Consider the following 57,671-nt stretch of genomic DNA (forward strand, 5'->3'; position numbering starts at 1 on the left):
ATCTCGTTGACGGAGGATGCCATTTCCTCCGTGGCCGACGCCACCGACTGTACATTGGTGGAGGCCTCTTCCGAAGCCGCCGCGACCGTCGTCGTGACTTCCTGCGCCCGCTCCGCGGTCGCGGTGAGCGTGGAGGCGGAAGCCTCGAGTTCGGTCGAGGCCGACGACACGGTTTCGACGATCTCGCCGACCGCGGCCTCGAAAGTGTCGGCGAGCATGACCATGTCGGCCTTGCGCTGTTGCGATTGCCGCTTCTCGGTCTCGATTTGATCGACGCGCAATCGCTCGATCTCAACCATATTGTTCTTGAAGATCTTCACCGCGTTGGCCATCTCGCCAACCTCGTCCTTGCGCTCGAGACAAGGGATGGCAACTTCGGCGGCGCCACCACAAGCGCCGTCATGACCTTGGTGAGCGCGCCAAGTGGCCCGGTGATCGAGCGGCCAATCCACAGGGCGCCTGCAAGCACCAGCACCCAGATCACGCCGCAGCCGACGACGATGGCGAAGCGGACGGAAGCGTATTGGCTCCTGGCCGCCTGCTCTATCTGAATGGACAGCTGCCGGTGCTTCTCCAACAGTTCAGCAGCATTTTTTTTCGCTTCCTTGAAGAGAGGTATGGTCTTCGTCGTGACGTCGATGCCAAGCTGACTGTAACTCTCGCCCTGGTCCGCAGCCGCCAGCGATTCACCGCGCCGCAAATCTTCAGCCAGCTTGACTTCAGCGGCCTCGGCGCGGGAAACAATTTCCTTGAACAAATCGCCGGCCGCAGATTTCCGGTAGTCCTGGAAAATCTGCGTCATCCGCTGCAGCGCGTTTTCCACGGCATCGACATGAATTTTTACGGGGTGATTGTGATATTTTACGGCCGGCAAGGCCGGATTGTGCTGCAGGGCAAGAAGAATTTCGCGAAAGGATTCCTGCAATCGTTCGTTCAGTTCCGATATCTGCTCGATCGGCTTCAACGCCTCCACTTCTGTGCGTGATACCATTTCCTGCACGGTGCCGGTCGATACGACCCCGATCGTCCCGACCCCAGCCAGCGCCAGCAAGCTGACCGCGGTGATCGTCAAAAGCCGGAACACCACGCTGATGCGAGACAGCATCGTCAATTCCCCGAAATGAGCGGCGAAGGGGCCTGGCCCTTGATCTGCATTGGCCTCGCCCCGAACAACGAGAAGCCGAGCTTGCTTGAATCAAGCCGGCATCGGCCGCTTCGCTGAAGCGAAGGTAACTTTCCACCTTCAAGATTTGGTTAATTTTACGTCAAAGATAACATGCATAAGCTGATGCAACCCTGTGTTGTATCAGCTTGCCAGCAAGGTTGTCCCCCACCGTCAGAACAATCAAACTGGTTCGGGTAAGATTCGGCTTGTTTCAGCAATGCGCGTTCGGCTTGCGCCGGTCAGTCGGTCGAACGGCGCAGTTGCAGCGGGGCACCCGGTCGCGCCAGTTCATTCGCCTCCGGCTTGACTGGATCGATCCGCGCTCTTTCGACCGCCGGGGTCTCGACACGCGACGACATTTCCACCGAGCCCGCGCGCTCCTGCGTGCGCAGCGAACGCGGGTGCGCCACCGCGCGCGCCATCAGCATTTGCGTTCCGCCCTGATGGCGGAAGTCGCAATAGGCGAAGCTCATGCCCGAGACCGATCCGCGAAAGCTGCGTTCGTCCTGCTTGTCGAGATTGAAGCAAGGCTCGAACGGAAGCCCCCTCAGCGAGGCGCAAACCGCCTGCCCGCGTATCTGAAGCGTGTTGCCGGGCAAGCGCACGTGGCGAACGGGACCGGAGCCGTTGAACTGCACAGCGCCAGCCACGCCCATGTCGTCGAGTATCCGCCCTGCTCCCCGCGTACCGTCAAAGCAGGTGAAGACAAACACCTTGCCGGCGACGAACCTGCGGGCCTCTTCTGCACTCATCTGCCCAGCCAAAGCGGGTGCGATCGCCGCACCGGCCACAACTGCTCCCAATACGAAACGCGCAAGCATACTCTCACTCCAACTTGACCCGAGCGCGGGCGACCGACGGAAGCCTCTTTACCCACTGCTTACCATACCAACAGTGGCAAAGATTGGAGCAGCTTGGTTGGTAAAGTCTGAACGTGTCAGGCAATTTTTACCACAATTCGACCGCGAACCTGCCCGGCGAGAATCCTGGAACCGGCCTCCATGACCTCGCCGAGACCGATTTCATGTGTAATTTCAGCTAGTTTTGCTGAATCCAGGTCGCTGGCGAGGCGCTTCCAGGCGACCTTTCGCAATTCGATCGGGCACATCACGGAATCGATGCCCAGCAGACACACCCCGCGCAAAATGAAAGGCGCGACGGACGAGGGCAGGTCCATGCCGCCGGCAAGCCCACATGCGGCAATGGCGCCGCGGTATTTGGTCATCGACAGGAGGTTGGCGAGCGTGCTCGAGCCCACGCTGTCGATCCCGCCGGCCCAGCGTTCCCTGCCGAGGGGTTTCGCCGGCCCCGCGAGTTCGTTTCGGTCGATCACTTCGCTCGCGCCGAGATTCCGGAGATAGCCGGCCTCCGACATTCGTCCAGTCGAAGCAATCACGTGATAGCCGAGCTTCGAAAGCACGGCGGTGGCAACCGAGCCGACACCCCCGGCCGCGCCGGTGACGACGATCGGACCGTGCACCGGGGTGAGGCCGTGCTGTTCCAGCGCAAGCACAGCAAGCATCGCGGTGTAGCCGGCAGTGCCGATCGCCATCGCCTCACGCGCCGACATGCCATCGGGCAGGCGCACGAGCCAGTCGCCCTTGACACGCGCCTTCCCGGCATAAGCGCCAAGATGCGTCTCGCCCATGCCCCAACCGTTGCAGATCACCTTGTCGCCCGCCTTCCACTGCGGATGCGAAGACTGCTCGACCGTTCCCGCAAGATCGATCCCCGGGATCATCGGAAACCGCCGCACCACCGGCGCCTTGCCGGTGAGCGCAAGGCCATCCTTGTAGTTCAGCGTCGACCACTCGACCCCTACCGTGACGTCGCCTTCCATCAGGTCGGCTTCGTCGAATTGGGTGAGCGTAGCGGTGGTACCTTTGTCCGCCTTGTCGATCCTGATTGCCTTGAACATGGCCAACGCCTTTCAGTCTCACATCGTGGGTTGGCTCAAGATTGACCGGACTGGTGTGGCGGTTCCAGAAGTCCGCATCAGCGCCGCAGCGAGTTCAACCTGGGACTTCTGAACCAAAGCCACACCAGAATCAATATCAACTAGTGTCCTTCGATTCCGAAGTTCGCAAACCAGGCGCCACAAGATAGTACGAACTTCAGAATCGGGACACTAGTGCGGTGAATTTGAAGTTCCTGTCAGTTTTGCTGCAACCTCCTCATAGGAACTTCAAATTCAAGAACCGCACTAGAAAACATTAGGTTACTAGTCTTTATGATTCCGAAGTTCGCATCGGAGGTCGCCGCGAATGTTTGCGAACTTCGGAATCGGAACACTAGGCGGGTTGCGCAACCCGGCGCGCAACCGGCGCCTCGACAATCGGCAGGTTGATCAGCGCCGACATGATTCCGAGCAGCACCGCGAACCACCAGATTGGCGTGTAGGAATGGAACTTCTCGAACACCACGCCGCCGAGCCAGACACCGAGGAAGCCGCCGACCTGGTGGCTGAAGAACGCGAACCCGTAAAGGGTTGCGAGCCAACGCGTGCCAAACATCACGGCCACCAGACTTGACGTCGGTGGAACGGCCGACAACCAGGCGAGGCCCGTGACCACGCCGAACGCCAGCACCGTGAAGGGGCTGATCGGGAAGGAGATGAAAGCGACGATCGCCATTGCACGAACGAAATAGATCAGCGACAGGATGTAACGCTTCGGAAGCCTGCCCTGCAGCCAGCCGACGCCGAGCGAGCCTACGATGTTGAACAAGCCGATGGTTGCGACCACCCAACCGCCGAGCGCAACCGGCACGCCGCGATCGACCAGATAGGCGGGAAGGTGCACGGTGATGAAGGCAAGCTGAAACCCGCAGGTAAAGAAGCCGAGCACCAGCAACACGTAGGAGCGATGGCCGAAGGCTTCGGCGAGCGCATCCTTGAACGTCTGCTGTTCCGCCGCGACGATGGCGTCGGTCGTCTCGTTCGGCGTCGCCAGTGCGAACGACAGCGGCAGCACCAACAGCATCAGGCAGGCAAAGACCGTCAGAGCCGACTGCCAGCCGAAGTTATCGATCATGGCAACGCCGAACGGAGCAAACACGAACTGCCCGAGCGACCCCGCCGCGGTACCCGCGCCGAGCGCAATGCCACGCCACTCCCTCGGCAGCAGCTTGCCGAAAGCCGACAGCACGAGGTTGAACGAACAGCCGGACAGGCCGAAGCCGATCAGAACGCCCGCGCCGAGGTCAAGCGCCAGCGGCGTTTCGGAATAGCGCATGACAATGAGGCCTGCCGCATACATCAACGCGCCGACACAAATCACCCGCACACTGCCGAACCGGTCGGCGATCGCGCCCGCGAACGGCTGGCCAATCCCCCACAACAGATTCTGAATCGCCAGCGCAAGAGCGAATACGTCCCGCCCCCATGAAAAATCACGGCTCATCGGCTGCATGAAGAAGCCGAGGGTCGAACGCGGACCAAAGGTCAGAAGGCCGATCATGCAGCCGCAAACCACGATCACCAGCGGCGTGCGCCAGATCACGCTTGCGGGATGTTGACGGGGATCGCTTGCAGTCGAAGTCATCGTCGAATCCCTCAAAAACGTTGGCGCAAGCCATAGTTCGACGCGCGCGAAAACGCGAACACAACCTGGCATCGTACCGGCGCAGCAAGTTAATGCATCGGCATGGAAATCCCAACTGCGATATCGGCAGGGCAGATACGCGCAAGGGCGTCCTTGCGATTTACGAAGTGCAATGATGATCGCGCGCCAAGCCTTTGAAACGGCGCGAAATACCATTGAGAGCACAGAGACTGGTGGAGCTAGCGGCGTACCGGGGTGGCGGACATTTCAGCCGAGCTCTTCGCGGCCTCGGCAAGCTCCGCCGATATTGCCGCGGTTTGGGCCGGCGTGCCCCAGCTCGGTGCTTCGCTGCCATCGCCCCATGCGCGGGGCCGATAGAAGGTGTGCACGCCGAATTTGTACATCTTCTTCATTTCGCTGACCCAGGACGGGTGCACCCAATAGGCGTGATAGTGCGTCGATTTGCCGACTTCCGGCAACCAAAGCTGGCCGTCGAGCATCGCCTTTGCGATCTTCCTGGCCCGATCCCACATGTCGGGCTCGCGCACGATGTCGGCGACATTATCGCAGGCGAATGTGAACTGGCACGCCAGGTGCCGGTGCTTGTTCTGGTAAACTACCCCGCACACCGTGGTGGGATAGAAGCCGGAGAACACGCGATTGAGCACCACCTGCGCCACCGCGATCTGGCCGCGTACGGCTTCGCCGCGGGCTTCGAAATACACGGCCTCGGCGAGGCACCTCTCCGATTTGGCGCGCGACTTCTCGTCGAAAAGGCCGAGGCGCTCGGCGGGCGTCTTGGCGCGCTGGTTGTCGCTGTTGACTTCGCCCTTGGGTGCGATGCTTTCGCCGCTCTCACCCCCCGTCGCAGGCAGCGACGCGCCAGCCTTCATGTCGGGATCGTTACCGGGCAGCACGACGACCGGTTCTTCGCCAGGCTGCCAGCGCTCGATGCTTTCCAATGGGGCACCGAGCGAATTGCTTCCGAAGTAAAGGCTCGCGGTCTTCACCGAAAACGCGTCGTGCAACGGGACGGCTTCGGCCTGGAGAGAGACCGCATCGTCGGCGGCTTTTGCACCCTCGGGCCGAGATCGGAGCGGTTCATATTGCGGCAGCGGCGGAGCGTTGAGGGCTTCGGCAAGTTCCGGATCGAGCGGGGCGCGTTCGGCAGAAGTGTCCACCGTCTTTGCACCCATCACCGACGAATTCGAGGTCGCCGGATCTTCCGTGGCCGGCGCGGCATTGGCGGGCGTGGGCGGCTGGGGCGGAGCAATCATCAGACGATCGCCCTTCAGCGTGCGATCGACCTTGGGGAAGTCGGAAGGCTGATAGCGCGGTGGATTTTGAGCGATGGCATTGCGCCTCACGGAGCCGGTGACGTCGATGCCCTGATTGTCGAGGCTTGCCAGCCGATAGGTTACGGTTTGCGGCGCATAGGTGCCGATGGGGCGGCCGAAACTGTAAGTGGCGAGCTGGATTCTGTTGGCGGAGAACACGCGGCTCTGCCAGCGCTCGGCAACGCCCGGCTGCCTCGCCAGGAGCGAAGCGATATCCTGATACCCGATCTCTGTCGGGCTCAACGCGAAAGTGCAAAGACCGAAGCCGAGGAACGCAAGACGCGCGCTCCACGGCCGGTTACGCGACTGTGACATCGATACGCTCACGCAACGCAACACTACGCTTACGCGATCGAACACTAGTGTGGTGGTTCGGAAGCCCGCATCATTTCTACCGCGAGTCCGTCATGCGGACTTCTGAACCCAATGCCACACCAGAATCACGGACTTGCCGGTGTCCTGTCGATTCCGAAGTTCGCAAACGAATATGCCGCGCGATGAGACGAACTTCGGAATCGGGACACCAGTACATCCGTACAATTCGATCTTTTTTGGTGGTAGCGAATTTAGGTTGCGAGCGAGTTAATCGGCGTGGCGCGGACGACACACGCAACGATCTGTTCAAAGCACGCCGCTCACATCGAAAACGTTGGTAAACAGGCGCTGCAACGAAGTGGTAAATATCTCGTCAACGAAGATGATGAATTTCCGGATAGCGAAAGACGTTCATGCCCGGAACAAGTCCGGGCATGACACAGTCTCCTCGATTGATCTCGGACGATAGAAAGAATCTATGCCTGGCTGGCGACGGTCTTGCCGAGCGCGGCTTGTGCTGCGGCGAGACGGGCGATCGGCACGCGATAAGGCGAGCAGGAGACGTAGTCCAATCCCACCTGGTGGCAGAAAGCGATGGACGCGGGATCGCCGCCATGTTCGCCGCAGATGCCTACCTTCAGGCCCAGACGGGTCTTGCGCCCACGCGCCACGCCGATCTTCACCAGTTCGCCGACACCGTCGCGATCGACCGAGATGAAGGGATCTATCTCCAGGATTCCCTTGGTGACGTAGGTGCCGAGGAAGCTCGCCGCATCATCGCGGCTGATGCCATAGGTGGTCTGGGTCAGGTCGTTGGTGCCGAACGAGAAGAACTCCGCCGTCTTGGCGATATCGCCGGCCATCAGGCAGGCGCGCGGAAGTTCTATCATGGTGCCGACCTGATAGTTCAACCTGGCTCCGGTCTCCTTCATCACCGAGGCCGCGGTCGAGTCGATCCGCGCCTTGACCAGATCGAACTCCGCCCTGGTTGCGATCAGCGGCACCATCACCTCGAGTCCGACGGCCTTGCCGGTGCGCTTTCCGGCCTCGACCGCGGCTTCGAAAATGGCACGCGCCTGCATCTCGGCGATTTCGGGATAGGCGATCGCAAGACGGCAGCCGCGGAAGCCGAGCATCGGATTGAATTCGGAAAGTTCGCGGGCGCGGTCGGCCAGTCGCCGCGGGTCGGTGTTCATCGCACGTGCGACTTCCTCGATCTCGGCCTGGGTGTGCGGCAAAAACTCGTGCAGCGGCGGATCGAGCAGCCGTATCGTCACCGGCAGGCCCTTCATGATCTCGAACAGTTCGACGAAATCGGCCCGCTGCATCGGCAATAACTTGGAAAGCGCGGCGCGCCGGGTCTGCTCGTCCTCGGCGAGGATCATCTCGCGTACGGTGCGGATCCGGGTTTCCTCGAAGAACATGTGCTCGGTGCGGCAAAGTCCGATGCCCTCGGCGCCGAACTTGATGGCGGTGCGCGCGTCGTCGGGCGTATCGCCGTTGACACGAACGCCGAGCTTGCGCACGGAATCGGCCCAGGCCATCAGCGTGCCGAATTCGCCCGACAATTGCGGCTCGATCATCGGCATCCGTCCGGCCAGCACCTGGCCCAGGGAGCCATCGATGGTGATGACGTCGCCGGTCTTGAAGGTGCGCGAACCGATGCTCATGGTGCCGCGGCCGTAATCGACCCGGATGGCGCCGCAACCGGAGACGCAAGGCTTGCCCATGCCGCGCGCGACCACCGCGGCGTGCGAGGTCATGCCGCCGCGCGTGGTGAGAATGCCTTCGGCGGCGTGCATGCCGTGAATGTCTTCCGGGCTGGTCTCGATCCGGACCAGGATGACCTTGTGGCCGTCGGCCTGAAGCTTGGCGGCCTCATCCGAGGAGAACACGATTTCGCCCGACGCTGCGCCCGGCGAAGCCGGCAGGCCGGTGGCAATGATGTCGCGCTTGGCGTCGGGATCGATGGTCGGATGCAACAACTGATCCAGCGACGCAGGATCGATCCGCATCACGGCGTCCTTCTTCGAAATCAGGCCTTCATTGGCGAGTTCGACCGCGATGCGCAGCGCCGCCTTCGCGGTGCGTTTGCCGCCGCGGGTCTGCAGCATCCACAGCTTGCCGTCTTCGACCGTGAACTCCATGTCCTGCATGTCGCGGTAATGCTTTTCGAGCAGCGTATAGATGCGCGTCAGTTCCCTGAACGCGTCCGGCATCGCGATTTCCATCGAGAGCTTGTCGGCGCCGGATTCCTTGCGCGCATGTTCGGTGATGTCCTGCGGGGTGCGGATGCCCGCTACCACGTCTTCGCCCTGGGCATTGATCAGGAATTCGCCGTAAAGCCGGCTTTCGCCGGTCGAGGGATTGCGGGTGAACGCGACCCCGGTTGCCGAGGTCTCGCCCATATTGCCGAACACCATCGCCTGCACGTTGACGGCGGTGCCCCAGGATTCCGGAATGTCATGCAGCTTGCGGTAGGTCACCGCGCGCGCGTTCATCCAGGAAGAAAACACCGCGCCGATCGCGCCCCACAACTGGTCATGCGGGTCCTGCGGGAATTCCGCGCCGGCCTCGCGCGCCACCGCTTCCTTGAAGCGGCCGACGACTTCGACCCAGTCATCGCCGCTCAGATCGGTGTCGAGCGAATAGCCCTGGCTGTCCTTGAACGTATCGAGGATTTCCTCGAAGTGAGAGTGCTCGAAGCCAAGCACCACGTCGGAATACATCGTGATGAACCGGCGGTAGCTGTCGTAGGCGAAGCGACGGTCGCCGGACAGGGCGGCGAGCGCCTCGACCGTCTTGTCGTTGAGACCGAGATTGAGGACGGTGTCCATCATGCCCGGCATCGAGGCGCGGGCGCCGGAGCGCACCGAGACCAGCAGCGGATTGCTGGAATCGCCGAAGGATTTGCCGGTCAGCTTGCCGATATGGTCGAGCGCCTTCTCGACCTGCGGCTTCAATTCCTTCGGATAGGTTTTGCCGTGCGCATAGAAATAAGTGCAGACCGAAGTCGGAATCGTGAAGCCCGGGGGCACCGGCAATCCGAGATTGGCCATTTCGGCGAGATTGGCGCCCTTGCCTCCGAGCAAGTCGCGAAGACCCGCCTTGCCCTCGGCTTTGCCGTCACCGAAGGTGTAGACCCATTTGCCGGACTTCGCGCTCTCCTCGCCAATCCTGCTCGCCGCAGCCTTCCCTGGACCAACCTTGCTCACGGGCTTTGGTGCCTCTTTGGCCGCGCTCTTCTCCAGCGCCTTGCGGGCAATCGCGGATGCCGCGGGCGTCGCCCGGGCGGCCGTGGATGACTTTGATTTCGCAGCAATTTTTCTGGGTTTAGCGACGGCTTTGGCCATGACAGAAAATGATCCGCTGGGAGATGAAGAGATGGGCGCCTTACACCACTTTGAGCGGCCCGGCGCAAGCTGCGAAAGCCGCCTGAAAGGCTAGTGTGGCGGCTCAGAGGTCCGCATCATTGCTGCCGCTCGTTCCGTCATGCGGACTTCTGAACCAAAGCCACACTAGAATCAATAGTTGCCAGTGTCCTTTCGATTCCGAAGTTCGCAAACGAGGTCGCCTCTCGATGCAACGAACTTCGGAATCGGGACACTGGATATCTAGATATGAAGCCACTTCAGTAGCCCCAAACCGATCAGGCCGTTGAGGATGAGGAAGATCGCCACCACAAAATTGAGCAGCCGCGGCATGATCAAGATCAGCACGCCTGCGATCACGGACATGATCGGTGAAATGTGGGCGACGGTGAGGGTCATTTGAGAGCTTCTCCGCTAGGTGAGTGACACGCCCGATAGAGGCGGTCTTCTCGAAGGCTGGTCTCGAGGGGCTGATTTCGAAAAGGCAAGTTCCGAATCGGGAGCGGCAACATAACACTCCGGCGCGGTTCCGCGACAGGAGACGCATTTCCCTTCAAAGAGTTCCCTCATCGTTGCAAAAAGTCCTGGCCGTGCACCGCAGGGGCCGCACTTTTTAGGGAACGATGCCGCGCGCGGTGAATTGGATCGGTCGCATGCCGGATCAAACCGGCGCACTTTCCAATTCGCGAAGGAGCAGATCATGCGGAAGCAGGTACTGGCCATCTCCGCAATTCTTGCGGCCATGAGCGCACCGATTGCGGCTCAGGCACAGAGCGATACCGTGGGCGTGCGCGGCGGCGCCGTCGTGGTCGACGAGAATGGGGGCATCGCGGTCGACCAGCGCCCGGCGTTTCGCGAATACGTGATACGCGAACGGGTGCCGAACTACTCGATTCCGGACCGCGTCATTGTCGGCGGCGTGCTGCCGGAAACCGGCGTTACCTATTACGACGTGCCGCAGACATTCGGCGCCACGCCTTTCCGTTACACCGTCGTGAACGGCCGGACCGTCCTGGTCGAGCCGCGCACACGCCGCATCGTTCAGGTGATCGAGTAAAATCCTGAACGTCTTGTCCGGATACCGCAGCGGTCACCGGACGCAAGGCCCTGCCCGGTCTCCCCCGCCCGGGCGGGGCTCTTTTTTGAGATTACTGGCCGCATCAACAGGACGCTTTCCGCACCACGATGCGGTGAACGATCTTGCCCGAAGAAGCGCTGAAGACCTCTTCGTCGAGCAGCACCGTCGTATCGGATAATTCCGCCGACACCAACGACACCTCAAAGGCAGCGTAGAGCCGACCATGCTGGTCGCGCTGGTCGGCGCCCTCGGTGACGCGCCAGCTCAGGTAGAAAAATCCACCCGGCTTGACGACGTCGAGCATGCGGCGGAGCGACGGCGCGATCAGCGCTCGGTCGAGATGCATGATCACGGTTTCGCACAAGAGATTGTCGTAGGTGTTGGCGGCAATGCCGCGCAACTCGGGCAACTCTGCAAGCGCGAACTTAAGATCGGGATATCGCGCGCGTGCCTCGGCAAGGAGTCCGCTCGAAGCGTCAAAACCCTGCGCCGGAAAACCATTCGCGTTCAGCCACGCCACCTCTCGCCCGCTGCCGCAACCGATATCGGCTGTTGTTCCACCCTTGATAAAGAAGCGCCTGACGATGTCGTGCAGATCGTGCGGCGCGGGCTGCGCGTGCCAATCTTTCGCAAACGCAGCCGCGTCGCTTTCATAGGCGGCAAGCGTCTGGCGGTCCAATTTAACCTTCGATTCTGGAGAAATCCGCGACCTCGCGCTGCACGGCGCGGATTTCGTTGCTACACCATGGTGAACGACGTGCCCGTACTGGTCGAACCGCGTTCCCGCCGTATCGTCGAGGTGATCGAGTAATCCTTTACTCCCGCCTTGACGAATGGGCCGCAAGCCGCAGCAGGCCTCGCCCGGTTCCCCCGCCGGGGCGAGGCTTCCTCGGTGGGTCGTTACCCTCTCAATATCGAGAGTATCTGACTGCTCGATTTATAGTTCGCCACCAGACTATCGCGAAAGGCCGGCGTCCAGTTGATCGCCTGACGCTCTTCGACGCTAATAGACGAATAGGTGTTGAGAATACCGAGACTGAGCTGGGTCGGATCGCCGCTGGATTGACTCTGCTTCAGGGCGGAGAGGATGCTCGCGCGGGCGCGGGAATCAAGAGTCTGCTTGGCGGCGAAGCTCTCTTGCTTTGAGAACAAACCATTCTGATTGAGCGAGATCGCCGCCAGCGATCGGCCGTCAAATGAACTGAGGTCTGCTTGTTGACCGGTTTTGCGGCCGGGGTCGAACACCAGTTCCTTGCCGGCGGCGGCGGCAGCCTTCGCCTGCGCGTCGAGCGTGGCGCGAACGTTCTTCGCGATAGTTGAGATGTTCTCGGTCGCCGTGGTGCCGCCGGGGGCGTTTTGCGCAAGATAAGCGGCGACCGGATCGTTGCTGATGCCTGTGGGCGCGGCGGTCGGGTTCTGCTGGGTGGCCTGGACGCCCTTGAGCACCGCGGCGCGTTGCACCGACCACGAGGCAGTCGCCTTCTCCTCACCGCTGGCGCCATCGAGATAATCGAGTGCCGCCTTGTAAACCGAGCTAAAGTCGCCCGTCAGCTTTGAGGTCGCCGCGGCTGGCGCCAGCGCGTCATTGTAGCGATTGGCAAGCTCGGTGCTGGCGACTTTCTGTTCGTCGGGACTGAACTTCCCGCCGTTGTTGGTCGCGATCGCGAACAGCGAGCGGCGATCGAACGACGACAGATCGATTGTCGTCGCGCCTTCGTCGCTGATCGGCCCTTTGACGTTGGCAGCGGTGTAGAGACCATCGAGCGCGGAACGCGCATCAGAGGTCACGGTCGTGAAATCCTTTAAGGTGGTGGCACCGGCGAGCTGCGCGCGGGCGGCGGCAGACAACGTCAAATTGGTCGCCGCATTTGTATCGGGCTGATTGCCGGAGTCGACGGCACTCAAGGCATCAGCCAGCGATGATTGCGGCGCTGCCGCACGAGCATAGGCGGAGCCGAGCTGGGCGTAGGGATTGAGGCCGGTGTTTATCGAGGTCATTTTCGTCCCTGTCCCGCCTTCGGGTAATTTTTTACCGTTACGGTAACGGACCATTTCAAAGCATGGTTAACAGGGCGTAAATATTTCCCGATTTGTCCGCATATTTCGGAAGTTGTGTATCACCACGCCGCAACTGCGACGGGCCGCGCAGCATCTATAGCGTTTTCGAGCGAAGTGGATACCGAATCGCGTGAAGAAAACGCGTCAAAACAAAAGTTTAGAGCCTCGGTTCTGATTCAATCAGAACCGAAAAGACTACAGGGAACGACCCCCTCAATCCTGTATCTTCGAAAAATCCGCGACCTCGCGCGTGGCGGCGCGGATTTCGTTGAGAAGTTTCAGGCGGTTTTCGCGCACTTTCGCATCGTCGTCGTTGACCTTCACATGATCGAAGAACGCATCCACGGCGGGGCGCAGCGCTGCTATGGCGGTCATCGCGCCAGCAAAGTCCTCACGTACAATATAACTGGCTGCGAGCTTCTTCTGGAGCTCGATTACTGTGGCAACATCCCGTTCGAATTCATTTCTGTATAACGTCGCGTCCGGAGCGCCATCATAAACGCGCTTATCTCTTTTTTCTTCAATACTGAGAATATTGCTTGCGCGCTTTACTGCAGTAAGCAGGCTCTTGCCGTCGTCGGTATCGAGGAATTTGCCCAGTGCTTCGACGCGACGAACGATCATCAAGAGATCATCCTGACCTTCGAGCGCGAATACCGCGTCAACAAGGTCGTGCCGCGCGCCCTGCTCGCGAAGCTGAACTTTCAGGCGGTCGGCGAAGAAATTCAACAGTCGGCTGCTTACCGAATTGAGATGTTCGGCCTCAAATTCAACTTTCAGTTTTTCGATTTCGGCGACGGTGGCTTCTTTTGAGATAGCAACTCTGCGGAAGCCCATTTCTTGGTCGCAAACCGTCGCCGATATCTTTACTGCATTTCCCGCGGGCTCTTTGCTTACCTTGAATGCAAAAATTCGACGTAAGCTGTCATTGATTATCGGCCTCAATGCCAATTTCAATGAGCATTCGAGAACAATTCTTATCAGCCCTAGAGCGGCTCTGCGTAGGGCGTACGGGTCCTTGCTACCCGTAGGTTCTTCAACAATCGCCCAGAAGTCACAGAGAATCTCAAGCTTATCGGCTAACGCCACCGCTACACTCACCGGATTTGTCGGCACGCGATCATTAGGCCCTTGCGGCTTGTAGTGTTCCTCGCAAGCCACGGCGACTGAGGCATCCTCGCCCTGTGCCAGCGCGTAGTATTTTCCCATCACGCCTTGTAGTTCAGGGAACTCACCAACCACTTCGCTAAGAAGGTCGGCCTTCGCCAGTTGGCTTGCCCTTTGAACAGCATCAAAAAACTTCGATATGCTTTCTCCATATTCGGCGGTTCCACCCTCTCGCCCCGGGCGAATGTCTGCGCTCACCGGTAGAAGACGATCTGCGACAACTTCTGCAGTTCTATGGGCCAACGCGCGGATCCGCTTGATGCGCTCGCCTTGCGTACCGAGTTTTTCATGGAACACGATCGTATCGAATTTCGGCAAGCGATCTTCGAGCCTGGTCTTCAGATCGGTATCATAAAAGAACTTGGCATCGCTCAATCGCGCGCGGATCACACGCTCGTTGCCGGCGACGATCGCCTTGCCACCGTCGCTGGCCTCGATATTGGCCGTGAGGATGAATTTGCTCGTGAGCTTCGCGGTTTTGGGATCGCTGACCACAAAACACTTCTGGTTGTTGCGGATGGTGGCGCGGACCACCTCGCTTGGAATCGAAAGGAATTCCTTGTCGAAGGAGCCCATCAGCACCACGGGCCATTCGACGAGACCTGCGACTTCGTCGAGCAGCCCCTGGTCTTCGACGAGTTCGAGCCCTTGCGCGAACGCCAATTCCTTGGCGTCCTCGAGAATGATGTCCTTGCGGCGCTCGGGGTCGAGCACGACCTTGGCCTCGAGCAGCTTCGCCTCATAATCCTTGAAGCGGCGAACGGCGATCGCGCCCGGCGCCATGAAGCGGTGGCCGAACGTGGTCTGGCCGGCCTCGATGCCGTCGACGGCAAATTTCACGACATCCGGCGCTTCGGTTTCCAGGCCGAAGGTGGCGGTGATCGCGTGCAGCGGCCGCACCCAGGAAAGCGCGCCGGATTTGGCCGACCGCTCGCCCCAACGCATCGATTTCGGCCACGGGAAGGTGCGGATGACGACCGGCAATATTTCCGCAAGCACGTCAAGCGCAGCGCGCCCTTCCCTTTCGATCAGCGCGACGTAAAAATCGCCCTTTTTCGGATCGCGCTGGATTTTCGCCTCATCGAGCGAAGCAAGCCCCGCCGATTTGAGAAAACCTGCGATCGCCGCGTCCGGCCCGCCAACGCGCGGCCCTTTCCGCTCTTCCTTCAGGTCGGCCTGGCGCGCAGGGATGCCGTGCACGGTGAGCGCAAGTCGCCGCGGGGTGGCAAATGCCCTTGCGCCGTCGTAGACGAGACCCTCCGCGACCAGGCGGTCGGTGACCATGCGGCGCAAATCATCGGCCGCCTTCGCCTGCATGCGCGCGGGGATTTCTTCCGAAAACAGTTCGAGAAGGAGATCGGGCATCTAGTTGTGCTCTTTACGAGAACGGCGGGGCGTGCGTCTTGTGCTCCGGCGAGGCTCCCCTCCCCCTTGCAAGCGGGGGAAGGGACGTAAGTCCGTGATTGCTAAAATCCTCAAATCCAAATCGCTTTCTTACGAAGCCCCGCCCGCTTCGGTATGCACCCAGGCTTCCCCGCAGGCTTTGGCGAGTTCGCGCACGCGCATGATGTAACTCTGCCGCTCGGTCACCGAGATCACGCCGCGGGCGTCGAGCAGGTTGAAGACGTGGCTCGCCTTGATGCACTGGTCGTAGGCCGGCAGTGCCATCAGATGTTCCGTGCGATTGCCGCCATCCTTCCAGCCGGCTTCGAGATATTTCCGGCACGCCGCTTCCGCCATCCTGAATTGTTCGAACAGCATCTCGGTATCGGCGAATTCGAAATTGTGCCGCGAATATTCCTGCTCGGCCTGCAGGAACACCTCGCCATAGCTGACCTTCTCGGCGCCGTCGCGGCCGTTGAAATTGAGATCGTAGACGCGATCGACGCCCTGCACATACATCGCAAGGCGCTCGAGCCCGTAGGTGAGCTCGCCGGACACGGGCGCACATTCGACGCCCGCGACCTGCTGGAAGTAGGTGAACTGCGACACTTCCATGCCGTCGCACCAGCACTCCCACCCCAACCCCCAGGCGCCAAGCGTCGGGCTCTCCCAGTCGTCCTCGACAAAGCGAATATCGTGCAGATGCGAATCGATCCCGATCGCCGCGAGCGATTTCAGATAGAGCTCCTGGATATCGGGCGGCGACGGCTTCAGGATGACCTGAAATTGGTAGTAGTGCTGGAGGCGGTTCGGATTCTCGCCATAGCGGCCATCCTTAGGGCGCCGCGACGGCTGTACATAGGCCGCGTTCCACCGCTTGGGGCCGAGCGCGCGCAGCGTGGTGGCAGGGTGAAACGTGCCCGCACCCACTTCCATGTCGTAGGGTTGCAGGATCGCGCAGCCGTAATCCGCCCAATAACGCTGCAGCGCCAGGATCAATCCCTGGAACGAGCGTTCCGGGCGCATATGGAGAGGCAAGGCATCCATCGTCGGGGCGGGTCTTCGCGAAGTGTATAGCGCGCGGGACCGTATCGGCGCCGACTTGAGGAATCAAGGCGATGAAGATCAGCCGGGCCGATAAAGGCCGGTGTCGGGATCCCGCCGCAGCGTCGGAATGTCGTGTGATTTGGCGGCTTCCGCGACCCGGGCGAGGCGCGCCTCCTCCAATTCCCTGTTGATCCTGACAGCTGTCCGATAAGCCCAGCGAATCACGGCCAGCCCTCCGAGAGCGCCGGCGAATGCGACAAGCGGCGGCATCGATCGATCCTCGTTCATTCGTCTCACCCCGAATCCATTGTCGCCCAAGGCGGCCTTTGCCGCAATTGGCCTTTCGCGGGACCAAATGGCGCGCTCAATTTACCGTCAAAACCCGAATTTGGCCCAAATTGCCCGGCTCTCGAGCGCCGAAATCAGCTCCTCAGGCAGGCCTGAAACGCCCTCAAGTCCAAAAGTTCCCGGCGAGCGGCGACCGAGGAGACCGGACAGCATCCCACTCGGGGGCGCGATCAGCGGGGTGAGCACCTTGTCGCCGTAACGGGCGCGCAGCGTCGAGCGCAGATCGCCGAGCCCATCCGCAAGTCCGAGCGAGACCGAGGTCTCCCCCGCCCAGTATTCGCCGGTGAAGAGAACCTCGTCGGCGCCCTTGAGACGCGCTCCCCTGCTTTGTTTCACAAGGTCGATGAAAATGGCGTGGATTTCGCGCTGTATCGCTTTCAGTCTCGCGACATCGTCGGGATTCTCGGCCAGAAACGGATCGAGCATCGCCTTGTGCTCGCCCGCGGTATAAAGCCGCCGCTCGACGCCGATCTTCTTGATCAATTCCTGAAGACCGAAAGAGCCGCCGACCACGCCGATCGATCCGAGGATCGACGACGGATCGCAGAATATTTCATCCCCCGCGCAGGCGATCATGTAACCGCCGGAAGCGGCGACATCCTCGACGAAAACCAGCACCGGCAGCTTTTTTTCGGTCGCAAGCTGCCGGATGCGCAAGTAGATCTGGCGCGACTGCACCGGCGAGCCGCCCGGCGAATTGATGAGGAGCGCCACGGCCTTCGCGTTTCCGATCGAAAAGGCGCGCTCGAGTACGCGCGCGACGCCCGCAAGCGACATTCCCGGGCGCAACGGCGTCACCGCGCCGATCAGCCCCGACAGTCGCACCACCGGAACCACGGCCGCGCCGCTCAGACGCGCCGGCATCCACTCCATCAATTTGTCGATCGGTGCCGGCCATCTCCGAGCCTCGATAGATTGTTCCGTCATGCCGTCACCTATTAACCGTTTGTTATCATGCGACTGTCATTGAACTGATGAAACACTTTTTGCAGTTCGGCCGTAACTAGGCCGCAACCACTCGGCAGAGCAAGTCATGAAAATTTACCTTCTGCTAGCGCTGATCGGTACCCTTTTGACCGCAATTCATTTCACATCCGCGCCAAAACAGAATTCGAAAACGCTCCCGCAATAGCGCCTGCGCGGGCAATCGGTGGTCGTTCAGGCTGTCGCCAGCAGCAATGCGGCCTTTCCTTGCAGGATATCCTGCACCTTTTGATGCGGCCGCCCCGATTCGTCGTTGAGGACCAACGCAGGCTCCAGGCGGGCAGGCGCTTTTCCACCTTTGACGGCACGCACCAGCACGCGAATGGCCGGTGACGTCACATCGGCGTGAACCGGCAGGATCGCCAAGCTGCCAAAACCGCGATCAAGTGTCGCAAGCACCTCGGCGATCTCATCCGCCCGCCAGATCATCACAAGCATGCCGCCGGTTTTCAGAAGGCGCCGGGCCGCGCGGACCCAGCCTTCGAGCGTAGCTGGGGTCGCGACATGAGCCGTCTCGCGCAACTTGTCCGGCGAAACGCGATGGCGCGCGGAATCGTTGAACGGGGGATTCATCAGGACGATTTCGGCGCTGTCGGGCTTCAGGCCGAGGGATACAAACGCGCTCGAGGCGGAAGTCACGTCGAGCGCGATGGTCTCGGCCGCAATCGCGTTGGAATTCGCGTTGCTGCGTGCAAGTTCGGCGAGCTTTTCGTCGATCTCGACCAGAACCAGCTTGATGCCCGAGACGCGCCTGGCGACCGCCAGGCCCGCCGCGCCAACTCCGGCACCAAGATCAACGACGCGATCGCCTGATCGCGCCGGCGTCGCTGCCGCCAACAGCATGGCGTCATGGCCGGCACGGTGACCGGATTTTGGCTGGCGCAGTCGCAGTTTCCCGCCGAGAAAGGCGTCCTCTGTCAACCCGTCCCAAAAATCATTCATCGGGCCGAAGCTCGTGGGCCAGGCCCGCATCGCGGAGAATCTGGCGGGCCTCGCGATTATCGTCCTCATGGACCAGAATCCGGCGCGGCAGGACCCCCAGCGAGCCCTCGATGATGCTCATGTTCTGATCCAGCACGAGGTGATGAATGTTGGCGCCATCAAGGAGCGCGCCGACGGCTGAAACCAGCACGATATCGTTGGTCCGAACCAATTCCCGCACCTTCAGCTCTCCTTTGTCGACCCGACCTCACGGTCCCGTCACGGCTGGTTGTTGCTTCGTACCCTTGCCGCGCCTGCCGGCTCTTTCTATGGTTATATCCAAAGCGTGGTGGTTCAGAAGTCCATATCGATGCTGGGGTATATTCGCGATGCGGATTTCCGAACCAAAGCCACATTAGATCAATAGTTTGCCAGTGTCCCTGGGATTTCCGAGGTTCGCAAACGAGAAGGCCGCAAGGCTTCGAAGTCTGGAATTTGAGACACTGGAGCGAAGCCGATCGGGCAAGTGTGGAGACCAGCGTGGCGGTTTCGGGCAAGTGTGGAGACCAGCGTGGCGGTTATTGTTCCCTTCGAGAGCCCTTCGGATGCTTCGATAGATCCGCTGGTTCAGCTGGTTGCCGCCGACATGCAGCGCGTCAACGCGACGATTCTGGCGCGAACCGGCTCGGAAGTCACCATGATCCCGGAGGTCGCAAACCACCTGATTTCGTCAGGCGGCAAGCGGCTGCGTCCGATGCTGACGCTGGCGATGGCGCACCTGGCCGGCTATTCCGGCGACGGCCACATCAAGCTCGCGGCTTCGGTCGAGTTCATGCACACCGCCACGCTGCTGCATGACGACGTGGTCGACGAAAGCGAAATGCGCCGCGGCAAGCTGTCGGCGCGCATGCTGTGGGGTAACGAAGCGAGCGTACTCGTCGGCGACTTCCTGCTCGGCCAGGCCTTCCGCATGATGGTCGAGGTCGGCTCGCTGCGCGCCCTCGACATTCTCTCCGCCGCAGCCGCAACGATTGCCGAAGGCGAGGTCATGCAGCTCGCCGCTGCGAAAAATACTGCCACGACCGAAGACGAATATCTCGCCGTGATTCGCGGCAAGACCGCCGAACTGTTCGCGGCCGCCTGCGAGGTGGGCCCGGCGATCGCCAACCGTCCGAAGGCTGAGCAGACCGCCTGCCGTTCGGTCGGCATGAATCTGGGAATCGCCTTCCAACTCGTGGACGACGTGCTGGACTATGGCGGCAAGTCCGCCAGGCTCGGCAAGAATGTCGGCGACGATTTCCGCGAGGGCAAGATCACGCTGCCGGTGGTGCTGGCGTTCCGGCGCGGCAACGATGTCGAACGCGAGTTCTGGATCCGGGCGCTGGAGCGCGGCGAAATCGGTGGCGGCGATCTCGACCACGCCGTCCGGTTGATGACCAAGCACCGCGCCCTAGAGGACACCATCAACCGCGCCCAGCATTATGGCGCGATGGCGGTCGATGCGCTGGCGCTGTTTCCGGCGTCTCCGATGAAAGCCGCGCTCGAGCAGGTGGTCGCCTTCTGCCTGGCGCGAACGCATTGATGCGGCTTGCTTCACCTTTCCACACAAGTGCGCAGAGGTGAGATGCGCGCGATGCGTCGAAGACTAGCCGAGCACGCCCGAATGTACCCACCAGGAGGGATGATCGAGCCGAATCTTCTCGGCCGCGCGTTGCGCCTCGAAGGTATTCTCGAAGATTGCAAAACAGGTTGCCCCCGAGCCGGACATCCGCACCAACCAGGCGCCGTTGGTGGCGCTGAGCGCCGCGATCACCTCGCCGATGACGGCTTGAATGCGCGTGGCCGGCACTTCAAGGTCGTTGGTACCGGCGGCAAGCGCTTCTACCCAATCTTCGACGGAGGCGCCCGGTTCCGGCCAGGCAATGGCCTGGATGACGTCGGCAACACCCACCAGCAATTCGCCGTGACGCAGGCCGAGCGCTGCAAACACGTCTTTTGTCGCCACGGGAACGCGGGGATTGACCAGCACGCAAGGAATTTTCGGCAAGGTCAGCGGCAGCAGCGTGTCGCCGACCCCCGTCATGACGCAGGCGTGCGAGGCCAGACAAACCGGCACGTCGGCGCCGGCTAGTTGCGCGACTTCGACGAGCCGCGAATCTTCGATTGCAAGACCGTTGGCCTGCGCCAGCAGTCGCAGGGCGGCCGCCGCATCGGCCGAACCGCCACCGATGCCGGCGGCGACCGGCAGCGCCTTGTAGAGCGTCAACTGGCCTGCCTTCAAATCCGGCACACGTTCGCCGAGCAACCGCGCGGCCTTGAGCACGAGGTTGTCGGCAGGCTCACCGCAAGCCTGGGCAAGTGGCCCGCTGATCTGCAGTTGCAGTTCTGGCCCGGGCGTAAGCGTCAGGCGGTCGGCGCAATCGGCGAACGCAACCACGCTTTCGAGGTCATGATATCCGTCGACCCGCCGCCCCACCACCCGAAGGGTCAGATTGACCTTGGCGCGACCCTCTTCGACGAGTGCAGAGGATTCGACAATCGCTTCAGGTGCTCGACCGGGCGTCATAACGAATGCAAAATCCGAGTAAGCCGCGCTGGAGTCAAGTTAGCCGCACTGGAATAGTGTCTTTAACTTCTGATGTTCAAAACCGCAAAATGCGACCAGCCTGCGCGCAGGCGGCGGCACCTCGCGCACCGGCCGCCGATCTTTCGAGCCTGCTAGCCGCCCTTGTCGTCTTCTTTCTTCTTGTCCGCGGAAGCCGCCGAGGAAGTGTCGTCGGGAAGCCCGTTTTCCATCTTGGCTTCGATCTTCGGCAGATCCTCCGGCTCCGGCTTCAGGTCGCGGGCGTGCGCCCACTGGAACTTGGCCTCCAGCGTGCGGCCAACGCGCCAGTAAGCGTCGCCGAGGTGGTCGTTGATGGTCGGGTCCTCGGGCTTGAGATCGATCGCGCGCTCGAGGTTCTTCACCGCGTCCTCATAGTTGCCGATGCGGTAATAGGCCCAACCGAGCGAGTCCACGATGTAGCCGTCATCCGGACGCTGCTCGACGGCACGCTTGATCATCTTCATCCCTTCGTCGAGATTGATACCCTGATCGATCCAGGAATAACCGAGATAATTCAGAACGTGAGGCTGCTCGGGCTGCAGCTCCAGCGCCTTGCGCATGTCCGCTTCCGCCATGCGCCACTGCTTTGAGCGCTCTTCGCAGATGCCGCGGTAGTAGTAATAGATCCAGGTGTTCTTGTCGGTGGTTGGCGGCAGGGCGTCGATGCCGCGCGAGTAGGATTGGGCGCAGTCGGCAAACTTCTTCCGGCCGCGCTCGACATTGCCGAGCGCCATGAGAGCCTCGAGATCCTTCGGATCTTCCGCCGTTATATTCTTCAGGATCCTGATCGCCTCGTCACTGCGATCGGCGGCGTCGAGGTTGATGGCAAGCTGAATCTGCGCGTTGCGCCGAAGCGGAGAACTGGCCGGCATGCGCTCGTAGATCTTGATCGCCATTGCCGGCTTTCTCACCGATTCATAGAGATCGGCGAGCGACAACAGCGCCATCGGATGGTTGGGCGCGAGATAGAGCGCAAGCTGCAAATAGACGAGCGCGAGGTCCTCGCCGCCACGGCGCGTCAAGGATGCGCCGATCCCGTACAACGCCTCGGCGGCGCCGCTCTGCGGGGAATCCACCAGCGGCAAAAGCTTCTTGCCGGCCTTGGTCTCGCGTAGGCCTTCCTGCACCAGCGGATGCCGCGGAAGCTTCTTGTCGAAAGCCTCATAGATCGCCGTAGCGGATGCTGAATCCTTGTTGCGCGAGAGCCAGCGCGCATAGTCGTCGGCCACGCGCAGCATGGAGTCCTCGAGCTTGTAGGCGCGCTCGAGGCGAACGCCGGCTTCCTTTTCCTTGCCGGCGAGTTCGAGGATCAACCCCGAATGCAGATCCTTGAAGATCGGGTACCATTCCGGACCCGTCAGCTTGTCGATATTGGCCACCGCCGTCTTGGTGTCGCCGGCGCCATAGGTGGACCAGGCCGAGAGCAAGGTGGCGACCAGATCCGTGATCGGCCCGCGGATCGACTGATTGATATTGGCCTGAGCGCTTGCGTATTTCTTCTGTTTCAGATCGCGCACGCCGATGACGAGGCGCGCAACGCGATTGTTCTTGTCCTGCGCGAGGATGCGGTCGGCAAGCTTGACAGCCTCGTCGATATCGCCGTCTGCGAGCGAGGAGATGAACGCCCGATCCAGCAGTTCGTTGTTTTTCGGATCGGTGCGAAGCGCCGAGCGATAGAAGGCGGCGGCCGAACTCGCGTCGCGCTCGACACTGGCATGGCGGGCGGCAAGATAGCTGCCCGATGTCGTCAGCGTCTTCAGGTCGCGGTTCGAGGGAAATTGCGCCGAGTTGTCGGAGGGATGTTCGGGCGTCTGCGCCGAAACCGAGCCAGGCAGGGCCAGCGCAGCGAAGGCAATGACGGCAATGGTCCAGCGATTGAAACGAGTGGAAAGCATCACGGTTCGCCTTGGCTCCAGGATTTACGGCAGGATGTTGTGATCAATCTCGACCGCGAGCCCAATCGGCTGGCATCGGAAGACGCGACAATGCCGCTTTTGCCGCTGAACCGCAAGGATAGGGGCAGGCCAATCGATCGGCATGGGACGGCCCCGGCCCACCCCGCCTCAAAACGCTTCCAGTATGGCGGGATCGTGGCCGCTGGGCGTTATGCCAACGCTCGCCTTGGGTTTCACCCGACATTCGTGCAAATCAGGCCTTCGGTCACGCAATCGTGGTCACATCGCCTCATAATTGGGCCCACCGCCGCCTTCGGGCGGTACCCATGTGATGTTGCCGTTGGGATCCTTGATGTCGCAGGTTTTGCAGTGGACGCAATTTTGCGCGTTGATCACGAATCGGGCACCCGACGTCTCCTCCACCCACTCGTACACTTCTGCCGGACAGTAGCGACCGGACGGACCGGCATAGATGTCGTGTTCGGAGGCCTTTTGCAGGTTCATGTCGGCGACCTTCAGGTGAACCGGCTGATCCTCCTCGTGGTTGGTGTTGGAGAGGAACACCGAGGAGAGCCGGTCGAAGGTCAGTTTGCCGTCCGGTTTCAAGGGCGTGATTGGCACATGATTTCTTGCAGGATCGAGCGTCTTGCGGTCGGGCTTGGCATGCGATTGCGTTCCGAACAGCGAGAAACCCAACGTGTTGCACCACATGTCGATACCGCCGAGCGCCACGCCGAGGATGGTGCCGAATTTCGACCACAGCGGCTTGACGTTGCGCACCTGGTACAGGTCCTTGCCCACCGCCGAGGCGCGCCAGGCATTTTCGTACTCTACCAGTTCGTCGTTGGCGCGGCCGGCTCCGAGCGCGGCCGTGACATGTTCGGCTGCGAGCATGCCGCTGCCCATGGCATTATGAACGCCCTTGATGCGCGGGACGTTGACAAATCCGGCCGCGCAACCGATCAGCGCCCCGCCCGTGAAGCTCAAGCGCGGCACCGACTGGTAGCCGCCCTCGGTGATGGCGCGAGCGCCATAGGCAAGCCGCTTGCCGCCTTCGAGCAGAGCGCGAACGGAAGGGTGGGTCTTGGATCGCTGGAATTCATCGAACGGCGAGAGATAGGGATCGTCGTAGTTCAGGTGCACGACGAAGCCGATCGCCACGAGATTGTTGTCGTAGTGGTAGAGGAACGAACCGCCGCCGGTCGAATTGTTCAGCGGCCAGCCGAAGGCATGCTGGATCAGGCCCTTGCGGTGCTTTGCAGGGTCGATCTGCCAGACTTCCTTGAGCCCGATGCCGAATTTCGGCGGCTCGGAGTTGGCGTCGAGGGAGAATTTCGCGATCAGCTGCTTGGTCAGGCTGCCGCGGGCGCCTTCGGCGAACAGCGTGTACTTGCCGAGCAGTTCCATGCCGCGCGTGTACGACGATTTGTGCGAGCCGTCCTTGGCAATTCCCATGTCACCGATCGCAATCCCGCGCACGGCGCCGTTGTCATCGTAAAGCACTTCGGCTGCAGCAAAGCCGGGATAGATCTCCACCCCGAGCGTCTCGGCCTTGCGCGCAAGCCAGCGGCATACATTGCCGAGCGAGCCGACATAGCAGTGATGGTTGTTCATGAGCGGCGGCATCATGAAATTCGGCAGCCGGATCGCGGAACCCGCCGTGTTCCAGTAGAACCGGTCTTCGGTCACTTTCGTCTTCAGCGGGCAATCGGAATCTTCGCGCCAGTCCGGAAACATCCGATCGAGCACGACCGGATCGATCACGGCACCGGACAGGATGTGAGCGCCGACCTCGGAGCCCTTTTCGACGACCACCACCGAAAGATCGGCGTTGAGCTGCTTCAGCCGGATCGCAGCGACAAGGCCGGAAGGACCGGCACCGACGATCACGACGTCGAATTCCATGGACTCTCGCGGGGGCAATTCTTCGGTGCTCATGGATCTGCTCTCAGGACCGGTACAAGGATCGTCTTGGTTGCGTTTGTTTCCGATTTTTGCGCGAAGAACAACCATGGAAATGCTGTTTGAGGCGTTTCGTTGCAACGCAATCCGGCCTACATTGCCGACAGCGCTTATCAAGCCTGCGACTTCGAACCGTGACGCCCGATCCCCTGCCCAGTGCTCATCAATTGCTCGCCTTTTATCTGGAGGCCGGGGTCGACTGTGCGCTGGCCGAGGAACCGGCCAACCGGCTGCACGATCCCGAGGTCGCGCCGAAAGAGGCGGCCAAAAATCCGGCTTCCCCAAGCTTGGAACAAGCAAGGCCGGTGAGGCCGGCGTTTGCTCCGGCTCCGGCGATGCCCGCCGAGCCGATGCCTTCGCCGGACGCAGCCATCGCGTCGGCGCGGGAGGCCGCACGCACCGCGCCGTCACTGGAGGCGCTGAGGAGCCTGCTTGAGACTTTCGACGGCTGTGCGCTGAAATCGACCGCGACACGCCTCGTGTTCGCCGACGGCAACCCTAAAGCCCGCATCATGTTTGTCGGCGAGGCGCCGGGACGCGAGGAAGACATCGAGGGGCTGCCTTTCGTCGGCCGATCAGGCAAGCTTCTGGATCGCATGATTGCGGCGATCGGGCTCGACCGCAACGCGGCCTACATCGCCAATGTGATTCCCTGGCGGCCGCCCGGCAACCGCACGCCGACGCCGCTGGAAACGCAGATCTGTCTGCCGTTCATCCAGCGGCAGATCGAACTGGTCGATCCGGACATCCTGGTAACGCTTGGAAACCCTTCGACGCAAACCCTGCTCGGGACGCGCGACGGCATCATGAAAACCCGCGGGCGCTGGCTCAACTACGACACCGGAACGCGCTCGATCCGCGCAATGGCCACGTTCCATCCGGCATATCTGTTGCGATCGCCGTCCTACAAGCGCATGGCCTGGCAGGATTTGCGCGCGATCGCCAAGGCGCTGGCGCAGACGACGCCATAGCAACACAATGTCATTCCGGGTCTATGCGAGCATAGCACCTGGAATCTCGAGATTTCCCGATGTGCAATTGCGCATCTGAGGTCTGGTCCTTCGGACCATCGCGGAATGACGTTATTACGCCGCTACGGCGGCTTCGGCCGCACGATCGCCCAGCCGATCCGCAGCAGCGGTTGGCGACCGTTGACAAGCCATTCGAATGACCGCGGCACTTCGGGCACGATGCCGGGAAACCGTTGCGCGATATCCGCGGGCGGCGTGCCCGACGTATCCGAGGCGCGCCATACCACCACGCCACCGGTTTCATTGAATTTGGCGGAGTTGGTCCAGGGCGTTCGCTGCGGGGTCGCGGCGAGAAACAAATGAGGACGATCGCGACTCAAGGTGATCAGTGTCGCTAGCTGCGCGTCGCCGCTCACCACGCGGAGCCGTTGGTTGGTACGCCGCTCGAAACTGTCGTCGAAGAATTGCGCGATGTCGGTGGCCGGCAGCGAGGTCACCACCTCCGCGCTGCTGGTCCATGGCGCAAAAAGTGTGATTGCGATTGCCGCCAGCGCCGGCGCGACGACAAGGGCCGCCCAGGCCGAACGCAGCACCCGCTGATGGCGCAGATGGATCAGATCGCCGCTCGCGACGATCGTCGCCAGTCCGGACAACATCAACGCGATGCCTGCCCCGCCGACGACGCGATCAAGGCCGAACAGGCCAGCAATGAGACTTCCCGCCAGCGCCGGCGCAACCGCGAAGAAATAGACAAAATCACGCGCAAAGCTGTCGACCGGAGGGCGAAAAATGATCGGGGCCTCTTCCGGATTGCGGGCGAGCCAGGTGGAATTGAGGGCCGCCAATACGACGATGCCGAACCCCGTAAACAGCAGGCCGCCAACGAGCGCGACCCAGTGCAGGACCCCGCCGCTCAAATCCGAGACCGCCGCCCCATGCGGCAAACCAGGCGCACCGGCCCGGATCAGCCAGACGAGATAGGGCAGCACCAGAACGGCGACGACGAGGAGTGCAAACAGCGGATCAAATGATTTCAGGACACGCCGTTCGCGCGCGGTTGCAACCGCAAATCCGACCAGCAAGGCGAGCAGCACAATCGCGGCCGAGGTGGTCAGCAGTAACAGTCCGGCGTCAATCGACCAGGCGAACCACGCATTGCGTCGGTTCTGGCCGATCAGCTGCCATGAATGAAGCAGCAAAAGCGCCCAGAGCGGGCATGCCAGCACCAATGGGCCGAACTCGAGGCCCGGCGAACTGAACGCCAGCACGGTCATGGTCAGGAGAACCGCGAGCACCGCCTGTTGCCCGCCGACAATGGCGCGCGCCAAAAGGTACAACGTCCAGAACGTTGCGACCGCACAGAGTTCGGCCAAGAGGTAAACGCCGAACATGTGATTGCCGGCGGCGCGGAAGGCAATATCGGCGAGCCAGAATGCCAGTGGGGGTCCGAGATCGGTGCCGACCTGATACTCGCGGCCAAAGGCTATCATGGTGGCGAGTTCGCCGGGCGGGCCGCGGTACAAAAGCATGGCCACGAACAGCCACAGCGCCGCCTGCAACAACACTACAAGCCAGACGACCAGCCGCGGCCGGGCGCGGATCAATTCGATGACCAGGGAGGTGAAGCGCATGAGGGAGCAGGACCCGCCTTTGCCACGAGCTGACCGGCAGCAACGCTCCCTCTATCGCCCGAGACGCGCAGAAAATGCCCGCCCCACCATGAGGAACAACGCTTCGTCCTGGTCGATGCAAACGGTCTTAAAGCGCGCGAAGCGCCTAGGCAACTGCGTCACACCGCGGCGGGAATCCCGGATCGATCCTGCGCTGTAACGGCGAACAAATCGGGTTCGCGCCTGACCGTCCAGGGTTGATGTTTTTCCCGCGCCGCGATCACGGGCGCAAAGAAGCTGCGGTGATGGACGGAGGGACCGAGGCGATCAAGCGCCTCCAGATGTTCGGGCACGCTGTAGCCCTTGTGGGATTCGAACCCGTAGCCGGGACAATCCTGCGCGAGCGCGCACATCAGCCGGTCGCGGGTGACCTTGGCGATGATCGAGGCTGCCGCGATCGAGACAACCAGCCCGTCGCCGCCGATCACGGCTTCGCAGTCGCAAGGGGTGTCGAGCCGATCGCGGCCATCGACGAAAACGTGCTTGGGCATTTCAGGCAGCGACTGGACCGCGCGCTTGAGCGCCCAGAGTGAAGCCCGCAAGATATTGTCGCGGTCGATCCGCGCCCGCGAAGCAAAGGCGACCGCATAGGAAGCGGTCGCGCAGATTTCCTCGAACAATTCCTCGCGACATTCGGCGGTCAGCCGCTTGGAGTCATCGATTCCTTTCGGGATGCGCTTCGGATCGAGCACGACCGCGGCCGCCACAACCGGACCTGCGAGCGGGCCACGTCCGGCCTCGTCGCAGCCGGCCACCGGCCACACGCCACGCTTGATCAACGCGCGCTCGCGGCGAAAGCTCGGCGGCTTGACGTTGGCGGGCTTTGCCTCGCCGTTTCCAAATTTGTCCCGAATCATGGCCTGCGATCGTGCGCAAGCCTTGCCCCCGGCGCAACCTGGAACCGTCGGGTAATTCCCGCAATTTTTCGATTCCCGGCCGGTTTATTCCCTTAGAGCGCGCTTCAAAACAGGCTGAGCTGCTGCCCGCTGCGCTTCGGCCGGGCGAAATGATCGGTCGTCAGTTTCGAGCGCCGCTTGTTGAGGCCGAGCTTTTCGCAGGCGATCTCGAACCTTCGTCCGATCATCCAGGCCATGGGCCCGGTGCCCTTCATTCGCGTGCCCCACTGTGAATCATAGTCGCGGCCGCCGCGCATGTCGCGGATCAGAGTAAAAATGTGGCGATACCGATCGGGATAGTTGGCCATCAGCCATTCGCGGAACAGATCGCGCACTTCGAGTGGCAGGCGCAACAGAACGTAGCTCGCTTCCTTGACACCGGCATGCGCCCCCGCATCCAGAATCCGCTCGATCTCGTTGTCGTTCAGCGCCGGGATGACCGGAGCCACCATCACAGTCGTCGGAATTCCGGCCTCGGATAGTTGGCGGAGCGCCTCGAGCCGCCGCGGCGGCGTCGATGCGCGCGGTTCCATGGTGCGCGCGAGTTTTGCATCGAGCGTCGTCACCGAAATCGCAATTTTGGCGAGATTGCGTTTAGCCATCCGCGCCAGAATGTCGATATCGCGCGTCACCATCGCCGATTTGGTCACGATGCCGACCGGATGGCCGGCGCGGTCCAGCACTTCGAGGATGCCGCGCATGATCTTCTGCTCGCGTTCAATCGGCTGGTAAGGATCGGTGTTGGTGCCGATCGCAATCATGCGCGGCTCGTAGTCCTGGCTCGCCAGTTCCTTCTCGAGAAGCTGCGGCGCGTCAGGCTTGGCGAACAGCTTTGATTCGAAATCGAGCCCCGGCGACAGGCCAAGATAGGCATGCGTCGGCCGGGCGAAGCAGTAGACGCATCCGTGCTCGCAACCCCGGTACGGATTGATCGAACGGTCGAAGCCGATATCGGGAGAATCGTTTCGGGTGATGACCTTGCGCGAGGTATCGATCGCAACCGTGGTCTTGAACGGCGGAAGTTCCTCAAGGCTCTGCCAGCCGTCGTCAAAGGCAACGCGGGCTTCGGCCTCGAAGCGGCCGCTGACATTCGAATGCGCGCCCCGGCCACGCCGCCGTTCGCGATCGATCGCGACCGACAGCTCGGGAAAGGAAGGCGCACCCGCCGGGTCGGAGGGCGCCGTGACCGGCGGGTGCTTGAGGGCATTTGAGGATGCTCGGCTCATGGACCGAACATAGCATGACCTGAGAACAAATCAAGAACATGATGGACCGACCTCGCGGGGACCCGTGAGCCGGCCCCCGAGGCCGCAAAGGCCGCCGGGTAGCTGATTTGGATGTGACATGGTGATAACAGTTTCGAAGTTTTTGCCGTTGCGACATCAAAGGGCTCATGCTGAGCGTCATTATTCAAACCGAGGGCGCCGAGGGGCCTGCTGTCGCCACGCTTGCAGCGCTGGTGCCGGGCGCCGCCGCAGGGGTGATCTGCGAGGTGCTTCTGGTCGACCGCGCTGGCGCCAGTGCGATCGAGCGGGTCGCCGACGTCGCGGGCTGCCGGTTCCTGGCCGTTGACGGATCACGCGCCGCGGCGCTTGTCGCGGCCGCGCGCCAGGCCCGATCGCCATGGCTGATGTTTCTTCATGCAGGCGCGGTGCTGGAGGCCGGCTGGCTCGAGGAGACCACGCAATTCATCCAGCGCGTCTCCGGCAGCGAACGGCCGCGCGCGGGGATTTTTCGTTACGCCCGCTCGCCTTATGCCGAGACGGGTTTTCGCGAGGCTCTGAAATGGCTTGGGCGAATAATTGCCGGGCCCGGGGCCGATCAGGGCCTCGTGATCGCGCGCGACCATTACGAAAGGCTCGGCGGTCACGCGCCGGCCGCACGCCGCTCTGAAGCAAAATTGCTGCGGCAGCTCGGCCGTTCCTCGCTCACCTTGCTGCGCAGCCGGATCATCGTCGCCTGATCAATACTTGCCAAAGTCAAATAATTATTTGACAATGGCAAGCATCAAGGGTGACCCCGATGTCCCAGCCGAGTTGCAACGACGACCCGATCTCGGCGGTACGCGCCTTCACGCGTTTTTACACGACAAGGCTCGGCGTGCTCGACCAGCGACTGCTGAAAAGTCCGTTTTCGCTGAGCGAGGCGCGCGTGCTTTACGAACTGGCGAACCGGGAAAACCCTTCCGCGAAGGCGATTGGAACCGAACTGGGTCTTGATGCCGGTTATCTCAGCCGCATTGTCCGGAAATTCGAAGAGGACGGGCTGATCAGGCGCAAACCATCGCCTGCCGATCGGCGGCAATATCGCCTGAGCCTCACCGCCACAGGACGGCAGAGCTTTGCCAAACTCGATCGCCGTTCACATGCCGAAGTAGGCCAGATGCTCGCGAAATTGTCAGACAGCGACCGCCAACGCCTCACCGCTGCCATGGCCACGATCAAGCGGCTGCTCGGATCCTCCACCGCGTCGCCCGCGATCCTGCGCGAACCGCGGCCGGGTGACATGGGTTGGGTGGTGCAAAGCCATGGCGCATTCTATGCGAGCGAGTACGGCTGGGACGCCTCCTTCGAGGCGCTGGTCGCGGAGATCGCGGCGAAATTCCTGCACTCCTTCGATGCGTCACGTGAACGCTGCTGGATCGCCGATATCGACGGCATGCAGGTCGGGTCGGTTTTCCTGGTCCGGGAAAGCGACGAGGTCGCAAAGCTGAGATTGCTGCTGGTCGATCCGGCCGGACGCGGACAAGGCCTGGGCCGGCGGCTGGTCGGCGAGTGCATCGCCTTTGCGCGCGCCTGCGGCTATCGCAAGATCACGCTGTGGACCCAAAGCATCCTTTTGGCAGCCCGCAACATCTATCGGGATTCGGGTTTTGTGCTGGTGAAAGCCGAGCCGCACCGCAGCTTCGGCCAGAGCCTGACAGGCGAGACCTGGGAAATGAAGCTCTAGTTGCCGTCAGTTCGGGTCGGCCTCGGGATCATTGTCTTCGGAGCCGCCCGCAGCCGGCTTCTGCGGCGGTGACGGCCGCACCGAAAGGAATTTCACACCATAAGTCTTGGCGCGACGCCAAACGACTTCGCAGAATTCGCGTTTTGGATGATCCGGCACGAGCGCCAGTTCAAAACTGTCGCCGACATCCATTGCATCATCGGTCGCGATCCTCGCGCCGCCGGGCGACACGTCCAGGATGACGCATTGGCGCTTGGTCATGCCGTCGTCGACCGAAATCCAGGCCGGCTTCTTGTGCAGTTGCCGTCTGGGTTCGCGCTGGACCCTTGTCCTTGGCTCAACAATCGTCATGGTGACCATCCGTCGCCGGACCTGCCGGCCCGCGATCGGCTCGATGCCCGTTAAATCAGGCCACCAGACTGAGGCCGACGTCGTAAGGTTCCGTTAGGGAATTGCCTTGAAATTTATCGATTCCAGGCCTACCCGGCGCCTTCAGGCCGACGCGCCCTAGTGGAGTGGATTTGACGTTCGCTACCCACCTGGCCGCGAGCTCGTAAGGCGAATGTCAAATCCAAAACTCCACTAGAATCTTATGTTTGCTAGTGGTCTTTTGATTCTAACATTCGCAAAGGTGTCTCCTGAGATGGGATGCGAATGTCAGAATCAGACCACTAGGCCTTCGGGCGGCGCAGATGTTCGTCCAGCCGCGGCATGATCTCGACGAAGTTGCACGGCCGCGTGCGGTAATCGAGTTGCGCTGCGAGAATGCCGTCCCAGCCGTCGCGGCAGGCGCCCGGCGATCCCGGCAGACAGAATATAAAGGTGGCGCCGGCGAGGCCCGCGGTGACGCGGCTCTGGATCGTGGACGTGCCGATCTTGGCGTGGCTCAGCATGTGAAACGCAACCGAGAAGCCCTCCATCCGTTTTTCGAACAGCGGCTCGATCGCTTCCGGGGTCACGTCGCGGCCGGTGAAACCCGTGCCGCCTGTCGTGATGACGACGTCGACGGCGGGATCGCCGATCCATTTTTTGACGAAGATGCGGATCGCATCGATATCGTCGGCGACGATTTCCCGTCCCGCTAGCCGGTGGCCTGCGGCCACGATCCGCTCCGCCAACGTGGTTCCGGATTTGTCATCCGCAAGCGAGCGCGTGTCCGAAACCGTCAGCACCGCAATATTGAGCGGCACGAATTGCTTCGAGTCCTCGGTCGGCATTACGATCTACTATACTCCCCCGCCAAAGGTGTTGCAGGCCTGCACCGTGCCCTGCTGGAAGCCGGTCATGAACCATTGTTTTCTCTGCGCGGCCGAGCCGTGGGTGAAGGAATCCGGAACCACCCTTCCCGTCGTCTGCCGCTGCAGCGTATCGTCGCCGATCGCAGCCGCCGTCGTCAGCGCGGCATCGATGTCGCCGGCCTCGAGGAAGCCGGGACGCTTCTTTTCCTCACGGTTGACCCACACTCCCGCCAGACAATCGGCCTGCAATTCGACCTTCACCTGCAGCGCATTGGATTCGGCCTTGCTGCCGGCCTGCTGCTGCAATCGCGTCACGCGCGGCAGGATGCCAAGAAGATTCTGGACATGGTGCCCGGCCTCATGGGCGATGATATAGGCCGCGGTAAACTTGCAGGCATTGCCGGAACAACCCCGAAACCTGGTCTCGACCTCGCGGAAAAACCCGGTATCGAGAAAGATCTGCTTGTCGGGCGGACAGTAGAACGGGCCCATCGCCGACTGCGCCATGCCGCAGCGCCCGCCGTTGGTGGCATTGCGAAACAGCACGATTTTTGGACCGGTATAGTTTTGCCCCGAGGCCTGGAAGATCTCGCTCCAGCGGTCATCGATCTCGCCGAGGATGCCGGAGATCATGCTACCCATCTCGTCGGTGGGCGCGCCGCGCTTGACGTTCCCGGACTTGCGATCGGTCTGATAGCTCGGGGCCTGGCTGCCGCCGGAGAGAATCTCCGCCCCGCCGATCAACAGACGCGGATCGATTCCGAGCGCATAGCCGATGATGCCGAGGACAAGGATGGTGCCGATGCCCAGGCCACCGCCGCCCATCGGCAGACCAAAGCCACCGCCCATTCCGCCGCCGCCCATTCCGCCGCCGTCGTCGCGGCGATCCTCGATGTCCTCGCTGCGGCGAAAATCATCGTAACGCATGGCCCGTTTTCCTCATTCCAACTAATGCATCAGCTTTCGCGGTATCCGTGCAGCGACAGCAAAAATTTTGCAACGTTCGATTAATAACCCGCCCGGTAAAAATTGCCTAGTGCCGCCGATCTGAAGCGGATGCGACATTCGCTCCCACGCCGACGGGAAGCGACTGTCAAATTAAGTGTACGGCCGTGAAAAAATTACCGGGTTAAGTCGATTTTTACTTTGCTTGGTCAATGTATCGCCAGTCGGTTGTTTAGTCCCGCGTCGCCGACAGCGTCGCCTGAGTCAGAGTTTTTGAGTCATGGTTGTGTCGCGTCGCGGGGCGTCTGCAAGGGCGTCCCGCACCAAATTCGAGTCCTTTACCGATTGCCGTATCATCGTAGGCGATTGCGTCGCCGAGATGTCAAGATTATCGCCAGGTTCGGTCGACCTGGTGTTTGCCGATCCGCCCTACAATCTGCAGCTCAAGGGCGATCTGAAGCGTCCCGACGAATCCCGCGTCGATGCCGTCAACGACGACTGGGACAAGTTTTCATCCTTTGCGGCTTACGATGATTTCACCCGCGCCTGGCTGCTGGCGTGCCGCCGCGTCATGAAACCGTCGGCGACGATCTGGGTGATCGGCTCCTATCACAATATATTCCGCGTCGGCGCGATGATGCAGGACCTGGGCTTCTGGGTTCTCAACGACATCGTCTGGCGCAAGAGCAACCCGATGCCGAATTTCCGCGGCCGCCGTTTCACCAATGCGCACGAGACCATGATCTGGGCGGCACGCGACGAGAAGGCGAAGGGCTATACCTTCAATTACGAAGCCTTGAAGGCCGCCAATGAGGACGTGCAGGCGCGTTCGGACTGGCTGATCCCGCTCTGCACCGGCGAGGAGCGGCTCAAGGACAAGGATGGCAGGAAGGTCCATCCGACCCAGAAGCCCGAAGGCCTGCTGGCGCGCGTCTTGCTGTCGTCGTCGAAGGCCGGCGATCTCGTGATCGATCCGTTCAACGGAACCGGCACCACCGGTGCGGTCGCCAAACGCCTCGGTCGCCGCTACATCGGATTCGAGCGCGACAAGACCTATGCGGCGGCGGCCGAAGCGCGCATCGCCGCGACCGAACCGCTGCCGGAAGCAACGCTGGCGCCGTTCATGACCGCACGCGAGGCCCCTCGCGTTGCGTTCTCCGAACTGATCGAGCGCGGCATGATTTCACCCGGCACACGGCTGGTCGACGCCAGGAAACGCCATGGCGCGCTGGTCCGTGCCGACGGCGCCATCATGCTTGGCGACAAGGTCGGCTCGATCCACCGCATCGGCGCCGTGGCGCAAGGCGCGGAAGCCTGCAACGGCTGGACCTTCTGGCATATCGAGACCAAAAAGGGGCTGAAACTGATCGACGAGCTGCGCGCCGAGATCCGCAGCCAGATGGCTGCGGGCTGAGTCTATCTTTCATCTTCAATTGTCAAACAGCCACTTCGCTGTCGTCCCTGTGAACTCAGGGGACCCATAACCACCGGCCTTCGTTGTTGAGTAAGTGGTAGCCCCTGCGTCAATCAAAGTGGTTATGGGTCCCGGATCGCGCTCGCTCTGGACAACGCTGCGCGTTGCCAGGGGCTCGCTTGTCCGGGACGACCTCCGATTCGATTTTCAAACAGCTTGCTTTCGTCATTCCGGGGCGATGCGAAGCATCGAACCCGGAATCAATTTCGCCATTGTTGTGGTGCCATGGATTCCGGGCCTGCGCCTTTCGGCGCATCCCGGAATGACGAAAGCACCAGAGGCGCTTCCTTTCAGCCACGCCTTCGCGTTCCCGCAGGCATAAATGACCCAGGTTGTGCCAAATCTCACCCTCTGCCAACAGAGGGCGCAGGGAATGCCGGGCGCTCGTTGCGCCCGCAGCCTTGTGTGCGAAATGAAAAAGCACACAAGCGTAGTCACCACGGTCACACCGGAATCGCCCGGCATTCCCCGCGCAATGGTTTTAACGGCTTATAGCGCGCTCTCCCCGGTGACCGGGCTTTCTTGCCACCGTCGCCTGCAGCTTTCGCCGCCAACTTGATGCCAGCGTCGGGGCATCAGGACCACACGATTTCGCCGTCCGCAAGCCGCGCTCTCGTCAGTAACGCAGCCTGCGTCCACCGCATCCCGCGCCCAACGTTCGTGACGATCGCGAAACGCCCCTCTTATCGGGCGCGAGACGTGCGAATCGATAAGCTGTTTCTACCAACCCGCGAAGCGATTTTTTTTTCGAAAGAGGGCTGGACGCGACGGGCAAATCAGTGCCGTAGAGCCGTAGGGTGGGCAAAGCGATCGCGTCCGCGGCAGCTCAACGCGCGAGGGCCGAAGCGTGCCTGCCACAATCAGGCAGCGTGAATGTCGATGGTGGGCACGCTTTGCTTTGCCCACCCTACATTTCCCGAATCCGTCATGCGATTGAAGCTTGTGGCTGTGGGCATGTGGGCAACACGCAAGGGTTGTCTAGCCCTTTAATTACCCGTAGCTTGTGGTGATATGCCGTTGCGTCGAGGAGAAATTTCCATGTCTTCTTCCACATCTGCGGCGTCGAACGATACGTGCGAGATCTACGCATCGCTCGAGCGCCTCGTCAACGCGGTCAACGCCAATGATTTGGACGGCATCATGAAGTACTATGTGCCCGACAATGTCCCCGGCGAAACGCTGGTCGTCTTCGACGGCATTCCCCCGCGCCAATACGTCGGCGCAGCAGCCTTTCGCCAGGACTGGGCGAACTTTTTGGCCACATACCCAGGCGGCGTTCGTGCCGCGGTCAGCGGTTGGAAAAGCGAGTCCGAGGGCAACCTCGCATATGGGCGCTTCTTCTTCAGCGTCACGGGTACCACCAAGGATGGCAACCCCCTGGATTTTACCCTTCGCATTACCGACGTCTACAAGAAGATCAACGGCAATTGGCTCGCCATCCACGAGCACGCCTCTTGGCCCGTGAACCTTGCGACCCGCGTGGCGGACCTGAGCTCATCGCCCTGACACAAGCGAGAGCCGTAGAGCTGTAGGTGGGCAAAGCGATCGCGTCCGCGGCAGCTCAACGCGCGAGGGCCGAAGCGTGCCTACCACAATCAGGCAGCGTGAATGTTGATGGTGGGCACGCTTCGCTTTGCCCACCCTACATCTACTGGTATGTCATGTCCTTCAGCGTAAACTTGCACTTCACGCCCAAAGGACCCAGTACATCGTTCGCGGCAGCCCGTAGGAAGGACTGGCGTCTTCGCGTAATCCGCCATTACGTCATCGAGATCGGATTACGCCTTGCGGCTCATCCGCCCTACGCTTGCTGTCCCATCTTCAATTTTCTGGCACTCCTCACGAACTCGTCGGTTGCGTACCTTCCCGAATTTGAGCATGGACATTGCGTTCGTGGCCTTTGCCGCCGCGCCAGATTTTCCGCGTCCACAACAACAAAGGGAGATTTTTGAATGCTCAAGTTCTACTTCAACGGTGCGCCCAATCCGAACAAGGTCGCTCTGTTTCTGGAGGAGTCCGGCCTCCCCTATAAACTGGTGCCGGTCGATACCCGCAAGGGAGACCAGTTCAAGGCGGAATTTTTGAAGATCAATCCGAACGGCAAGGTCCCCGCGATCGATGACGATGGGGTGTTCGTTTTCGATAGTAACGCGATCCTGATGTACCTTGCCGAGAAGACCGGCAAGTTTCTGCCCGCCAATACGCCGAAAAACCGTGCGCAGCTTTTTTCCTGGCTGATGTTCATCGCAACGGGCTTGGGGCCCTATTCCGGGCAGGCCGTGCATTTCAAGCACTTCGCGCCGAAAGACCTGGATTACGCCCACAACCGCTACCAGTTCGAGGCGCATCGCCACTACGGCGTTCTCAATGACCATCTTGCGGGCAGCCGCTACATGGTCGATGACAGCTATACGGTCGTTGACATGGCCTTCTGGGGCTGGGCGCGGATGGCGCCTTTCGTGCTTGGCGATGTCGTGTTCGCAAAATATCCCAACGTGAAGCGCCTGCTCGACGAGGTCTCGGCGAGGCCGGCCGCCATTCGCGCCGTCGCGCTGAAAGACAAGTTCACCTTCAAGACCGAAACGGACGACGAGGCCCGCGGCTTCCTGTTCCGCCATCTCAAGACCAGGGCGGCCTGAACATCCGACCGGTCATTCCGGGGCACTTCGAAGAAGCGTAGGGTGGGCAAAGCGCCAGCGTGCCCATCGGTCACGGCACGATCTCAGCGAGGTGGGCACGGCGCAAATACGCCTTTGCCCACCCACGCAACTGCTGGTCATTCCGGGGTGGCGCAAAGCCGAACCCGAAATCTCGCGCCACAACCTCCAGATTCCGGGTCCGCTCGCTTTGCGCGTCCCGGAATGACGGGTCAGCCGGCCGCCGCGCCGTGCGGAAACTTTCCCAGCGCCTTTTCGGTCAGCACTGAGTCGCAATATTCCCTGATTTCCCTGATCTTGCCGCCCTCCAGGCGATACACCAGGCAATAGTCGTTGTCATAGCGCAGGCCCTCCCGCGTGACATTGTCGCCTTTGGCTTCCACCACGACAAAGTCGCCATCGGCGATAAAACGAAAAGCGATCGTGCGCGTCCGCTCCGCCAGCCGCGAACGAACATGACCGTGCAGGTCGTTCATGATCGACTGCTTGCCGGCAAAAGTTCGCGACCACGAATATTGCCCCGTCACCACCCATTTGGCGTCCTCGGCAAGGCTGGCGACGAACAGCGCGCGATCGCGCACTGCCGGATCGGGGTTGGCAGCGGCGGCGAAAATCTGTTCGATCAGTTTCTTGTTGCTGGCGGTATCGCTCATGACGGCCTCTTCGTTTGGGGAAATGCCGCCGAATATCGCAACGCGATCGTCATTCTTCCAATCGATATGAAATATGATATTTATTCGTTTCATGAATTTGAATTCGCTTGACCTCAATTTGCTGGTCGCGCTGGACGCGTTGCTCAAGGAAGCGAGCGTCAGCCGCGCGGCGATGCGGGTCGGCCTGTCGCAGCCGGCGGCGAGCCACGCCCTGCAACGACTGCGCGATGTGCTTGGCGATCCCTTGCTGGTTCGGGTCGGCGCCAAAATGGAATTGACGCCGCGGGCGCAGGCCTTGCGCGGGCCACTGGCGCAGACGCTCGATCAGGTGCGCGGGCTGTTTCTGCCGGACGAATTCGACGCCTCGCGCAGCGAGCGGCATTTCCGGTTGATGATGCCCGACCTCGCGGTCGAGCTGTTGATGCCGCCGCTGATGGAGAAGGTGACGAAACAGGCACCGGGCGTGACCATCGACGTGGTGCCGTGGCGGGGACCCGCGATCTTCACCGCGGAATTTGCCCGCACCATCGATCTCGTGATCTCGATCGGCGACGCCTTCAAGGGTTTTCACCGTCAGCGCCTTTATACGGACAGCGACGCGCTCGCGGTGCGTCGCGGTCATCCCGTCGGCGCCAAACTGAAAAAACGCGAAGCTTTCCATGGCGCGCGGCATGTTGCGGTGGTAATCCGCGGCCAGAACGAGGATCTCATCGACCGCTGGCTGCATACCAAAGGCATTGAGCGGCGGATCGCGCTTGTGGTGCCCGGCTATATCGAGGCGCTGCACGTGGTCGCCCGCACCGACCTCGTCGCTTTCGTGCCGCGCCGGCTGATTGCCGCGCTGGCAAAGCAATTGTCGTTGCAAACGGTCACGCCGCCGCTCGATCCCGGCATCGACGAACAGCACATGTTCTATCCGACCAGGGCGCAGTTCGATCCCGGATCGATCTGGTTGCGCCGATTGATGTTGGAAACCGGACGTGGGCTGGCTACGCCGACAGCCCGTGCGCGATCACCTTGCGCATGACATTCGGCAACGCTTCTTCCTTCAGCGCAGCGATGCTCACCCAGCGCATGCCTTTCGGCGCGCGGCTGCGCGAAGGTACGGCGGCGGTATAGACCACAAGCTGCAAGGGAAAATGCGTGAATACATGACTGACCACGCCTGCCTTGCGGTGCCAGCGCGTCATATGCTTCAGCGCAGGTGCCTGGCTCAATGCCGCGTCGTCCTCCTGCGCGACGAGCCAGTGCGAGGTCGGCACTTCGGTCATGCCGCCGAGCAAGCCTTTTTCAGGACGGCTGCGGAGCAAAAGTTCGTCGCCACGCCGGACCACGAACGCCGCGCCGCAGCGCAATTCGCCGGATTTCTTTGGTAACTTGCGCGGAAAAGTCTCCGGGTCGCCGCGCACGCGCGCCGCGCAGTTGTCGTTGAGCGGACACAGCGCGCAGGCCGGCCTTTTCGGGGTGCAGATCGAGGAGCCCAGATCCATCAGCGCTTGCGCGATGTCGCCGGCGCGAGACTCCTCGTCGACGGCGCGAGACTCCTCGTCGCCAGCGCGAGACTTCTCGTCGCCGGCGCGGGACTCCTCGTCGCCGGTGGAGGCTTCGCCCAGCAAGGTTGCAGCGAGTTTGCCGATCAGCGGCTTTGCCTGTGGCAACGGTTGGTCAACGGCATAAAGCCGCGACACGACGCGTTCGATATTGCCGTCGACCGGCATGGTGCGCCGGCCAAACGCAATCGCGGCAATCGCGGCTGCGGTGTAAGGACCGATCCCCGGCAAGCCGCGCAAGCCTTCCTCGGTGTCCGGAAACACCGCGCCGTAGTGGCGCAGAACCGTGACGGCGCAGGCGTGAAGATTGCGCGCACGCGAATAGTAGCCGAGCCCCGCCCACATCCGTAACACGTCATCGAGCGAGGCCGATCCAAGAGCTTTAACGTCCGGCCAGCGGGCGAGAAATTTCGCAAAGTACGGACCTACCGTTTTGACGCCGGTCTGCTGCAGCATGATCTCGGAAAGCCACACCGCGTAGGGATCCGGGTGCGCGCCTTTTGGCGCTCGCCACGGCAGCATCCTGCGGTGGCGGTCGTACCAGGAAAGGAGCAACGCCGGGCGCGTGGCGACCCCGGGCTCGCAATCCGGCAGAGGGGGTTTCTTTCGCCTGACGGGCGCACCTGCTAGGGTCATGTGGCCTTATAACGTCATCCAAGGGATGGACCGAAGGTCCCGGGGCGGAATATCACGAGGAAAATTTCGCAAACTTCTTCGCGCATTTCCTGCTCCGCCTGGAACATGAAGAGCCCATGGCCAAACCCGGTCCGATCTCGGCAAAGCCGCTCTCTGTCCTGCTCAGCGACGTCTTTTCCGACGCCTATGCGCGTCAGGGGTTTGCGGCGCGCGAGCTCGTCACGCGATGGGCTGAAATTGCTGGCGCGGAAATCGCCGCCCATTGCGAGCCGCTGAAACTGCAGTGGCCACGGCCGGTGGAAGGCCAGCCCCAGGAGGCGGCGACGCTCGTGCTGCGGGTCGAGGGCCCGATGGCGCTGGAAATCCAGCACGCTTCCGACGTCATCCTGGAACGCGTCAACCGATTCTTCGGCTGGCACGCGGTAGGCCGCCTGGCGCTGCGGCAAGGTCCGTTGTCGCGGCGGCAAGCAGGCCCTGGCAACCGCGAACCGGATCAGGGCGAGGTTGAGGAAGTCGCAAAAACCCTGTCTTCGATTGAGGATGAGGCGTTGCGGGCCGCGCTGGCGCGACTCGGTGCTTCAATCAAGCGAAATTGAGCCCACCCCCAACTCTCGCAATTGCTACCCGCCATTGCCACATTGCCGGTTTCGAGCTAGCCAACGGTTCTTTCGGCGTGAAAGCGCCAATTTCAGGAGCAGATCTTGATCATCACGCGTCGCGCCTTTACCGCTGCCCTGTCGCTGAGCGGACTTGCCGTGCTTGCCGGGTTCCCGCCGCTGCGTTTGATCGCGCAGGCGATGGCACAAGGCGCAGCCGACGTGGCCAAGCCGATGTCGCTCCCGGACATGGCGCTCGGGCCGGCAAATGCGCCGGTGACCATCACTGAATATGCGTCGATGACCTGCCCGCATTGCGCGGCCTTCAATGATGCCGTGTTCCCGAAGATCAAGGCGGCCTATATCGACACCGGGAAGATCCGCTACGTGTTCCGCGAATTCCCTCTCGACATCAAGGCCGCGGCCGGCTCGATGCTGTCGCGCTGCATCGCAGGCGGCGATTCCGCCAAATACTTCGCGGTCACCGACCTGTTGTTCAGGCAGCAGGGCGACTGGGTGGTGAAGAACACCACGGAGTCACTGAGCCGGATCGGCAAGCAGGCGGGCCTCAGTCAGCAGCAGGTCGAGGATTGCCTCAAGGACCAGTCGCTGCTCGACAAGATCGTGGCGGACCAGAAATACGCTTCCGAAGTGCTGAAGGTCGATTCGACGCCGACCTTTTTCATCAATGGCGAGAAGATCAAGGGCGAAACCTCGTTCGAGGAATTCGACAAGCGGATCAAGGCGCTGCTGAAGAGCTGATTCGTTTGCGGCCTTCGCGCGGAACCAAAAGGCCGCTTAAGCCAAGCACAATCCTCAATAATTTGGCCGAAATCCCATGGGAAAAGCGGTCACCGCCGGGTTGCGCTGCGGCCCCCTGCTCGCCATTGTCGGCGCCCGAAGTGCCGCCGCGAGCGAGTAGCCCAAACACCGACATTGCCTTCTATGGTATTGTCCCGGCAGGGAGATTCGCGCCCTGCCAACAGAGAATCCGTGCCCATGAAACTGACCCGTCTTCGCCTCCACGGTTTCAAGTCGTTCGTTGAACCGACTGATTTCGTCATCGAACCCGGCCTCACCGGCGTGGTCGGTCCGAACGGCTGCGGCAAGTCCAACCTGGTCGAGGCGCTGCGCTGGGCGATGGGCGAGACGTCACACAAATCGCTGCGCGCCTCCGACATGGACGCGGTGATCTTCGCCGGTTCCGGCAACCGCCCCTCGCGCAACCACGCCGAGGTGATGATGACGATCGACAATTCCGATCGCTCCGCACCGGCCGCCATGAACGACCGGGAGATTTTGGAAATCTCGCGGCGGATCGAGCGCGAGGCGGGCTCGGTCTACCGCATCAATGGCCGAGATGTGCGGGCGCGCGACGTGCAGCTTCTGTTCGCCGACGCCGCCACCGGCGCGCGTTCGCCGGCGCTGGTGCATCAGGGCAAGATCGGCGAGATCATCCAGGCCAAGCCCGAGCAGCGCCGCCGCGTGCTGGAAGATGCCGCCGGCGTCGCCGGACTTCATGCGCGCCGGCATGAGGCCGAATTGCGCCTCAAGGCCGCCGATACCAATCTTACCCGGGTCGAAGACGTCATCGGGCAACTGGCCGGACAAATCGACGGCCTGAAGAAGCAGGCGCGGCAGGCCATTCGCTATCGCGAGGTGGCAGCCAAGGTCCGCAAAGCCGAGGCGCTGCTGTTTCATCTGCGCTGGATGGAAGCCCATGCCGGCGTGGCCGAGACGACGACGACGCACGGGCATGCCGTGCGCGAGATGGCCGAACGCACCCGCGAGCAGGCCGAGGCCGCGCGCATCCAGGCGGTTCGCGCTTCGGAATTGCCGGCTTTACGCGAGGCCGAGGCCCGCGCCGCCGCCGGCCTTCAGCGCCTCACCAATGCGCGCGAAATGCTCGACCGCGAGGAAGAGCGCGCCAGGGAACGCGTCACCGAACTCGACCGCCGCCTGACGCAGTTCTCCTCCGACATTTCTCGCGAGCAGCAGCAGGCCGCCGACGCGCAAGTGGCGCTGCAGCGGCTCGACACCGAAGACGCCGAGTTGAAGAACGAGATCAGGTCGCGCGTCGAGCAACGCAGCGGCGTCGACGGACGCGTATCCGAAGCGGAAGCGACGCTGGCCGCCGCTGAGCGGCTGTTCGCCGAATTGACCACGGCGCTTGCCGACCTCAGCGCCAGGCGCAATCAGCTTGAAGACAACGTACGCACCCACGGCGAGCGGCTGGCGCGGCTCGATCACGACATTGCCGATGTCGAGCGCGACGAAGAGATGCTGGCGCAGGAGACGAGCGGACTTGGCGACCTTGCCGCGCTTTCCGCCGCGATGGAGGCCGCGCAGCAAGGCCTCGCGCAGTCGGAGGCCACAGCGCAGGCGAGCGAAGCGGCTCACGCCGCCGCACGATCGAAGCTGGAGGCTGCGCGCCCGCCGCTGAACGAGGCCGACAAGCGCGTGCAACGGCTCGAGACCGAAGCGCGCACGATCTCGAAACTCGTCAACGTCGCGACCAAGAACCTGTGGCCTCCCATCATCGACGGCATCACCGTCGCCAAGGGCTACGAGAAGGCGCTTGGGGCGGCGCTCGGCGACGATCTCGATGCGCCCGTCGATCCCTCGGCACCGATGCGCTGGACCAATGCCGGCGTAATCGATGGCGATCCTGCACTGCCCGATGGCGTCGTGGCGCTGCCGGCTCATGTCCAGGCGCCGATCGAACTGGAGCGGCGCCTGGCACAGATCGGCATCGTGGCGCGCGAGCGCGGCGCGGAGCTGGTTGCAAAGCTCAAGACCGGCCAGCGGCTGGTATCGCGCGAAGGCGATGTCTGGCGCTGGGATGGATTCGTCGCGGCCGCGCATGCACCGACCGGGGCCGCGCGCCGCCTCGCCGAGCGCGCCCGGCTCGTCGACATCGAGCACGAACTGGATCAGGCCCGTGTCGATGCGAGCGCCAAGCGGCAGGCGCTCGAGGCCGCCGAGGCCGAGCTCAGATCCGCTTCAAGCGCGGAATCCTCGGCGCGCGAAGCCTGGCGTGCCGCGCAGCGCGAAGCAGACAGCGCGCGCGAACGTCATGCTGCGACCGAACGCGAGATCAATCGCCACGCCGCACGCGCCTCGGCACTGACGGAGGCCCGTACCCGCCTCACCTCCGACCGCGGCGAAGCGCACGGCGCGCTCGAGGCGGCGAATGTGGCGCTCGCAGAGTTGTCAGCCAGTCTCCCCCTCGAAACCAAGCTCGCGGAGGTTCGAACCGGGATCGACGGCTGCCGGCGCGTCGCGGCACAGGTGCGGGCCGAAGCCCAGGCGCTGGCGCGCGAGGCCGAGCTTGCCGACCGCCGTCTGCATGCGATCACCGCCGAGCGCGACGAGTGGCAAAACCGAAAAGCAAGCGCCGTCTCGCAGATCGAGACCATCGAAGCCCGCATCGGCGAGGTCAAGGCCGAACGCGCCGAGCTCGAGAACGCGCCCGCAGTATTTGCAGAAAAGCGCCGCGCACTGATCAACGAAATCGAATCGGCCGAAAACGCACGCCGTCTCGCCGCCGACGCCCTCGCCACCGCCGAAAACGTCATGGCCGAGACCGATCGCGCCGCCAAGATTTCGCTCGAGGCGCTGTCGGGCGCGCGCGAGGCTACCGCTCGCGCCGAAGAACGCATGGAGAGCGCCAGGCGCCGCCTGATCGACGTCGAACGCGAAATCCATGACATGCTGGAAATCGAACCGCAGGCGGTGGCCGGCCTTGCCGAGATCGAGCCCGGCGCGGAACTGCCGCCGCTCGCCGAGATCGAGGAAAATCTCGAAAAGCTGCGTCGCGACCGCGAGCGGCTCGGCGCGGTCAACCTGCGCGCCGAGGAAGAACTGCGCGAGGTCGAGACCCAGCACGCCACGCTCACCACCGAGCGTGACGATCTGGTGGAAGCCATCAAGCGATTGCGCCAGGGCATCCAGAGCCTCAACCGCGAAGCCCGCGAGCGCCTGCTGGCCTCGTTCGAAACCGTCAACGGCCACTTCAAGCGGCTGTTCGTCGAATTGTTCGGCGGCGGCGAAGCCGCGCTGCATCTGATCGAGAGCGACGATCCGCTGGAAGCGGGACTTGAGATCATCGCAAAGCCGCCCGGCAAGAAACCGCAGACGCTGTCGCTGTTGTCCGGCGGCGAGCAGGCCCTGACTGCGCTGGCGCTGATCTTTGCGGTGTTCCTGACCAATCCGTCACCGATCTGCGTGCTGGACGAGGTCGACGCGCCGCTCGACGATCACAATGTCGAACGGTTCTGCAGCCTGCTGCACGAGATGACCGCGAGCACCGAAACGCGCTTCATCATCATCACGCATAATCCGATCACCATGGCACGGATGAACCGCCTGTTCGGCGTCACCATGGCCGAACGCGGCGTGTCGCAGCTTGTCTCGGTCGATCTCGAAGACGCCGTGAAGATTCTCGATCAGAACGTGGCGTAATTTCTTACCCTCCTCTGGAGAGGGAGGGTCGGCGAGTTTGGCGAAGCTCTTGCGCAGCCAAACGAACCGGGGTGGGGTGGCAACACCTCACGACAGGATTAGTTGCTGTGCGCCAAGTGCAATTAGAATCACCCCACCCCGCCTGCTGGCGCAGGCGACCCTCCCCCTCCAGGGGAGGGTGAAAATGACCTCTCCCGCCCTTCCCCCCGAATTGAGAGCCGCACTTGAAGCGAAACTGCAGGGTGTGTCCCGCGAAGCCATAGCCAGACGCGTCGCTCTGATCTCGAGGACTTACCGCGACGGCGGCAACTCCGCCGCGATCGCTTCCGAATCCGACGCGCTCGCCTACGCGCTGGCGCGAATGCCGGCGACCTACGCAGCGGTGGTCGCAAGCCTGAATGCGCTCGTCGAGCTCAGGCCCGATTTCGCACCCAAAAGCCTGCTCGATGTCGGCGCCGGACCGGGCACGGCGAGCTGGGCTGCGGCAGAGACGTTTTCCTCGCTGCAAAGCTTTGCGCTGCTCGATAACAATGCCGCCTTGCGCTCGCTCGCGCTGGATCTGGCCCGCAATACCGCGCGCCTGGGCTCGATCGGCTACCGGCGAGCTGATGTTTCTGCGGCGCTTGCGGAAGAAGAGCATGCCGAGCTCGTGGTAGCGAGTTACGTCATCGGTGAGGGAGGCGAGCACGAGCGGCGCGCGCTCGCCGAGCGGCTTTGGGCAATGACGAGCGATACGCTGGTGGTGATCGAACCGGGTATACCGGCAGGCTATGCGAGGATCATCGCTTTGAGAGAACAGCTGATCGCTCGCGGCGCACATGTCGCGGCACCCTGCCCCCACGACGGCAAATGCCCGCTTTACGCGCCTGACTGGTGTCATTTCGCCCAACGTCTGCCGCGGCTGCGCGCGCACATGCAGGTCAAGGGAGCCGAGCTTCCCTTCGAGGACGAGAAATTCAGTTATGTCGCGTTCACGCGTATGCCCTCCTTGCGGCGTTTTGCCCGCGTGCTCGCGCCGCCCTCTGTCAGCAAGGTTGAAGTAACCGCCAAACTCTGCACGGTCGGAGGCCTCGAAATTGCGAAAGTGCCGCACCGCGACAAGACCGCCTACGCAAAAGCGCGCCGTTGGCGCTGGGGTGATATGGCGAGCGATTGATTTTTCAGGTTCCGCGAGGGCCTTGGAGCAACCCGGCCGATCCCTGGGGCCGCCATTAGAGCGTGATGCGGACCCGGAGGGCCGCGTTAGCGCAAAGCAGAGACCGATTTTTCCGAAAAGATCATGCTCAAACAAAGAGATGAGATCATGATGCGATTCCACTTAGTCGCATCATGATCGAGAATACCGGGCAAATCGTTGGTCCACAGGGCACTTGACCTCCCCGCGGCCCGCGAAAATGGCAGGATGCCCAAAAGGATTGCTGGCTCGGCGCCCGCATTAAAAACCTTCAACCAAGTTGGTCTGGCCGTTGCGTAATGAATTGAATTATCCCTTGTTTCTGCCATGTTCGCGCCCAAAGCAGATGGGGACATTCCGATCGCGGGTGGGGCTTCCCGGCCGGTCGGTGGATTCGGGGCATTCCGGGGCAATCCCGGTTGTTAGTGGTCCGATTCTAACATTCGCATCCCGTTTCGGCAGGCACTTTGCGAATGTTAGAATCAAAGGACCACTAGCAAATATAAGTTTCTAGTGGAGTTTTGGATTTGACATTCGCATTGGGAGTCTGCGGCTAGGTGGGTAGCGAATGTCAAATCCACTCCACTAGTTCTAGGATAATGCTTCCATCAAAGACGGCGCATGGGGATGGTTCATGGCGAAACCTGTTGTGATTGTGGTAGGCGCTGACAAGGGCGGGGTCGGCAAGACGACCGTTTCGCGAACGCTGCTGGATTATTTCAGTGCCAACAGCGTGCCCACGCGCGCGTTCGACACCGAATCCCCGCGCGGCACGCTGAAGCGGTTCCACCCCGAGGTGACCGAGATCGTCGACATGACCGTGACCTCGGACCAGATGAAGATCTTCGATACGCTCAATGCCGCCAGCCCCTCGGTCACCGTCATCGACGTCCGGGCCGGCCTCTTGTCTCCGGCGCTGGCCTCGTTGCGCGACATCGGTTTCCTCGATGCGGCCAAATCGGGACAGATCACGTTCGCCGTGTTCCACATTCTCGGTCCCTCGATCGCCTCGCTGGACGAAATCGCGGAAACCGCGAATTTCATGGTCGGTGCCAAATATTACCTGGTGAAGAATTTCATCAACAACACCAGCTTCTTCGAGTGGGATCAGGCCACCTACAATTCCTATTTCCACCGCATCAAGGACGCGACCGAACTCACCATTCCCAAGCTCAACGAAATGGCCAACGAGCAGGTCGAGCTCGCTTCCGTTCCGTTCCTGAAATTTGTGGCCAACAAGGGCCAAAGCGACGAAGCCGCCAACTACTCCTTCGTGCTGCGCGGTTATGTCCGCCATTGGTTGGCCAATGTCTGGAGCGAATTCGACCGTATCAAGCTGACCGACCTGGTCGGCGCCAAGCCCAACCCGCGCGGCGAAAAATAATTTGCGCCGCCGAAATGATTGGGCTGGAATAGCGGGCAAATTCGCCTGATATAGCGCGTGATGCGCCAAACCCCGGTTTACATCGTCTGCTCGCCTCGTCCGCTGGTCGGAAAGACGCTGGTCGCGCGCCTGTTGAGCGAATTCCTTTTGCTGAAGAACGGCACGGTGATCCCGTTCGACGTCAACCTGAAAGAGCCGTCGCTGCTCGAATATCTGCCTGACATCACCGAGACTGCCGAGGTGGACGATACTTTCGGCAAAATGGCGCTGATGGACCGCGTCATCCTCAATGACGGTATCGCCAAGGTGATCGATCTCGGCTTCCACGCCTTCGACGAATTCTTCAAGATGACCGAGGAAATCGGCTTCATGAAGGAGGCCGTGCGGCGCGGCGTCTCGCCGATCGTTCTGTTCGTCGGCGACACCGACCGTGTCTCGATGCGCAGCTACCCGATGCTGCAGCGTCAGGTTCCGCCGACCGCGCTGGTGACCGTCGAGAACGAATATGTCGTGCGCGGCGAATTGCCGGAAACCCTTGCCGCCGGAAGGGTGCTGCGCATCGCGGCGCTGCCGACTTTTCTCAAGACCTATGTCGACCGGTTGTCGTTCTCGTTCACCGACTATTTGCGGAGCGAAAAGGATTCATCGACCGAGCTGCATCAATGGATCCGCCGGAATTATCTCAGTTTCCGCGAGCTCGAACTGAGCCTGATCTTGCACGCCCCGTAACGCTCTCGATCGTCTGCCTCCCGCAAGGCGGGACGCTAGTGTCCCTCGAACGTCATCAGCGTTCGCACCGGCACGTTCATCGCTCGCAATTTCGCAGCGCCCCCGAGCTCCGGCAGATCGATGATGAAACAGGCGGCGACCACGTTGGCGCCGATCTGCCGCATCAACTTGACCGCGCCTTCCGCGGTGCCGCCGGTGGCGATCAGGTCGTCGACCAGGATCACCCGCTCGCCCGGATGGATGGCGTCAGCGTGCATCTCCATCTCGTCGAGACCGTATTCCAGCGAATAGGCGATGCGAACCGTGGTGTGCGGCAGCTTTCCCCGCTTGCGGATCGGCACGAAGCCGGCGGAGACCTGATGGGCCAGCGCGCCGCCGAGAATGAAGCCGCGCGCCTCGATGCCGGCGACCTTGTCGATTTTCGATCCGGCCCAGGGCTGCACCAGTTCATCGACGGCGCGGCGAAAGGCGCGCGCATCGCCAAGCAGCGTGGTGATATCGCGGAACATTATGCCCGGCTTCGGATAGTCCGGAATGGTGCGGACCGTGGACTTGAGATCATATTCGGGAGTCATGGCTTTCTCTTTCAAATGTCATTCCGGGGCGCGCACCGCGCGAACCATGGTGCGCGATTGCGCACCTGAGAATCTCGAGATTCCGGGTCTGGTGCTAGTGTGGCGGTTCAGAAAGTCCGCATCATTACTGCCGCGAGTTCTGTCATGCGGACTTCTGAACCAAAGCCACACTAGAAACAATGACTTACTAGTGTCCTTTCGATTCCGAAGTTCGCAAACGAGGTGGCCGCAAGATGATGCGAACTTCGGAATCGGGACACTAGCGCACCATCCCGGAATGACGTGCGTGAAACTTCCATTCAATTCCCCACCCTGAGCCGGAAGGCATTTTCGACAATTCGCAAGCCCACCTCGCCGCCAAGCGACATCAGCGATTCCGGATGAAATTGCACGCCGCCGACCGGCAGAGTCCTGTGCTCGGCCGCCATCACCACGCCATCCTCCGTGCTCGCGGTCACTTCAAGCACCTCGGGAATGCGGTCGCCTTCGACGTAAAGCGAATGATAGCGCCCGATCACGATCTCGTCGGGCAGGTTCTGCATCAGCCGCCCACCCCGCACCTTGACCCGCGACGGCCGGCCATGCGCCGGCTGCCGGAGCTGGCCGAGTTGACCGCCGAAATATTCCCCGATCGCCTGCAGGCCGAGGCAGACGCCGAAAATCGGCAGTTTCCTTCCCAATGCCGTATCGATCGTTTCAGAAATGTTGAAATCTTCCGGTCTGCCCGGCCCCGGTGACAGCACCAGGAGGTCGTAGTTCTCGCTCGCCAGCATCTGCCTTCCATGAACATATCGTACGACCGTCACGCTGGCACCGACCTGGCGGAAATAATCCGCCAGCATGTGCACGAAACTGTCGTCGTGATCGATCAACAGAACGCGCTTGCCGGAACCGGTCGCGTCCGGCGCCAGGATCGAAAGGGGCTTGGGCGGATCGCCGCGCAGCGCCTGGAAAAGCGCGGCCGCCTTGACCTGGCATTCGCGGTCTTCGGCGGCGGGATCGGAATCGAACAGGCAGGTGGCGCCGACCCGGACCTCGGCGAGGCCGTCCTTCATCCTTATGGTGCGAATGGTCAAGCCGGTGTTGATGCCGCCGTCGAAATTCACCACGCCAATGGCGCCGGCATACCAGCGCCGCGGCGAACGCTCATGATCCTCGACGAATTGCATCGCCCATAATTTCGGCGCGCCGGTCACCGTGACCGCCCAGGCATGGGTGAGAAATGCGTCGATTGAATCGAAACCCGGCCGCAGCATGCCTTCGACATGATCGACGGTGTGAAACAGCTTGGAATAAGTCTCGATCTGGCGACGCGCCAGAACCTTGATCGTGCCTGGCACGCAGACCCGCGCCTTGTCGTTGCGATCGACATCGGTGCACATGTTGAGCTCGAATTCGTCTTTTTCCGAATTGAGCAATTGGCGGATCTGCTCGGCATCGCCGATCGCATCCACCCCACGGGCGATGGTGCCGGAAATCGGACAGGTCTCGACCCGCCGGCCGTCGGAGCGCACGAACATCTCCGGCGAGGCCGACACCAGGAATTCGCCGTCGCCGAGATTCATCAGCGCGCCATAGGGCGATGGGTTGATCCGGCAAAGCCGCTGGAACACCTCCGCCGGCGAGCGCTCGCAGGGCTCGGCAAACAACTGTCCCGGCACCGCCTCGAACAGATCGCCGCGCGCAAACGCGGCGCGCGCGGTTTCGACGGTGGCCTGATATTCACCCACCGCGTGGTCGGAAAATCCCTGCCGCGGCGTTTTCGCATAAAAGCTGTCGGCAGTGTCGCGCGGAAGACCGCCGGATGAGCGGCCCTTCCAGGCGAAATCATAGCTCAACACCACGCCGCGCCCGGTCGCCCGGTCGTAGGCCAACAGGCGGTCCGGCAGATAAAGCACGATATCGCGCTGGTCCTTCTCGCGCGGGCGCTTCTGCACCAGGTCTTCGATCTGGAACACCAGATCGTAGGCGAAGGCACCGTAAAGGCCGAGCAACGGATCGTCCGCGGCGCCGAACGCCGCCACGAGATCACGCACCAGCGACATCACGCTGGCGCGCCGCGTGCGCTGGTCCTCGTCGACCGGCGCGGCGCCGCGCAGGATATGGCCGGCGAGCCGGCGGGCGCTCTTTTCGGTGATGACGACGCAGGCCTCACAAAGAACGTCGCCGAGAAACGAAATCAGCACTTCGCCTCGCGCATTGAGCGCTTCTAGCGAGAAATTCGTTTCCCTGGTTTCAAGCTGCAAGGGTGGATCGCAAAAGCCCAGGTCGAAGCTGTCGTAGCGGCCAGGCACTGTCGTTCCCGAGGAAAGCACCACGCCGCGGCGGCGATCGAGCAGGTCGATCAGATCGTCAAGCCTGTTGGCGCCGCCGGAAAATTGCTCCACCGAGCGAATGACCGAGAGCCCGCTACGGGTGCGATATTCACTGCGCGCCGGCAGGGAAAAGACGGTCCTGTTCATGTGATCCTCTTACGAAACCTGCCGAGGGAACGCCACACAGGACAGACAAAGGCCGCTGCGATGACGGCCCGTTAACGATGAAAATCAAAGCAAATCGCTATCAGCCACCTGTTTAGGAGGCGGGCCACCAAAGACGCGACGCGTGGACGACGATGCTCATGGAGGGGTAAACACCATGACAAATCGGGGCCGTCAAGGGTGACCGGCGGTGACGGGACTTGCACCTGCCCGATCCCCCAAGCATCCTTCGCCTTCGAACGGGAGGTGAACGATGCCTTTGCAGGCTCTCGGTTATGTTGGCTTCGGCTCGGCCGCGCTGGAGGACTGGCGGCAGTTCGGCACCCGCCTAGTCGGGCTGCAGGCTGTGGAACGCGGCCCCTCTTTGCTGGCGTTTCGGATGGACGACCGCAAGCAGCGCATCATCGTCGACCGCTCGATGGCGGAAGACCAGCGCTTTTTCGGCTGGGAGGTCGAGGGCGCGGCTGCGCTGGATTGCCTTGCCGCGCGCCTGGAACAGGCGAAAGTCGAGGTCACGGCAGAGCCGCAGGCGCTTGCCGACACGAGGGGCGTTCGCGGCCTGATCTCGTTTTCCGATCCCGCCGGCAATCGTCTCGAGGCGTTTTATGGCGCTGCGATCGACGACACGCCATTTCGCCCCGGCCGCTCGATTTCCGGCTTTCGCACCGGACCGCTGGGTCTTGGCCATGCCGTGCTGACCGTTGAGGACATCGAGACGGTGATGCCGTTCTATGTCGACGTGCTCGGTTTCCGCCTCTCCGACTACATGCAGAAACCGTTTCGCGCCTATTTCTTTCACATCAACGCCCGTCATCACAGCCTGGCCTTGCTTCAGACCGGCCGCAACGGGATGCATCACCTGATGGTCGAACTGTTCTCGCTCGACGATGTCGGGCAATGCTACGACGTCGCGATGAGCGAGCCCGATCGCATCAACGTCACGCTCGGCCGTCACACCAACGACCTCATGACCTCGTTCTATGCCAGATCGCCGTCCTCGTTCATGGTGGAATGCGGCTGGGGCGGTCGCGAGATCGATCCTTCAACATGGCAGCCGACCGAACTCAAGGACGGGCCGAGCCTGTGGGGACACGAGCGGAACTGGTTGCCGGAAGCCGACCGCGAGATTGCGCGAAAGATGCGGATGCGCGCGGCCGCCGCCGGCTTGCGCGCCCCGGTGCAAGTCATGGAGGGTAACTACGGATTGATGTCGGGGACCTGCCCGTGGTGGGACGGGGTGCGGACCGACGGCTGACTCACGACTCGTTCCCTCCCCCTTGGAGGGTTAGGGAGGGGGTAAGCCAAAAACGCCGGCGTGCGTGATACCCCCCCTCCAGCTCTCCCCCACGAGGGGGGAGAGAGCACAGAGTGCGCGCGGCACGCTCGCGCTTAATCAAATGACGGGCCTCATCCCAGATGTTTTTTGAAAAACTCCGTGGCCCGGCCCCAGGCGATTTCCGCGGCCTTGCGATCATACACCGACATGCGCTGCTCGTTGACGAAGGCGTGCTCGGCGTCATAGCGGAAGATCTCGATCGATTTGCCGGCTGCCTTCATGGCCTTCTCGAAGGCGTCGACCGCTTTCGGCGTGCACCAGTCATCCTTGTTGGCGAAATGGGCCTGCAGCGGAATGCGGACATCTGCCGGCTTCGCCGCCTCCTCGGGCGGGATGCCGTAGAACACGACACCCGCGGTCAGTTCCGGAATTTTGGCCGCGCCGATGATGGTGACCGCGCCGCCGAGACAGAAGCCGGTCAACCCGACCTTTGCGCCGTTCCTCGCCAGATATTGTACCGCGCCACGGATCGTCTGCGTGGTCGCATCCATGAAATCGAGCGAGTTCATCTCCCGGCCGGCAGCGTCGGTGTCGTGATAGGGCACCACCTTGCCGTTGTAGAGATCGGGCGCCAAGGCGTCGAAACCGGCCAGCGCAAAGCGGTTGCACAGCCCCTTTATCTGCTCCTGAAGTCCCCACCACTCCTGGATCACGACCACGCCCGGGGCGTCGCCGCGCGCGGCGTTGGCGAGATAGCCATTGGCGTCCTTGCCGTCCGGACGCTTGAACGAGATTTTGGTGCCCATGTTTCCTCCGAACAGACGTTTCTGGCTGGTTGGCGGGCATTTTGTCCGCAGAGCGAGCTGGAAGCAACGGCTCTGGTCAATTCGAGAACCTTGCTGTCGGTTCCTGGATCATGATGCGATCAAGTGAAATCGCATCATGATCCCATCTCTTTGTTTGAGCGTGATCTCCGCGCAAACGCGTTCCGCGTTTGTCGCGAGGGAAAACCGGTTTCCACTTTGCGCTAGAGCCTTTTCGGTTCTGATTGGATCAGAACCGAGGCTCTAATCTTTTGTTTTGACGCGTTTTCTTCACGCGAACCGGTATCCACTTCGCTCGAAAACGCTATAGCGCGGCCCTTCGGGTCCGGATCATGCTCCAGGCAGGCGAAGTCCGGCTTTGGATCCGCTTCGAAACGACGATGCTCGCCCAACAAAAAAGCCCCCGCAGGGGCCTTTTCGAGGTGCTGGGACGTGTGGACGTCAGTGCGCGTCGGCCCAGACCTTCTTCTTGGTGAAATACATCAGTCCGGTGAAAATGATCAGGAACACGAACACCTGGAAGCCAAGGCGCTTGCGTGCTTCCATTTGCGGCTCTGCCGCCCACATCAGGAAGGTGGCGATATCCTTGGAGTATTGCTCCAGCGTCGCCGGCGACCCGTCGTCATAGGTCACCTGCCCCTTGGTCAGCGGCTGCGGCATCTTGATGGCATGGCCGGGGAAATACTTGTTGTAGAAGGTGCCCTCCGGCAGCGTGGTGCCAGCGGGCTTCTTTTGATAACCCTGCAAAATCGCTGCGACGTAGTTCGGGCCCTGTTCCTGGAACTGGGTGAAGAAGTCGAAGATGAACCAGGGGAAGCCGCGTTCGTAAGAGCGCGCTTTCGTAATCAGCGAAAGGTCGGGAGGCAGACCGCCGCCATTGGCCACGCGCGCCGCCTGATCGTTGGGGAATGGCGAAGGGAAGTAGTCCGCCGCCCGGCCGGGCCGCTCGAACATTTCGCCCTGATCGTTCGGGCCGTCCTTGATCTTGTATTCCGAAGCGAACGCCGCCACCTGCGCCGGCGTATAGCCGGGACCGCCGGGATCGCCGAGATTGCGGAATGCGATGTACGACAGCGCGTGGCAGTTGGAGCAGACTTCCTTGTAGATCTTCAAACCGCGCTGCAAGGCGCCGCGATCGTATTTGCCGAACGGACCGGCAAACGACCATTTCTGCGAAGGCGGCGTGTCCTGCTCCTCGGCCTTCGCATTCTGCGTGCTGCCGGCGAACAAGGCGCCTGCCACCATCAGCGCGATCACCGTCGACACCATCGGCGGCGTCTTGCTGCCGTACTTGGCAAGCACGTCGTCGGCAATCGAGTTCGGGACCGGCCTTGGCTTTTCGATCCGGCTCAGGAGCGGCAGCAGGATCAGGAAATAGGCGAAGTAGCACACCGTCAGGACGCGGGCCGCAATGACATAGACGCCCTCGGGCGGCTGCGCACCGAGATAGCCGAGCAGCACGCAGACCACGACGAAGATCCAGAAGAACTGTTTCGCCAGCGGGCGATATTTGGACGAGCGCGTTTTGGCGGTATCGAGCCACGGCAGGAACGCCAGCACGAGGATCGCCGAGAACATCGCGATCACCCCGGCGAGCTTGTTCGGGATCGAACGCAGGATCGCGTAGAACGGCAGATAGTACCATTCCGGCACGATGTGCGGCGGCGTCACGCCGGGATTGGCCGGAATGTAATTATCGGCCTCGCCGAGATAATTCGGCATGTAGAAGATGAACCACGCGTAGAGGAGAAGGAAGCAGGAGACGCCGAACAGATCCTTGATGGTCGCGTAAGGCGTGAACGGCACGGTGTCCTTTTCCGTCTTTGCCTCGACGCCGGCCGGATTGTTCTGCCCCGCGACATGCAGTGCCCAGACGTGCAGCACCACCACGCCCGCGATCACGAACGGCAACAGATAGTGCAGCGAGAAGAAGCGGTTCAGGGTCGGATTGCCGACGGAGTAACCGCCCCACAACAGCGTCACGATGCTGTCGCCGACATAGGGAATGGCGGAGAACAGGTTCGTGATGACGGTGGCGCCCCAAAAACTCATCTGGCCCCACGGCAGCACATAGCCCATGAATCCGGTCGCCATCATCAGGAGGTAGATGATGACGCCGAGAATCCACAACACCTCGCGCGGCTCCTTGTATGACCCGTAATAGAGGCCGCGGAACATGTGAACATAGACGGCGAAGAAGAACATCGAAGCGCCGGTGGCATGCATGTTGCGCAGCAGCCAGCCGTAGTTGACGTCCCGCACGATGCTCTCAACCGAGCGGAAGGCGAGATCCGCATACGGCGTGTAGTGCATCGCCAAAATGACGCCGGTAAGGATCTGCAGGCCCAGCATCAGCGACAGGATGGCACCAAAAGTCCACCAGTAATTCAGGTTGCGCGGCGTCGGATAGGCCACGAACGAGGAATGCATGAGACCGAAGATCGGAAGACGCCGTTCAATCCACTTCAAGGCGGAATTGGTCGGCTGGTAGTCGGATGGTCCGCTCATGTTGCGATCCCTAGGGGGAGTAAGACGCGACAGGCCCGAAGTCCCGGATATCCGGGGCTCAGCCTATCTGGATTTTGGTGTCGGAAACGAATTGATAGGGCGGCACTGCCAGGTTGGCAGGCGCCGGCCCCTGACGAATACGACCGGAGGAGTCGTATTGCGAGCCGTGGCAGGGGCAGAAAAAGCCGTCGTAATTTCCCTCATGGGCGATCGGGATGCAGCCCAAATGGGTGCAGATGCCGATCACGACCAGCCACTGATCGTGCCCCTCCTTGACCCGCGCCTGATCGGATTGCGGATCCGGAAGGCTCGAGAGCGGCACGCTGCGGGCCTCCTCGATCTGCTTCTTGGTACGATGGCTGATGTAGATCGGCTTGCCCCGCCAGAACACCTTGATGTCCTGCCCCTCGGCGATCGGGGAGAGATCAACTTCGATCGGCGCGCCGGCCGCAATCGTCGAGGCGTCCGGATTCATCTGGGAAATGAACGGCCACAGCGAGGCCAGCCCGCCGATGGCGGCGAAGGCTCCCGTTGCAACAAAAAGGAAATCACGGCGGCTGGTATCCACCGAAGACGCTGTCGTCACGATTCCAAACCCTTTCTAAGGCTGCTGCCAGCGGACTAGGGTTGCTGCCAGCGGAGCCGCCCCAGGCGTGCCAGGCGGCACCCGAGCGACTTGCCGGCGCCCGCGCACCCCCCGCGGCGGCAGAAAGACCTCTGTTCCTCGCCCATTCAAGCCAAAACGGGCGGTCCAGAATCGTTCTATTGGCACCCTTGCCGGACGAGCGCAAGCCCGCTATCGGCTGGCTACCGTGCAATGCACGAATTCCCCGCGGGGCAATGA

48 protein-coding genes and 1 pseudogene are annotated in these 57,671 nt (G+C 61.8%); 17 read left to right on the forward strand and 32 right to left on the reverse strand.

Annotated elements, in window-relative coordinates; translation table 11 throughout:
- The 7 genes and pseudogenes from VNX23_RS25000 to ppdK form a co-directional block, all read right to left on the reverse strand.
- A pseudogene (locus tag VNX23_RS25000) lies at positions 1-332 on the reverse strand (chemotaxis protein); the annotation flags it as partial.
- On the reverse strand, positions 317-1,105 hold the full coding sequence (locus VNX23_RS25005; protein WP_325634241.1) for a Tar ligand binding domain-containing protein: 789 nt from the start codon (positions 1,103-1,105) through the stop codon (positions 317-319). The gene VNX23_RS25005 and the pseudogene VNX23_RS25000, both read right to left, overlap by 16 nt.
- Before the next feature lie 299 nt (positions 1,106-1,404).
- The gene (locus tag VNX23_RS25010; RefSeq protein WP_325634242.1) at positions 1,405-1,986 is read right to left on the reverse strand and encodes a hypothetical protein; all 582 of its coding nucleotides are present in this window, start codon (positions 1,984-1,986) and stop codon (positions 1,405-1,407) included.
- Positions 1,987-2,102: 116 nt separating this feature from the next.
- Positions 2,103-3,089: an MDR family oxidoreductase gene (locus VNX23_RS25015; protein ID WP_325634243.1), complete on the reverse strand. Its 987-nt coding sequence runs from the start codon at positions 3,087-3,089 to the stop codon at positions 2,103-2,105.
- A gap of 367 nt (positions 3,090-3,456) precedes the next feature.
- Positions 3,457-4,707, reverse strand: coding sequence for an MFS transporter (locus VNX23_RS25020; RefSeq protein WP_325634244.1), 1,251 nt, complete (start codon positions 4,705-4,707; stop codon positions 3,457-3,459).
- Positions 4,708-4,946: 239 nt separating this feature from the next.
- Positions 4,947-6,359: a cell wall hydrolase gene (locus VNX23_RS25025; RefSeq protein WP_325634245.1), complete on the reverse strand. Its 1,413-nt coding sequence runs from the start codon at positions 6,357-6,359 to the stop codon at positions 4,947-4,949.
- A gap of 476 nt (positions 6,360-6,835) precedes the next feature.
- On the reverse strand, positions 6,836-9,574 hold the full coding sequence (gene ppdK / locus VNX23_RS25030; protein ID WP_325634246.1) for a pyruvate, phosphate dikinase: 2,739 nt from the start codon (positions 9,572-9,574) through the stop codon (positions 6,836-6,838).
- On the opposite strand from ppdK, the gene VNX23_RS25035 reads away from it, so the two are divergent.
- On the forward strand, positions 9,567-9,806 hold the full coding sequence (locus tag VNX23_RS25035) for a hypothetical protein (protein ID WP_325634247.1): 240 nt from the start codon (positions 9,567-9,569) through the stop codon (positions 9,804-9,806). The genes ppdK and VNX23_RS25035 overlap by 8 nt on opposite strands.
- A gap of 167 nt (positions 9,807-9,973) precedes the next feature.
- Here VNX23_RS25035 and VNX23_RS25040 read toward each other — a convergent pair whose 3' ends face one another.
- Positions 9,974-10,129 (reverse strand): DUF3096 domain-containing protein, encoded by a 156-nt coding sequence (locus VNX23_RS25040; protein ID WP_325634248.1) that lies wholly within the window; start codon positions 10,127-10,129, stop codon positions 9,974-9,976.
- 301 nt (positions 10,130-10,430) lie between these two features.
- On the opposite strand from VNX23_RS25040, the gene VNX23_RS25045 reads away from it, so the two are divergent.
- Complete coding sequence (locus VNX23_RS25045) at positions 10,431-10,787, forward strand: DUF1236 domain-containing protein (protein ID WP_325634249.1); 357 nt, start codon at positions 10,431-10,433, stop codon at positions 10,785-10,787.
- A gap of 103 nt (positions 10,788-10,890) precedes the next feature.
- On the opposite strand, the gene VNX23_RS25050 is transcribed toward VNX23_RS25045, so the two are convergent.
- The 8 genes from VNX23_RS25050 to VNX23_RS25085 form a co-directional block, all read right to left on the reverse strand.
- Positions 10,891-11,487, reverse strand: a complete 597-nt coding sequence (locus tag VNX23_RS25050; protein WP_325634250.1) for a class I SAM-dependent methyltransferase — start codon at positions 11,485-11,487, stop codon at positions 10,891-10,893.
- A gap of 221 nt (positions 11,488-11,708) precedes the next feature.
- Positions 11,709-12,806, reverse strand: a complete 1,098-nt coding sequence (locus VNX23_RS25055; RefSeq protein ID WP_325634251.1) for a hypothetical protein — start codon at positions 12,804-12,806, stop codon at positions 11,709-11,711.
- 273 nt (positions 12,807-13,079) lie between these two features.
- The gene (glyS, locus tag VNX23_RS25060) at positions 13,080-15,398 is read right to left on the reverse strand and encodes a glycine--tRNA ligase subunit beta (protein WP_325634252.1); all 2,319 of its coding nucleotides are present in this window, start codon (positions 15,396-15,398) and stop codon (positions 13,080-13,082) included.
- A 129-nt stretch (positions 15,399-15,527) separates the two neighbouring features.
- Positions 15,528-16,463, reverse strand: a complete 936-nt coding sequence (locus VNX23_RS25065) for a glycine--tRNA ligase subunit alpha (protein WP_325634253.1) — start codon at positions 16,461-16,463, stop codon at positions 15,528-15,530.
- 78 nt (positions 16,464-16,541) lie between these two features.
- A complete protein-coding gene (locus VNX23_RS25070) occupies positions 16,542-16,733 on the reverse strand; it encodes a hypothetical protein (RefSeq protein WP_325634295.1) in 192 nt (63 codons plus the stop codon).
- A 105-nt stretch (positions 16,734-16,838) separates the two neighbouring features.
- Positions 16,839-17,684, reverse strand: coding sequence for a S49 family peptidase (locus VNX23_RS25075; RefSeq protein WP_414643074.1), 846 nt, complete (start codon positions 17,682-17,684; stop codon positions 16,839-16,841).
- 285 nt (positions 17,685-17,969) lie between these two features.
- The gene (locus VNX23_RS25080) at positions 17,970-18,737 is read right to left on the reverse strand and encodes a tRNA1(Val) (adenine(37)-N6)-methyltransferase (protein ID WP_325634255.1); all 768 of its coding nucleotides are present in this window, start codon (positions 18,735-18,737) and stop codon (positions 17,970-17,972) included.
- Positions 18,730-18,957: a DUF2007 domain-containing protein gene (locus VNX23_RS25085; protein ID WP_325634256.1), complete on the reverse strand. Its 228-nt coding sequence runs from the start codon at positions 18,955-18,957 to the stop codon at positions 18,730-18,732. Before VNX23_RS25085 ends, VNX23_RS25080 begins: the two co-directional genes overlap by 8 nt.
- Before the next feature lie 330 nt (positions 18,958-19,287).
- Between VNX23_RS25085 and VNX23_RS25090 the strand changes: the two genes are divergently transcribed.
- Positions 19,288-20,298, forward strand: a complete 1,011-nt coding sequence (locus tag VNX23_RS25090) for a polyprenyl synthetase family protein (RefSeq protein WP_325634257.1) — start codon at positions 19,288-19,290, stop codon at positions 20,296-20,298.
- A 63-nt stretch (positions 20,299-20,361) separates the two neighbouring features.
- On the opposite strand, the gene VNX23_RS25095 is transcribed toward VNX23_RS25090, so the two are convergent.
- The 3 genes from VNX23_RS25095 to VNX23_RS25105 form a co-directional block, all read right to left on the reverse strand.
- Complete coding sequence (locus tag VNX23_RS25095; protein ID WP_325634258.1) at positions 20,362-21,282, reverse strand: 4-(cytidine 5'-diphospho)-2-C-methyl-D-erythritol kinase; 921 nt, start codon at positions 21,280-21,282, stop codon at positions 20,362-20,364.
- 152 nt (positions 21,283-21,434) lie between these two features.
- Positions 21,435-23,216, reverse strand: coding sequence for a tetratricopeptide repeat protein (locus VNX23_RS25100; RefSeq protein WP_325634259.1), 1,782 nt, complete (start codon positions 23,214-23,216; stop codon positions 21,435-21,437).
- A gap of 279 nt (positions 23,217-23,495) precedes the next feature.
- Positions 23,496-25,154 carry an electron transfer flavoprotein-ubiquinone oxidoreductase gene (locus VNX23_RS25105; RefSeq protein ID WP_325634260.1) on the reverse strand — a complete coding sequence of 553 codons (1,659 nt, stop codon included), beginning with the start codon at positions 25,152-25,154 and terminating at the stop codon, positions 23,496-23,498.
- 158 nt (positions 25,155-25,312) lie between these two features.
- On the opposite strand from VNX23_RS25105, the gene VNX23_RS25110 reads away from it, so the two are divergent.
- On the forward strand, positions 25,313-26,149 hold the full coding sequence (locus VNX23_RS25110) for a uracil-DNA glycosylase (RefSeq protein WP_325634261.1): 837 nt from the start codon (positions 25,313-25,315) through the stop codon (positions 26,147-26,149).
- A 122-nt stretch (positions 26,150-26,271) separates the two neighbouring features.
- Here VNX23_RS25110 and VNX23_RS25115 read toward each other — a convergent pair whose 3' ends face one another.
- The 3 genes from VNX23_RS25115 to VNX23_RS25125 all read right to left on the reverse strand — a co-directional run bounded on the left by VNX23_RS25115 (position 26,272) and on the right by VNX23_RS25125 (position 29,941).
- Positions 26,272-27,780 carry a glycosyltransferase family 39 protein gene (locus VNX23_RS25115; RefSeq protein WP_325634262.1) on the reverse strand — a complete coding sequence of 503 codons (1,509 nt, stop codon included), beginning with the start codon at positions 27,778-27,780 and terminating at the stop codon, positions 26,272-26,274.
- Positions 27,781-27,938: 158 nt separating this feature from the next.
- Positions 27,939-28,676: a ribonuclease HII gene (locus VNX23_RS25120; protein ID WP_325634263.1), complete on the reverse strand. Its 738-nt coding sequence runs from the start codon at positions 28,674-28,676 to the stop codon at positions 27,939-27,941.
- 104 nt (positions 28,677-28,780) lie between these two features.
- Complete coding sequence (locus VNX23_RS25125; RefSeq protein ID WP_325634264.1) at positions 28,781-29,941, reverse strand: PA0069 family radical SAM protein; 1,161 nt, start codon at positions 29,939-29,941, stop codon at positions 28,781-28,783.
- Between the two features lie 167 nt (positions 29,942-30,108).
- Here VNX23_RS25125 and VNX23_RS25130 point away from each other — a divergent pair, with 167 nt between their 5' ends.
- Both VNX23_RS25130 and VNX23_RS25135 read left to right on the forward strand, forming a co-directional pair.
- Positions 30,109-30,678: a glycosyl transferase gene (locus tag VNX23_RS25130; RefSeq protein ID WP_325634265.1), complete on the forward strand. Its 570-nt coding sequence runs from the start codon at positions 30,109-30,111 to the stop codon at positions 30,676-30,678.
- A 59-nt stretch (positions 30,679-30,737) separates the two neighbouring features.
- Entirely contained in the window at positions 30,738-31,664 is a 927-nt protein-coding gene (locus tag VNX23_RS25135) for a bifunctional helix-turn-helix transcriptional regulator/GNAT family N-acetyltransferase (RefSeq protein WP_325634266.1), read from the forward strand.
- A 6-nt stretch (positions 31,665-31,670) separates the two neighbouring features.
- Here VNX23_RS25135 and VNX23_RS25140 read toward each other — a convergent pair whose 3' ends face one another.
- The 3 genes from VNX23_RS25140 to ypfJ all read right to left on the reverse strand — a co-directional run bounded on the left by VNX23_RS25140 (position 31,671) and on the right by ypfJ (position 33,829).
- Positions 31,671-32,015 carry a PilZ domain-containing protein gene (locus tag VNX23_RS25140; RefSeq protein WP_325634267.1) on the reverse strand — a complete coding sequence of 115 codons (345 nt, stop codon included), beginning with the start codon at positions 32,013-32,015 and terminating at the stop codon, positions 31,671-31,673.
- A 320-nt stretch (positions 32,016-32,335) separates the two neighbouring features.
- Positions 32,336-32,881: a molybdenum cofactor biosynthesis protein B gene (moaB, locus tag VNX23_RS25145; protein WP_325634268.1), complete on the reverse strand. Its 546-nt coding sequence runs from the start codon at positions 32,879-32,881 to the stop codon at positions 32,336-32,338.
- Between the two features lie 9 nt (positions 32,882-32,890).
- On the reverse strand, positions 32,891-33,829 hold the full coding sequence (ypfJ, locus tag VNX23_RS25150; RefSeq protein ID WP_325634269.1) for a KPN_02809 family neutral zinc metallopeptidase: 939 nt from the start codon (positions 33,827-33,829) through the stop codon (positions 32,891-32,893).
- Positions 33,830-34,127: 298 nt separating this feature from the next.
- On the opposite strand from ypfJ, the gene VNX23_RS25155 reads away from it, so the two are divergent.
- From VNX23_RS25155 to VNX23_RS25165, 3 genes are all read left to right on the forward strand, one after another.
- Positions 34,128-35,261, forward strand: a complete 1,134-nt coding sequence (locus tag VNX23_RS25155; RefSeq protein ID WP_325634270.1) for a site-specific DNA-methyltransferase — start codon at positions 34,128-34,130, stop codon at positions 35,259-35,261.
- Between the two features lie 1,098 nt (positions 35,262-36,359).
- Positions 36,360-36,827, forward strand: coding sequence for a YybH family protein (locus VNX23_RS25160; protein WP_325634271.1), 468 nt, complete (start codon positions 36,360-36,362; stop codon positions 36,825-36,827).
- A 446-nt stretch (positions 36,828-37,273) separates the two neighbouring features.
- Positions 37,274-37,960, forward strand: a complete 687-nt coding sequence (locus VNX23_RS25165) for a glutathione S-transferase family protein (RefSeq protein WP_325634272.1) — start codon at positions 37,274-37,276, stop codon at positions 37,958-37,960.
- Between the two features lie 230 nt (positions 37,961-38,190).
- On the opposite strand, the gene VNX23_RS25170 is transcribed toward VNX23_RS25165, so the two are convergent.
- Complete coding sequence (locus tag VNX23_RS25170) at positions 38,191-38,631, reverse strand: nuclear transport factor 2 family protein (RefSeq protein WP_325634273.1); 441 nt, start codon at positions 38,629-38,631, stop codon at positions 38,191-38,193.
- Positions 38,632-38,722: 91 nt separating this feature from the next.
- Between VNX23_RS25170 and VNX23_RS25175 the strand changes: the two genes are divergently transcribed.
- Positions 38,723-39,658: a LysR family transcriptional regulator gene (locus VNX23_RS25175; RefSeq protein WP_325634274.1), complete on the forward strand. Its 936-nt coding sequence runs from the start codon at positions 38,723-38,725 to the stop codon at positions 39,656-39,658.
- Here VNX23_RS25175 and VNX23_RS25180 read toward each other — a convergent pair.
- On the reverse strand, positions 39,621-40,817 hold the full coding sequence (locus VNX23_RS25180) for an A/G-specific adenine glycosylase (protein WP_325634275.1): 1,197 nt from the start codon (positions 40,815-40,817) through the stop codon (positions 39,621-39,623). The two genes, VNX23_RS25175 and VNX23_RS25180, sit on opposite strands and share 38 nt — an antisense overlap.
- Before the next feature lie 116 nt (positions 40,818-40,933).
- Between VNX23_RS25180 and VNX23_RS25185 the strand changes: the two genes are divergently transcribed.
- From VNX23_RS25185 to VNX23_RS25210, 6 genes are all read left to right on the forward strand, one after another.
- Positions 40,934-41,413 (forward strand): DUF721 domain-containing protein, encoded by a 480-nt coding sequence (locus tag VNX23_RS25185; RefSeq protein ID WP_325634276.1) that lies wholly within the window; start codon positions 40,934-40,936, stop codon positions 41,411-41,413.
- Positions 41,414-41,518: 105 nt separating this feature from the next.
- Entirely contained in the window at positions 41,519-42,175 is a 657-nt protein-coding gene (locus VNX23_RS25190; RefSeq protein ID WP_325634277.1) for a DsbA family protein, read from the forward strand.
- Positions 42,176-42,412: 237 nt separating this feature from the next.
- Positions 42,413-45,877: a chromosome segregation SMC family protein gene (locus tag VNX23_RS25195; RefSeq protein WP_325634278.1), complete on the forward strand. Its 3,465-nt coding sequence runs from the start codon at positions 42,413-42,415 to the stop codon at positions 45,875-45,877.
- Positions 45,878-46,061: 184 nt separating this feature from the next.
- Positions 46,062-47,033 (forward strand): small ribosomal subunit Rsm22 family protein, encoded by a 972-nt coding sequence (locus VNX23_RS25200; RefSeq protein WP_325634279.1) that lies wholly within the window; start codon positions 46,062-46,064, stop codon positions 47,031-47,033.
- 652 nt (positions 47,034-47,685) lie between these two features.
- Entirely contained in the window at positions 47,686-48,435 is a 750-nt protein-coding gene (locus VNX23_RS25205; RefSeq protein ID WP_325634280.1) for a hypothetical protein, read from the forward strand.
- A gap of 60 nt (positions 48,436-48,495) precedes the next feature.
- On the forward strand, positions 48,496-49,164 hold the full coding sequence (locus VNX23_RS25210) for a hypothetical protein (RefSeq protein WP_325634296.1): 669 nt from the start codon (positions 48,496-48,498) through the stop codon (positions 49,162-49,164).
- A gap of 35 nt (positions 49,165-49,199) precedes the next feature.
- Here the strand turns inward: VNX23_RS25210 and VNX23_RS25215 are convergent, their stop codons facing one another.
- Both VNX23_RS25215 and VNX23_RS25220 read right to left on the reverse strand, forming a co-directional pair.
- A complete protein-coding gene (locus VNX23_RS25215; protein ID WP_325634281.1) occupies positions 49,200-49,739 on the reverse strand; it encodes an adenine phosphoribosyltransferase in 540 nt (179 codons plus the stop codon).
- Between the two features lie 299 nt (positions 49,740-50,038).
- Positions 50,039-52,201: an anthranilate synthase component I gene (locus VNX23_RS25220; RefSeq protein ID WP_325634282.1), complete on the reverse strand. Its 2,163-nt coding sequence runs from the start codon at positions 52,199-52,201 to the stop codon at positions 50,039-50,041.
- A 271-nt stretch (positions 52,202-52,472) separates the two neighbouring features.
- Here VNX23_RS25220 and VNX23_RS25225 point away from each other — a divergent pair, with 271 nt between their 5' ends.
- Positions 52,473-53,474, forward strand: coding sequence for a VOC family protein (locus tag VNX23_RS25225; RefSeq protein ID WP_325634283.1), 1,002 nt, complete (start codon positions 52,473-52,475; stop codon positions 53,472-53,474).
- A gap of 152 nt (positions 53,475-53,626) precedes the next feature.
- Here VNX23_RS25225 and VNX23_RS25230 read toward each other — a convergent pair whose 3' ends face one another.
- The 3 genes from VNX23_RS25230 to petA form a co-directional block, all read right to left on the reverse strand.
- A complete protein-coding gene (locus VNX23_RS25230; RefSeq protein ID WP_325634284.1) occupies positions 53,627-54,301 on the reverse strand; it encodes a dienelactone hydrolase family protein in 675 nt (224 codons plus the stop codon).
- 459 nt (positions 54,302-54,760) lie between these two features.
- Positions 54,761-56,827: a cytochrome c1 gene (locus VNX23_RS25235; protein WP_325634285.1), complete on the reverse strand. Its 2,067-nt coding sequence runs from the start codon at positions 56,825-56,827 to the stop codon at positions 54,761-54,763.
- Positions 56,828-56,885: 58 nt separating this feature from the next.
- The gene (petA, locus tag VNX23_RS25240) at positions 56,886-57,413 is read right to left on the reverse strand and encodes a ubiquinol-cytochrome c reductase iron-sulfur subunit (RefSeq protein WP_325634286.1); all 528 of its coding nucleotides are present in this window, start codon (positions 57,411-57,413) and stop codon (positions 56,886-56,888) included.
- Positions 57,414-57,671 lie beyond the last annotated feature (258 nt).

Origin of the sequence: Bradyrhizobium sp. (assembly GCF_035570375.1) — a bacterium.
In the GTDB taxonomy this organism is placed as follows: domain Bacteria; phylum Pseudomonadota; class Alphaproteobacteria; order Rhizobiales; family Xanthobacteraceae; genus Bradyrhizobium.

What these genes read in the sequence shown, in the direction of transcription:
- VNX23_RS25120 (WP_325634263.1), bottom strand. Translation starts at nt 28,676, where the DNA reads ATGATTCGGGACAAATTTGGAAACGGCGAGGCAAAGCCCGCCAACGTC.
- VNX23_RS25005 (WP_325634241.1), bottom strand. Translation starts at nt 1,105, where the DNA reads ATGCTGTCTCGCATCAGCGTGGTGTTCCGGCTTTTGACGATCACCGCG.
- VNX23_RS25235 (WP_325634285.1), bottom strand. Translation starts at nt 56,827, where the DNA reads ATGAGCGGACCATCCGACTACCAGCCGACCAATTCCGCCTTGAAGTGG.
- VNX23_RS25135 (WP_325634266.1), top strand. Translation starts at nt 30,738, where the DNA reads ATGTCCCAGCCGAGTTGCAACGACGACCCGATCTCGGCGGTACGCGCC.
- VNX23_RS25210 (WP_325634296.1), top strand. Translation starts at nt 48,496, where the DNA reads ATGCGCCAAACCCCGGTTTACATCGTCTGCTCGCCTCGTCCGCTGGTC.
- VNX23_RS25025 (WP_325634245.1), bottom strand. Translation starts at nt 6,359, where the DNA reads ATGTCACAGTCGCGTAACCGGCCGTGGAGCGCGCGTCTTGCGTTCCTC.
- ypfJ (WP_325634269.1), bottom strand. Translation starts at nt 33,829, where the DNA reads ATGCGTTACGATGATTTTCGCCGCAGCGAGGACATCGAGGATCGCCGC.
- VNX23_RS25220 (WP_325634282.1), bottom strand. Translation starts at nt 52,201, where the DNA reads ATGAACAGGACCGTCTTTTCCCTGCCGGCGCGCAGTGAATATCGCACC.
- glyS (WP_325634252.1), bottom strand. Translation starts at nt 15,398, where the DNA reads ATGCCCGATCTCCTTCTCGAACTGTTTTCGGAAGAAATCCCCGCGCGC.
- VNX23_RS25215 (WP_325634281.1), bottom strand. Translation starts at nt 49,739, where the DNA reads ATGACTCCCGAATATGATCTCAAGTCCACGGTCCGCACCATTCCGGAC.
- VNX23_RS25155 (WP_325634270.1), top strand. Translation starts at nt 34,128, where the DNA reads ATGGTTGTGTCGCGTCGCGGGGCGTCTGCAAGGGCGTCCCGCACCAAA.
- VNX23_RS25040 (WP_325634248.1), bottom strand. Translation starts at nt 10,129, where the DNA reads ATGACCCTCACCGTCGCCCACATTTCACCGATCATGTCCGTGATCGCA.
- VNX23_RS25055 (WP_325634251.1), bottom strand. Translation starts at nt 12,806, where the DNA reads ATGACCTCGATAAACACCGGCCTCAATCCCTACGCCCAGCTCGGCTCC.
- VNX23_RS25080 (WP_325634255.1), bottom strand. Translation starts at nt 18,737, where the DNA reads ATGAATGATTTTTGGGACGGGTTGACAGAGGACGCCTTTCTCGGCGGG.
- VNX23_RS25140 (WP_325634267.1), bottom strand. Translation starts at nt 32,015, where the DNA reads ATGACGATTGTTGAGCCAAGGACAAGGGTCCAGCGCGAACCCAGACGG.
- VNX23_RS25130 (WP_325634265.1), top strand. Translation starts at nt 30,109, where the DNA reads ATGCTGAGCGTCATTATTCAAACCGAGGGCGCCGAGGGGCCTGCTGTC.
- VNX23_RS25105 (WP_325634260.1), bottom strand. Translation starts at nt 25,154, where the DNA reads ATGAGCACCGAAGAATTGCCCCCGCGAGAGTCCATGGAATTCGACGTC.
- VNX23_RS25065 (WP_325634253.1), bottom strand. Translation starts at nt 16,463, where the DNA reads ATGGATGCCTTGCCTCTCCATATGCGCCCGGAACGCTCGTTCCAGGGA.
- VNX23_RS25125 (WP_325634264.1), bottom strand. Translation starts at nt 29,941, where the DNA reads ATGAGCCGAGCATCCTCAAATGCCCTCAAGCACCCGCCGGTCACGGCG.
- VNX23_RS25205 (WP_325634280.1), top strand. Translation starts at nt 47,686, where the DNA reads ATGGCGAAACCTGTTGTGATTGTGGTAGGCGCTGACAAGGGCGGGGTC.
- VNX23_RS25160 (WP_325634271.1), top strand. Translation starts at nt 36,360, where the DNA reads ATGTCTTCTTCCACATCTGCGGCGTCGAACGATACGTGCGAGATCTAC.
- VNX23_RS25170 (WP_325634273.1), bottom strand. Translation starts at nt 38,631, where the DNA reads ATGAGCGATACCGCCAGCAACAAGAAACTGATCGAACAGATTTTCGCC.
- VNX23_RS25185 (WP_325634276.1), top strand. Translation starts at nt 40,934, where the DNA reads ATGGCCAAACCCGGTCCGATCTCGGCAAAGCCGCTCTCTGTCCTGCTC.
- VNX23_RS25115 (WP_325634262.1), bottom strand. Translation starts at nt 27,780, where the DNA reads ATGCGCTTCACCTCCCTGGTCATCGAATTGATCCGCGCCCGGCCGCGG.
- VNX23_RS25200 (WP_325634279.1), top strand. Translation starts at nt 46,062, where the DNA reads ATGACCTCTCCCGCCCTTCCCCCCGAATTGAGAGCCGCACTTGAAGCG.
- VNX23_RS25020 (WP_325634244.1), bottom strand. Translation starts at nt 4,707, where the DNA reads ATGACTTCGACTGCAAGCGATCCCCGTCAACATCCCGCAAGCGTGATC.
- VNX23_RS25100 (WP_325634259.1), bottom strand. Translation starts at nt 23,216, where the DNA reads ATGCTTTCCACTCGTTTCAATCGCTGGACCATTGCCGTCATTGCCTTC.
- VNX23_RS25195 (WP_325634278.1), top strand. Translation starts at nt 42,413, where the DNA reads ATGAAACTGACCCGTCTTCGCCTCCACGGTTTCAAGTCGTTCGTTGAA.
- moaB (WP_325634268.1), bottom strand. Translation starts at nt 32,881, where the DNA reads ATGCCGACCGAGGACTCGAAGCAATTCGTGCCGCTCAATATTGCGGTG.
- VNX23_RS25225 (WP_325634283.1), top strand. Translation starts at nt 52,473, where the DNA reads ATGCCTTTGCAGGCTCTCGGTTATGTTGGCTTCGGCTCGGCCGCGCTG.
- VNX23_RS25070 (WP_325634295.1), bottom strand. Translation starts at nt 16,733, where the DNA reads ATGCCGCCGCTTGTCGCATTCGCCGGCGCTCTCGGAGGGCTGGCCGTG.
- VNX23_RS25165 (WP_325634272.1), top strand. Translation starts at nt 37,274, where the DNA reads ATGCTCAAGTTCTACTTCAACGGTGCGCCCAATCCGAACAAGGTCGCT.
- VNX23_RS25075 (WP_414643074.1), bottom strand. Translation starts at nt 17,684, where the DNA reads ATGGAGTGGATGCCGGCGCGTCTGAGCGGCGCGGCCGTGGTTCCGGTG.
- VNX23_RS25010 (WP_325634242.1), bottom strand. Translation starts at nt 1,986, where the DNA reads ATGCTTGCGCGTTTCGTATTGGGAGCAGTTGTGGCCGGTGCGGCGATC.
- VNX23_RS25230 (WP_325634284.1), bottom strand. Translation starts at nt 54,301, where the DNA reads ATGGGCACCAAAATCTCGTTCAAGCGTCCGGACGGCAAGGACGCCAAT.
- VNX23_RS25175 (WP_325634274.1), top strand. Translation starts at nt 38,723, where the DNA reads ATGAATTTGAATTCGCTTGACCTCAATTTGCTGGTCGCGCTGGACGCG.
- VNX23_RS25095 (WP_325634258.1), bottom strand. Translation starts at nt 21,282, where the DNA reads ATGACGCCCGGTCGAGCACCTGAAGCGATTGTCGAATCCTCTGCACTC.
- VNX23_RS25180 (WP_325634275.1), bottom strand. Translation starts at nt 40,817, where the DNA reads ATGACCCTAGCAGGTGCGCCCGTCAGGCGAAAGAAACCCCCTCTGCCG.
- VNX23_RS25045 (WP_325634249.1), top strand. Translation starts at nt 10,431, where the DNA reads ATGCGGAAGCAGGTACTGGCCATCTCCGCAATTCTTGCGGCCATGAGC.